The 43,044-nt window shown below is 69.8% G+C and carries 44 protein-coding genes and 5 pseudogenes (1 of these 49 running past the window's edge); 30 read left to right on the top strand and 19 right to left on the bottom strand.

Annotated elements, in window-relative coordinates; translation table 11 throughout:
• Window positions 1-516 precede the first annotated feature (516 nt).
• On the bottom strand, window positions 517-915 hold the full coding sequence (locus tag JNW87_RS00610; RefSeq protein ID WP_109803419.1) for a VOC family protein: 399 nt from the start codon (window positions 913-915) through the stop codon (window positions 517-519).
• Window positions 916-1,073: 158 nt separating this feature from the next.
• Between JNW87_RS00610 and JNW87_RS00605 the strand changes: the two genes are divergently transcribed.
• Window positions 1,074-2,021 carry a YafY family protein gene (locus JNW87_RS00605; RefSeq protein WP_236648154.1) on the top strand — a complete coding sequence of 316 codons (948 nt, stop codon included), beginning with the start codon at window positions 1,074-1,076 and terminating at the stop codon, window positions 2,019-2,021.
• A gap of 313 nt (window positions 2,022-2,334) precedes the next feature.
• Here JNW87_RS00605 and JNW87_RS00600 read toward each other — a convergent pair whose 3' ends face one another.
• Window positions 2,335-2,742, bottom strand: a complete 408-nt coding sequence (locus JNW87_RS00600; RefSeq protein ID WP_255543247.1) for a VOC family protein — start codon at window positions 2,740-2,742, stop codon at window positions 2,335-2,337.
• Window positions 2,743-3,156: 414 nt separating this feature from the next.
• Between JNW87_RS00600 and JNW87_RS00595 the strand changes: the two genes are divergently transcribed.
• The 3 genes from JNW87_RS00595 (at window position 3,157) to JNW87_RS00585 (ending at window position 5,598) form a co-directional block, all read left to right on the top strand.
• Window positions 3,157-3,879, top strand: coding sequence for an SDR family oxidoreductase (locus JNW87_RS00595; protein ID WP_238452694.1), 723 nt, complete (start codon window positions 3,157-3,159; stop codon window positions 3,877-3,879).
• Window positions 3,880-4,029: 150 nt separating this feature from the next.
• Window positions 4,030-4,407 (top strand): nitroreductase family deazaflavin-dependent oxidoreductase, encoded by a 378-nt coding sequence (locus JNW87_RS00590; RefSeq protein ID WP_201749790.1) that lies wholly within the window; start codon window positions 4,030-4,032, stop codon window positions 4,405-4,407.
• Between the two features lie 135 nt (window positions 4,408-4,542).
• Window positions 4,543-5,598, top strand: a complete 1,056-nt coding sequence (locus JNW87_RS00585; protein ID WP_109803415.1) for a hypothetical protein — start codon at window positions 4,543-4,545, stop codon at window positions 5,596-5,598.
• Window positions 5,599-5,723: 125 nt separating this feature from the next.
• Here JNW87_RS00585 and JNW87_RS00580 read toward each other — a convergent pair whose 3' ends face one another.
• A complete protein-coding gene (locus JNW87_RS00580; RefSeq protein ID WP_109803423.1) occupies window positions 5,724-5,957 on the bottom strand; it encodes a hypothetical protein in 234 nt (77 codons plus the stop codon).
• 328 nt (window positions 5,958-6,285) lie between these two features.
• On the opposite strand from JNW87_RS00580, the gene JNW87_RS00575 reads away from it, so the two are divergent.
• Window positions 6,286-6,702, top strand: coding sequence for an NUDIX domain-containing protein (locus tag JNW87_RS00575; RefSeq protein WP_109803422.1), 417 nt, complete (start codon window positions 6,286-6,288; stop codon window positions 6,700-6,702).
• Between the two features lie 425 nt (window positions 6,703-7,127).
• On the opposite strand, the gene JNW87_RS00565 is transcribed toward JNW87_RS00575, so the two are convergent.
• Window positions 7,128-7,367 (bottom strand): hypothetical protein, encoded by a 240-nt coding sequence (locus JNW87_RS00565; protein WP_146231174.1) that lies wholly within the window; start codon window positions 7,365-7,367, stop codon window positions 7,128-7,130.
• A gap of 559 nt (window positions 7,368-7,926) precedes the next feature.
• On the opposite strand from JNW87_RS00565, the gene JNW87_RS00560 reads away from it, so the two are divergent.
• From JNW87_RS00560 to JNW87_RS00545, 4 genes are all read left to right on the top strand, one after another.
• Complete coding sequence (locus JNW87_RS00560) at window positions 7,927-8,697, top strand: histidine kinase (RefSeq protein WP_109803413.1); 771 nt, start codon at window positions 7,927-7,929, stop codon at window positions 8,695-8,697.
• The gene (locus JNW87_RS00555) at window positions 8,648-9,082 is read left to right on the top strand and encodes a sensor histidine kinase (RefSeq protein ID WP_238452693.1); all 435 of its coding nucleotides are present in this window, start codon (window positions 8,648-8,650) and stop codon (window positions 9,080-9,082) included. The genes JNW87_RS00560 and JNW87_RS00555 overlap by 50 nt, the downstream gene beginning before the upstream one ends.
• Window positions 9,079-9,759, top strand: coding sequence for a response regulator transcription factor (locus tag JNW87_RS00550; RefSeq protein ID WP_109803411.1), 681 nt, complete (start codon window positions 9,079-9,081; stop codon window positions 9,757-9,759). Before JNW87_RS00555 ends, JNW87_RS00550 begins: the two co-directional genes overlap by 4 nt.
• Before the next feature lie 182 nt (window positions 9,760-9,941).
• The gene (locus JNW87_RS00545) at window positions 9,942-10,286 is read left to right on the top strand and encodes a hypothetical protein (protein WP_109803410.1); all 345 of its coding nucleotides are present in this window, start codon (window positions 9,942-9,944) and stop codon (window positions 10,284-10,286) included.
• A gap of 37 nt (window positions 10,287-10,323) precedes the next feature.
• Here the strand turns inward: JNW87_RS00545 and JNW87_RS00540 are convergent, their stop codons facing one another.
• Together JNW87_RS00540 and JNW87_RS00535 are read right to left on the bottom strand one after the other, a co-directional pair.
• Window positions 10,324-10,752, bottom strand: coding sequence for a hypothetical protein (locus tag JNW87_RS00540; RefSeq protein ID WP_109803409.1), 429 nt, complete (start codon window positions 10,750-10,752; stop codon window positions 10,324-10,326).
• 157 nt (window positions 10,753-10,909) lie between these two features.
• On the bottom strand, window positions 10,910-11,389 hold the full coding sequence (locus JNW87_RS00535) for a hypothetical protein (RefSeq protein WP_201749788.1): 480 nt from the start codon (window positions 11,387-11,389) through the stop codon (window positions 10,910-10,912).
• Window positions 11,390-11,871: 482 nt separating this feature from the next.
• Between JNW87_RS00535 and JNW87_RS00530 the strand changes: the two are divergent.
• A pseudogene (locus tag JNW87_RS00530) lies at window positions 11,872-12,174 on the top strand (cyclic-phosphate processing receiver domain-containing protein); the annotation flags it as partial.
• A gap of 287 nt (window positions 12,175-12,461) precedes the next feature.
• Here JNW87_RS00530 and JNW87_RS00525 read toward each other — a convergent pair.
• Window positions 12,462-12,848, bottom strand: coding sequence for a VOC family protein (locus JNW87_RS00525; RefSeq protein WP_109803407.1), 387 nt, complete (start codon window positions 12,846-12,848; stop codon window positions 12,462-12,464).
• A 146-nt stretch (window positions 12,849-12,994) separates the two neighbouring features.
• Between JNW87_RS00525 and JNW87_RS00520 the strand changes: the two genes are divergently transcribed.
• A complete protein-coding gene (locus JNW87_RS00520) occupies window positions 12,995-13,150 on the top strand; it encodes a hypothetical protein (protein WP_161557923.1) in 156 nt (51 codons plus the stop codon).
• Between the two features lie 22 nt (window positions 13,151-13,172).
• Here JNW87_RS00520 and JNW87_RS00515 read toward each other — a convergent pair whose 3' ends face one another.
• Window positions 13,173-14,687: an FAD-dependent monooxygenase gene (locus JNW87_RS00515; RefSeq protein ID WP_109803406.1), complete on the bottom strand. Its 1,515-nt coding sequence runs from the start codon at window positions 14,685-14,687 to the stop codon at window positions 13,173-13,175.
• The gene (locus tag JNW87_RS00510; protein ID WP_109803405.1) at window positions 14,684-15,316 is read right to left on the bottom strand and encodes a CatB-related O-acetyltransferase; all 633 of its coding nucleotides are present in this window, start codon (window positions 15,314-15,316) and stop codon (window positions 14,684-14,686) included. Before JNW87_RS00510 ends, JNW87_RS00515 begins: the two co-directional genes overlap by 4 nt.
• A gap of 105 nt (window positions 15,317-15,421) precedes the next feature.
• On the opposite strand from JNW87_RS00510, the gene JNW87_RS00505 reads away from it, so the two are divergent.
• Together JNW87_RS00505 and JNW87_RS00500 are read left to right on the top strand one after the other, a co-directional pair.
• Window positions 15,422-16,000 (top strand): TetR/AcrR family transcriptional regulator, encoded by a 579-nt coding sequence (locus JNW87_RS00505; RefSeq protein WP_109803404.1) that lies wholly within the window; start codon window positions 15,422-15,424, stop codon window positions 15,998-16,000.
• A gap of 58 nt (window positions 16,001-16,058) precedes the next feature.
• Window positions 16,059-16,262 carry a hypothetical protein gene (locus JNW87_RS00500; protein ID WP_238452692.1) on the top strand — a complete coding sequence of 68 codons (204 nt, stop codon included), beginning with the start codon at window positions 16,059-16,061 and terminating at the stop codon, window positions 16,260-16,262.
• Window positions 16,263-16,715: 453 nt separating this feature from the next.
• Here the strand turns inward: JNW87_RS00500 and JNW87_RS00495 are convergent, their stop codons facing one another.
• Window positions 16,716-17,693, bottom strand: a complete 978-nt coding sequence (locus JNW87_RS00495) for a GlxA family transcriptional regulator (RefSeq protein ID WP_201749787.1) — start codon at window positions 17,691-17,693, stop codon at window positions 16,716-16,718.
• A gap of 541 nt (window positions 17,694-18,234) precedes the next feature.
• Between JNW87_RS00495 and JNW87_RS00490 the strand changes: the two genes are divergently transcribed.
• From JNW87_RS00490 to JNW87_RS00475, 4 genes are read left to right on the top strand one after another with little or no spacing between them, the layout of a single operon-like run.
• Complete coding sequence (locus JNW87_RS00490; RefSeq protein WP_238452691.1) at window positions 18,235-18,633, top strand: HD domain-containing protein; 399 nt, start codon at window positions 18,235-18,237, stop codon at window positions 18,631-18,633.
• A complete protein-coding gene (locus JNW87_RS00485) occupies window positions 18,630-18,872 on the top strand; it encodes a hypothetical protein (RefSeq protein ID WP_238452690.1) in 243 nt (80 codons plus the stop codon). The genes JNW87_RS00490 and JNW87_RS00485 overlap by 4 nt, the downstream gene beginning before the upstream one ends.
• 24 nt (window positions 18,873-18,896) lie before the next feature.
• The gene (locus JNW87_RS00480) at window positions 18,897-19,325 is read left to right on the top strand and encodes an MFS transporter (protein ID WP_109803401.1); all 429 of its coding nucleotides are present in this window, start codon (window positions 18,897-18,899) and stop codon (window positions 19,323-19,325) included.
• Between the two features lie 50 nt (window positions 19,326-19,375).
• The gene (locus tag JNW87_RS00475; protein ID WP_109803400.1) at window positions 19,376-20,314 is read left to right on the top strand and encodes an NADP-dependent oxidoreductase; all 939 of its coding nucleotides are present in this window, start codon (window positions 19,376-19,378) and stop codon (window positions 20,312-20,314) included.
• Window positions 20,315-20,611: 297 nt separating this feature from the next.
• Here JNW87_RS00475 and JNW87_RS00470 read toward each other — a convergent pair whose 3' ends face one another.
• From JNW87_RS00470 to JNW87_RS00450, 6 genes and pseudogenes are all read right to left on the bottom strand, one after another.
• Window positions 20,612-21,757, bottom strand: a complete 1,146-nt coding sequence (locus JNW87_RS00470) for a mandelate racemase/muconate lactonizing enzyme family protein (protein ID WP_238452689.1) — start codon at window positions 21,755-21,757, stop codon at window positions 20,612-20,614.
• 61 nt (window positions 21,758-21,818) lie between these two features.
• Window positions 21,819-22,526, bottom strand: a pseudogene (locus tag JNW87_RS41165) (glycoside hydrolase family 88 protein); the annotation flags it as partial.
• Between the two features lie 224 nt (window positions 22,527-22,750).
• Entirely contained in the window at window positions 22,751-24,034 is a 1,284-nt protein-coding gene (locus JNW87_RS00465) for an ABC transporter substrate-binding protein (RefSeq protein ID WP_109803397.1), read from the bottom strand.
• Window positions 24,035-24,059: 25 nt separating this feature from the next.
• On the bottom strand, window positions 24,060-24,905 hold the full coding sequence (locus JNW87_RS00460) for a carbohydrate ABC transporter permease (RefSeq protein WP_109803396.1): 846 nt from the start codon (window positions 24,903-24,905) through the stop codon (window positions 24,060-24,062).
• Window positions 24,902-25,849 (bottom strand): carbohydrate ABC transporter permease, encoded by a 948-nt coding sequence (locus tag JNW87_RS00455; RefSeq protein WP_109803395.1) that lies wholly within the window; start codon window positions 25,847-25,849, stop codon window positions 24,902-24,904. The genes JNW87_RS00460 and JNW87_RS00455 overlap by 4 nt, the downstream gene beginning before the upstream one ends.
• Window positions 25,846-26,652, bottom strand: a complete 807-nt coding sequence (locus JNW87_RS00450) for an IclR family transcriptional regulator (protein WP_109803394.1) — start codon at window positions 26,650-26,652, stop codon at window positions 25,846-25,848. Before JNW87_RS00450 ends, JNW87_RS00455 begins: the two co-directional genes overlap by 4 nt.
• Window positions 26,653-26,765: 113 nt before the next feature.
• Between JNW87_RS00450 and JNW87_RS00445 the strand changes: the two genes are divergently transcribed.
• From JNW87_RS00445 to JNW87_RS00420, 6 genes are read left to right on the top strand one after another with little or no spacing between them, the layout of a single operon-like run.
• Window positions 26,766-30,035, top strand: a complete 3,270-nt coding sequence (locus JNW87_RS00445; RefSeq protein WP_238452688.1) for a hypothetical protein — start codon at window positions 26,766-26,768, stop codon at window positions 30,033-30,035.
• Window positions 30,032-30,349, top strand: a complete 318-nt coding sequence (locus JNW87_RS00440) for a hypothetical protein (protein WP_238452687.1) — start codon at window positions 30,032-30,034, stop codon at window positions 30,347-30,349. The genes JNW87_RS00445 and JNW87_RS00440 overlap by 4 nt, the downstream gene beginning before the upstream one ends.
• Entirely contained in the window at window positions 30,301-31,194 is an 894-nt protein-coding gene (locus tag JNW87_RS00435; protein WP_238452686.1) for a mandelate racemase/muconate lactonizing enzyme family protein, read from the top strand. Before JNW87_RS00440 ends, JNW87_RS00435 begins: the two co-directional genes overlap by 49 nt.
• A complete protein-coding gene (locus JNW87_RS00430) occupies window positions 31,195-32,091 on the top strand; it encodes a dihydrodipicolinate synthase family protein (RefSeq protein ID WP_109803391.1) in 897 nt (298 codons plus the stop codon).
• Window positions 32,088-32,810 (top strand): SDR family NAD(P)-dependent oxidoreductase, encoded by a 723-nt coding sequence (locus JNW87_RS00425; protein WP_109803390.1) that lies wholly within the window; start codon window positions 32,088-32,090, stop codon window positions 32,808-32,810. The genes JNW87_RS00430 and JNW87_RS00425 overlap by 4 nt, the downstream gene beginning before the upstream one ends.
• A gap of 49 nt (window positions 32,811-32,859) precedes the next feature.
• Window positions 32,860-33,726, top strand: coding sequence for an SMP-30/gluconolactonase/LRE family protein (locus JNW87_RS00420; RefSeq protein WP_161557922.1), 867 nt, complete (start codon window positions 32,860-32,862; stop codon window positions 33,724-33,726).
• Window positions 33,727-34,416: 690 nt separating this feature from the next.
• Here JNW87_RS00420 and JNW87_RS00415 read toward each other — a convergent pair.
• Complete coding sequence (locus JNW87_RS00415; protein WP_255420220.1) at window positions 34,417-35,730, bottom strand: ADP-ribosylglycohydrolase family protein; 1,314 nt, start codon at window positions 35,728-35,730, stop codon at window positions 34,417-34,419.
• A pseudogene (locus tag JNW87_RS41160) lies at window positions 35,699-36,040 on the bottom strand (ADP-ribosylglycohydrolase family protein); the annotation flags it as partial. The gene JNW87_RS00415 and the pseudogene JNW87_RS41160, both read right to left, overlap by 32 nt.
• 127 nt (window positions 36,041-36,167) lie before the next feature.
• Here JNW87_RS41160 and JNW87_RS00410 point away from each other — a divergent pair.
• The 3 genes from JNW87_RS00410 to JNW87_RS00400 all read left to right on the top strand — a co-directional run bounded on the left by JNW87_RS00410 (window position 36,168) and on the right by JNW87_RS00400 (window position 38,529).
• On the top strand, window positions 36,168-37,451 hold the full coding sequence (locus JNW87_RS00410; protein ID WP_109803387.1) for a VWA domain-containing protein: 1,284 nt from the start codon (window positions 36,168-36,170) through the stop codon (window positions 37,449-37,451).
• Window positions 37,452-37,858: 407 nt separating this feature from the next.
• A complete protein-coding gene (locus JNW87_RS00405) occupies window positions 37,859-38,116 on the top strand; it encodes a hypothetical protein (RefSeq protein ID WP_238452685.1) in 258 nt (85 codons plus the stop codon).
• Between the two features lie 77 nt (window positions 38,117-38,193).
• Complete coding sequence (locus JNW87_RS00400) at window positions 38,194-38,529, top strand: hypothetical protein (protein ID WP_238452684.1); 336 nt, start codon at window positions 38,194-38,196, stop codon at window positions 38,527-38,529.
• 138 nt (window positions 38,530-38,667) lie between these two features.
• On the opposite strand, the gene JNW87_RS00395 is transcribed toward JNW87_RS00400, so the two are convergent.
• A complete protein-coding gene (locus JNW87_RS00395; protein WP_109803384.1) occupies window positions 38,668-39,219 on the bottom strand; it encodes a YciI family protein in 552 nt (183 codons plus the stop codon).
• Window positions 39,220-39,493: 274 nt separating this feature from the next.
• On the opposite strand from JNW87_RS00395, the gene JNW87_RS00390 reads away from it, so the two are divergent.
• From JNW87_RS00390 to JNW87_RS00375, 4 genes and pseudogenes are all read left to right on the top strand, one after another.
• A complete protein-coding gene (locus JNW87_RS00390) occupies window positions 39,494-40,645 on the top strand; it encodes an epoxide hydrolase family protein (RefSeq protein WP_109803383.1) in 1,152 nt (383 codons plus the stop codon).
• 173 nt (window positions 40,646-40,818) lie between these two features.
• Window positions 40,819-41,488: pseudogene (locus tag JNW87_RS00385) on the top strand (DDE-type integrase/transposase/recombinase); the annotation flags it as partial.
• A gap of 35 nt (window positions 41,489-41,523) precedes the next feature.
• Window positions 41,524-42,975, top strand: a complete 1,452-nt coding sequence (locus tag JNW87_RS00380) for an IS701 family transposase (protein WP_375373440.1) — start codon at window positions 41,524-41,526, stop codon at window positions 42,973-42,975.
• 19 nt (window positions 42,976-42,994) lie between these two features.
• Window positions 42,995-43,044: pseudogene (locus tag JNW87_RS00375) on the top strand (IS481 family transposase) (its annotated part continues 97 nt past the right edge of the window); the annotation flags it as partial.

Here is a 43,044-nt window from a genome sequence, read left to right as displayed (position 1 = left end):
AACGGCTACCCGACCACCACGCCGCGATGGTCCAATGGGCCATGATCATCGTCATGACCCGCCGCCTCGCCCGCCACCAAAACACCTGAAACCCTTATTTACCAGGCTCTGAGAGGCAGGGCGGAACGTTCGTGCTGTCCGAGCACGAGCATGCGGCCGGGTTCACCTTGCCCGATTTCCTTCTGACCGATCGGCTGCGCACGGCAGAGAGCGCGGATCCCACGCTTCGAGTTATCCGCGCCTACGAACGTCGTCATCGAGGATGACCGTCTTTCGCGCATCGGCACGACCCGCCGCCGAGGCGATCCGCTTGCTGTAACAGGCCGTAGCGCGCGGTTGGCGGCAGATCCGTATGTTCGCGCGACGGCCTTGCCGGCCGGAGTGACGGTGAAGGCCCTCCAGACCCGGCTGAGTTCGGAGTTGCGGTCGCAGTACTGCGGCTGGGACTCCGTGTGCTGGGGTATCGCCGACGGTGGTTCCCGCCCGGAGGCGCACTGCCGGGCGGCTGCGCTGTCGTCAGCGAGCGAATTTCTCGATGGCGGCCGCGGTGACAGGGGTGAAAAAGTTGACAAGGTTGCCGTCGGGGTCACGGAACAGCAGCGACCGGTTGCCCCAGGGCATCGTGGTGGGCTCGTTGACGAAGTCCTCAACGAAGCTGGCCAGGTTCTGATACACGCTGTCCACGTCGTCGACGAGGAACTCGTTGATCACAGTGCGGTTGTCGGCCGGATGGGCGGAGCCAGGCGCGAACAGCGGGACGGTGCGGGTGCTGCCGATCGCGAGGGTGCCGGAGGCGGTCCGCAGCTCAGCGAAGTCCTCGGTGGCCCAGTCCGCCCGCACTCCCGTGGCCCGCTCGTAGAAGTCGACGAGGCGCGCGATGTCGCCCGTGATGATGCGGATCGAGACGAGGTTCATGTAGATCTCCTTGATCGGTGGATCCGTTCGAGATGCCACGCTAGGACTAATACTGGACAGAATCGGTCCAGTATTCACGCTAAGTTTGGTCAGTGGCTCGACCTACTGTCCAGGTTCTTACCCTGCTGGAACTCCTGCAGTCAGGCGGCACCCGGACGGTGGCCGAACTCGCCGACCGGCTCGGCGTCGACGGGCGCACCGTGCGGCGGTACGTAGGCCACCTGATCGACCTCGACGTGCCCGTCGAGTCGGTGCGCGGTCGCTACGGCGGGTACCGACTCGCTCCCGGGTACCGCATGCCGCCGCTCATGCTCAGCGACGACGAAGCCCTCGCCGTGCTGCTCGGTCTGGTCGCCGGTCGCCGAACAGGGTTGATGACGACGGCCGGCACGGCGAGTGAGACGGCAGAGGCCAAGATCCGCCGCGTACTGCCCGAGCGCCTCGCTCGCAGACTTGGTACCGTGCTCGAGGCCCTCGCCTTCACGGCTCCGCTCGGCGAATTCGCCGCCCCGCAGACCGTGGTCCTGCTCGCTATCGCCGATGCGGTGCGCTATCGCCGGCCGATCTCGATCAGATACACCGCCGCCGACGGCCGGCGCAGTAAGCGCACGCTGCACCCGTACGGGCTCGTCGCCCATTCGGGCCGGTGGTACGTCACAGGTGCGGACCCCGAGATCGGCGAGGAACGGACATTCCGGCTTGATCGCATCACAGACGCGAGGACCCTGCCCGGCTCGTTCGAGCCAGCCGCCGGACTCGATCCGGCGCAGCGCGTTCTCTCAGCGCTCGCCAAGGCCCCGTACCGGCATGAAGTGACCCTGCGGATCCAGGCGACGGTGGAGCAGATCCGCGCCCGACTTCCCGCCAGCGTCGCGAGTGTGGAGGAGTCCCCGTCCCCGGCAGACGCAGATCCCAAGGCCGAGGGCTGGCTGCGCGTCGAACTGCGGGCGGAGCGGCTTGACTGGCTGCCTCCGGTGCTCGCGTCGCTCGACCGGCCGTTCGTCATCGAGCGGCCGGATGAACTCCGCGGCCTCGTCATCGCGCTCGCCGACCGGCTCGCGACCTCCGCCCGCAGAGTCCGTCCCACACATGACCGCAGCCCCTGAGGCCTGGTTGCACAGCCCCTGGCTCCCGTGCGACGCGGACCGCGGACTGCCCGGTGGGCGCCAGTCAGCGGGGTTGAATTCTGTCACTTTGACAAGCGCTCATCGGCAGTTCCCCGCACACTCAGCGGAAGATCAGTGCGGAGCGCCCATCACCGACTGTGACGAGCCAGCGCGCACGCAGGGCGGCAGATGTGCGCACCGGATCAAGCCGTGGGTTCCGAGACTGGCCGGCCTGGCAGCTGCCGGTCGGCCGGACGATCAGGTGGCTGCCGAAGTGAGCCGCGCCGGTCCTGAGCACGAGCCAGGGCTGAGCTCAGTTCACGGGCGGTGCCCAGGTAGGGCGTCTGATCAGGCAGAATGGGTGGCCAGCCGGATCGGCGTACACGTGATCGCCGGGCAACCGCCGCGCGCCCAGCGCGAGCACTGCCTCCCCCGCCGCAGCCTGGTCGTCAACCATCACGTCGAGGTGCATCTGCTGCGGCACTGCCGGCTCCGGCCACGTAGGCGGCGTCAGGTCGGCGGCGCGCTGAAACGCCAGCCCGGACGCCGCCGTGCTGGCCGACACGACGACGAAGTCCTCGTCCGCGTAGGTGATCGGGTCGCCGAGGACCGCGCTCCAGAACCGCGCCTCGGCCATCGGATCCGAGCAGTCGACGATCAGATGGTGGAGCCGACCGAACGGCAAAGCGAACACCTCCTTCGTGGTCAGGCCCCGGGCCAGCACGGTCAGTATGGCCGCTTCCGGCGCAAGGGAAACGTCATGTCTGGAGCGTGTTCGTTCATCGTCGCCTAGGCTGTGACGCCACAAGGGACTGCTACCCGGGCGGACAGCGGCAGATCCGCGTACGTGACCTTGGTTGGCCGAGACTTGACGCGGGGCCGTTAGGAACTCCGCGATTTCGGTGCGGGCGGCCCTGGAGGTGTAGGAGAGCCGAAGATCGGTTCCGACGCGGTAGTGGCCGGTGCGGGGCAGGTCCGGTCGAGGTCGCTGTCTCGCACGAGAGTGCCAAGCACGCCTACGGCTCTCTCGTTGTCGACCACGACGAAGATCTGGTATCGCTGCAGGGCGGAGACATCCTCCGGAACTGGAGCGCGAGCAGGAGGTCACGCCGCCATGCCGACTCGACCGTCGTTCGTGGTCACCGGGGGCGCTCGAGGCGTCGGTCGGGCCATCACCGAACGCCTGGCTCGCGACGGTCAGGTCGTCGTGCTGGATGTCACCGGTCAACTTGCCTGGCAGCACGAACGCATCGTGCTGGTCACCGGCGACGCCCGCGATCCTGAGACGGCCCAGCGAGCGGCCGCGACCGCCGAGGCCACGGGCCCGCTGCTCGGCTGGGTCAACAACGCCGCGATCTTCCGCGACGCCGGTCTCGGCGACGCCTCGGCCGCCCAGATCCTGGACCTCGTCACCGCGAACCTGGCCCTGGCCCTCACCGGCTGCCACACCGCGGTCAACCACTTCTTGGCGCACGAGCGCGACGGCGCCATCGTCAACGTCTCCTCCCACCAGGCGCAGCGCCCTGTCCGCGGAGCACTGCCCTACGCGACCGCGAAGGCGGCGGTCGAGGGCTTGACCCGCGCCGTGGCCGTGGATCACGGGCCGGCCGGCATTCGCACCAACGCCGTCGCGCTGGGCTCCATCGCCACCGACCGGTTCGAGCAGTACCGTGCCCAGCACCCCGAAGTGGACGTCCAGATGGCCGCACTGCATCCGCTGGGCAGAGTGGGCGACCCGAGCGAGGTGGCAAACGCCGTCGCCTTCTTGTTGTCTCCCGCCGCCGGATTCGTCAACGGCGTCGTCCTTGCCGTTGACGGCGGACGAGCAGCCAACGGCCTCGACCCCGAAGCCACCTGACCGGAACCGAGCACCCATCGCGGCTATGAGCGCGCATCTGGCGACCTAAGCCGGCTGTCCACCGACCCCCTGGCCTGGTAGATAGTGACCATGGCGAAACGGTCTGGCGGATTCGGTAGAGCGCTCATGCGAGGGTTTCTGCGTACGGCCGTGTGGCTGTACCGGCGCAGCGGCGGGAAGCTCGGCGGCAAGATGTTCGGCGCACCGGTGCTGTTGCTGACCACGACCGGGCGCAAGTCGGGGCGGTCGTGGACCGTACCGTTGATGTACCAGACCGACGGCGACCGATGGGTGATCATCGCGTCCAACGGCGGCAGCGCCAGGCACCCCGCCTGGTGGCTCAATCTGCGCTCGCAGCCGGACGCCTTACAGATCGGCCGGCAGACGTACCTGGTCACCGCCGTCGAAACCGCTGGCGAGGACCGCGAGCGCCTGTGGCAGCAGATGGCCGACATGTACAAGGGCTACGACGGGTACGCGCGCAAGACCACCCGCCAGATCCCCGTGGTTGTACTGCAAAGGCGCTAACGCATGCTGCCCGACGGTTTGCACGCCCGCAATGCGGCATGTGCGGATGCCCGGTACGGGGATGATCCAGGAGATCGATCGCGGGGAGGCCGGCCGCTGATTGTGCTGTGCCCGGTACTCCGCCACGCTTGCCGGGTGCCCGATCTTGACTTCTTCGTCGACGTGGTGGTCAGCGGCGCCGTGCTGGGCGTGGGCCTGACGGACTCACCGGACGAAGTAGCCCGCACGCTGGGTGGCGACTTCGCAGAGGACCGAAACCGCGCCGTGATGCGGCGTGACTACGGCTTGGTGGAGTTCTCCTGGGCGCGGCGTCCCGGAGCCGACTCCTGGCAGGCGACCGGCTTCACCGTGCAGGCGCATCGCCTGGCGAGCATCACGGTCACGGAGGCACTCGTGCATCGGTACGGGCCGTTCGGCCGGCAGCTGCGGTTCACGCAGTTGAACGCCGAATTGAACCGCCTCGGCTACCACCTGCAGGAGATCACCGACCAGGCCGATGCAAACTATCGGCGGTACTGGCTTGCCGAGTCGCGGATATCCCTCCTCGTCGCCACCACCGGGTATCAGGAGATGATCGATGCCGGTGACGTCTGGTCGATCAGCGCACCCCATCCGCCCGAGCTTGTGGCCGCCGGCAGACTCGGCGGGCAGCGCCGGGCCGTCAAGGACGGGTTGGTCCACCTGCTCCAGCTCGACGAGCACCAGCGCCGGCAGTGGCTGGACCGCCGCCAGCCGGCACCGCACGAGCGAGCCAACTGGTGGCTGTACCTGCTGCTGGTCATCGATCAGCACCTGGGAGACCAGTCGGACCGGCGGGCGGACTGGGCGGAGCTGAAGCTCTGGCTGCTGCGGCAGGGACGGGCCTGGGCTGTGTTCAGCGACGCCGATAGTGCGGAGAAGCTGGCGTACTTCGTGGCGGACATGCGGCGCAAGGGGGTCGCGTTGGCGGTGCTGCCGTCGGCTGACGACATCGTCAGGGCCTGCCTGGACGCTATCCCGGTCGGTCTGAACGAGGTGGCTGTGCTCGTTGACCGGCGACACCTGGGCGGTCTTGACCGTACGCAGATGCGTCACTCCCGGCAGGCGAGGAATCTGGTCAGCGCAGCCCAGGGGCACCTGGACGAAGTCCTGGATACGCACCTCGCCGATCAGCTGCGCGAGTGGATCGATATCAAGCCGCGCCTCGTGTAGCAGCTGGCCTCATCCGAACAAGCAGACGCGCACGCTCGCCTCGGCCAATGCACGCTCATCGCCACGACCACGCGATCAGCGGCATGTGAGGACATTGGCAAGCCGCTTGGAGACGGAACCGGCGTTCACCGGGCAGGATGAGTTCTGGCGCGGCGGCGGATCAGGATCCTCGTCATGGCGGCGGCCGCAATTAAGCCCAGGCCACAGTGGACGGCGAGCACGCCGAACAGGCTGGGGCCACCCCAGTCGTGGCGATAGGTGCTCGGATCTGTCATATCGATCACGAACGGTTCAACGAGCGCCCGCCCGACGAGATAGAAACCGAGTACGAAACCTGCGACTGTTGCGATCTTCCGCATGCTCAACTCCGTGGGTTGGTGACGCATGGCGACCTAACCGGAGAGCCTAGGAATGCCAGACGGAGCGCCGCGTCGGGGACGACCCCGGTATGACCCCTGACCTGACCCCCAGCATTAGCCTGCGACTCACCCAGCGCTCGGCGATCCGGCTGTGTCACCTACTTCTGGCATCCAGAGGCCGCGCCGCTGCCGATCAGTGCGCGCGCGAAAGTACGGCATGCTCCTGGCGCGGCCCCCCTGAGAGCCGGAGAAGAACACGTCCTCATTCGGCACGACCGGATGCCCGACGCGCGACCTGCGGCAGATCCGCATGGGTCAGAATGTGCCGATGACGATCTCCGCTGACGACTCCGGTCCGGTCCGGATTGTGCCGGCCGTTCTTCGCGACGGCGATCGGGTGTTGCTGTGTCATCGAAGCGCCGGACGCCGTTGGTATCCCGACGTGTGGGACCTGCCGGGCGGTCATGTTGAGGAGGGGGAGGATCCGAAAGAGAGCCTTGTCCGCGAGCTTCGGGAGGAGTTGGGAATCACGGCATCGGAGCCGTCCAGCCCGCCGATGCATGAGATCCGGACCGCGACGTTCGACATGCAGATCTGGTTGGTCGACAGGTGGACCGGAACACCCGTCAACGCCGCGCCGGACGAGCACGACGCTGTGGCGTGGTTCGAGACGTCCGACCTTGACAGCCTGCGTCTCGCCCATGAGTCGTATCTCTCGATGCTCACCGCCGTGCTCGTCACGTGACGTCGCTCCGGAAGCCAGGGGTGCGCGCTCATCGGCAGATCCGGTCGTGGTAGCGACCGCTCGGCGGCAATAGCGGATGTTGCCGCGGACCGTCTGGTGGGCGCCTGCGTGAGGATCTCGGGCGTGCATGCCCACGGCTGGCTGGACACGACGGATCGCTTCGGTCCAAGCTGTGACCTGTTCCGGTCGTACGGCAGCACTGGGTGCGCAAGGGCCTGCCGCTGTGCTTGACGGACGACTCAGGCACCGGCAGATCGCACCTGGTCGGGTTGGGTAGCGAAGCCGCCCTGGTCGGAGTTGACTGACCCGCTGCGGCTATTCCTTCCCGGCTGTCGACGAGCCGCCGGCATGGCGGGACTATTTCAACGGGCCTGACCGTGCAGCCCGCCGCCGGCTTTGCGGCTGGCGGCGGGGTGTGGTGGTCGTCAGGCTGCGGGCTGGGCCGTGGCCAGCGGTACAGGCGCCCGCAGCCCGAATGCGCGAACGCCGGCGAAGGCGAAGGCGAAGGCGATTCCGATGATGACTTCGTAGGCGGGCCCGTCGACGGGCAGCGGAACCAGTGTGACCGCACCGACGACGACCAGTGCGACACCGCAGGCCTTCGGCAGCACTCGGGCGCGCAGGCTCGCGACGCCCAGCAGGCGAAGGACGTGTTGGCCAGCCACGCGGCCATGCCGGCCGCCGCCAGGCGGCCGGGTGAATCGGCGTTGAGGATCTGCGGCGCGCTCTCGGCGAAGGTCGGTGCGACGAAGAGGTCGGCGAATATCCATCCGCCCTGGAGGGTCATGTTGGCCAGGCACGCGATGACGGCAACGAGTCCGAGCCGGCCCGCTCGGTCGGCCTGGCGCAGGTAAAGCCCGACCAGCCCCCACGTCATGAGGATGGCCCCGGCGAAGCGGAGTGCTGATGACACGGCGAACGCGCTGGTGACGGCCTCGTCGGAGAAGTGCTCGTAGTGCGGCGGCAGGAGCCGGAGGAAGGACCCGACCGCGAGCAGCAGTCCTCCCATGATCGCGGCGACGGTGCCCGCGCGTGTGAATCGGTCCATCATCGTGCTCCCTTAGTTTGGTCCCGGCGACCCGCTCGGCCACCAGTGCCGACGGTAGGGACGCGGGGACGTCCTTGTCGTCTGCACGCGGTCAGAGGCTGCCCGGCCGCGCGGGTGAGGCCGGATCTGTCTCACGGCAGACGCGCCCGCGGCGGAGTCGGGACTACTGTTCGCTCATGCAGGCCCGGCGGCTCGGCTCGGTTGTGCGGCGCGTGGCGGGGTCGCCGTTGCTCGACATCCTGCTGGCGCTTTCGCTGGCCGGCTACGCCGGGCTCGACGCATTTCCCACCTCGGACTGGCCAGAGCCTCGCTGGGCGTCAGCCGGGCTAGCGGTGACGTCCGCCTGTTTCCTGACGGTACGGCGGATCAGTCCGCTCGTCTCCTTCGCCGGTGCCCTCGGCGCCCTCGCGGTCGTCTACGTGGCATTCGGCCACTACGAGGCGGGCGCCAGCGTGCTCATCGGCCTCGTGGCCGCGTACTCAGTGGGCGCCTACGGCCGCAACCTCCCATTCGCGGTGGCCGTGCTCGCGGGGTTCGCCGCGACGACGGGGCTCGAGCAGCCCGCCGCGGAGGCGGTGCCCGACTTGCTGTGGACCTGCGTCGCGCTGTCCCTGCCGCTCGCCGTGGGCCTGACCGCACGGCGTCTACGCGGGCAGGCACGGGCCGCCGAGCACCGCGCCGACGTGCTGAAACAGGACCAGCAGGCGCTGGCCGAGGCCGCCGCCAGCGAGGAGCGGCGCCGCATCGCGCGCGAGCTGCACGACGTCATCAGCCACAGCCTCGGTGTTGTCGTGCTCCACGCCGGCGCGGCTGAGCAGGTCCTCGACCGCGATCCCGACAAGGCTCGCGAGGCTCTCCGGCTGATCCGCGCCGCCGGGGCAGGAAGCGATCACGGAAATGGGCACCCTCGTCGGACTGATCCGCGACGAGCCGGGGCCAGGACGTGACCCGCAGCCGACCCTGGGCGATATCGAGCGGCTGGTCGCCACGACCAGGTCAGCAGGGCTCGCCGTGCATGTGCAGACCGAGGGGAAGGAGCGTGACCTACCTGCGAGCGTCGAGCTCAACGCGTACCGCGTGGTCCAAGAAGGGCTCACCAACGCGCTCAAGCACGCCGGCCGCGCCGATGTGCGCGTGGTCCTGCGCTACCGCGCCGACGGCATCGAGGTGGAGGTCTCCGACGACGGCGCGGGCACTGGGCAGGGCCCCGGCGGCCGCCGGGGCCTGATCGGGCTAGGCGAGCGGGTCGCCGTGTTCGGCGGCCGGTTCGAGGCCGGGCGCGATCCCCGCGGCGGCTGGAAGGTCCGCGCCTCCTTCCCCACCGAGTCATGATTCGCCTCCTCCTCGCCGACGACCAGGCCGTCGTACGCGCAGGCCTGCGCACCATCTTGGAGTCCCGAGCGGATCTGGAAGTCGTCGGCGAGGCAGCCGACGGCGCCGAGGCGGTGACCCTCGCGAAAACGCTGGAACCCGATGTCGTACTGATGGACATCCGCATGCCCGTGCTCGACGGCATCGAGGCGACTCGCCGACTCGCGCGAGCAACAGCCCGTAGCCGAGTGCTCGTGCTCACTACGTACGGCATCGACCAGTACGTGTACGAGGCACTGCGCGCCGGCGCGGCGGGATTCCTCCTCAAGACCGATCCACCGGAGCGCATCGTCGACGCCGTACGCGTCGTCGCCGCCGGGGACGCGCTCCTAGGGCCGGAGACCACCCGCCGCCTCATCGAACGCTTCCTCGCCGGCCCACCGCCGCATGCCTCTCGGCCAGCGGAGCTGGACGCCCTCACCGATCGCGAGCTCGACGTGTTGCGCCAAGTAGCACGCGGTCTGTCCAACCACGAGATCGCCGCTGGTCTGTTCATCGGCGACGGCACGGTCAAGACGCATGTCGCGCACATCCTCGCCAAGCTCGGCCTGCGCGACCGGGTGCAAGTCGTCGTCTACGCCTACGAGCACGCCCTCGTCCACCCCGGAGCGGTCGGCCATCCGCCGCCAGGCCAGTAGGACCGGAACATCCTCAACTCGGCACGACCGGACGCCGGCTCCATCCGCTTGCCGTGACGCTGCATAGCGCACGGTCGGCGGCAGAAGCGTGCATCTGACCATGGCCGAGGTGCGACCAGTGGCGAAGCCGAAGCCGGGTACGGGTCGGCAGGGAATCCCCTGCAGTCGCTAATGTCGTCATCGTGAGCGATCATCACGGCGGCGCTTGGACGCTGCACCGGCGCGACGACGGCGGGGTACTTGCTGATCTCGTGGTGACCGGTGGCGACTTCCCGTGGCTGGACGCTCGTGTCGACCCGCGGGAGGGGCTCGCGGAGGTCCGGCCGCTCTTCGCCGAGGAACTGCGGCTGCTCGATGGTATCGATGAGGATGTCGAGTCCTGGGAGCGCGCGTACGAGGCAGTCCGAAACGCCGTGACGCTTCGGTACCCGGAGGGCCAGGAGGTTCCAGAGTTCCTTCTCCACATCGATGGCAACGAGGCGTGGTGGCGGTGGAGTGACGAGCCGTTTGACGAGGAGGACGCCTAGCCAGCGCGTTCGCTCGGCGGCAGATGTGCGTGCCGCTTCAGCAGACCCAGCAGTAGAGGGAGTTCCTGCTCGCCACTGCGTTGGCCGCCAGCGCCGCCACCTCTCTGATGAGCTCATGGGCAAGCTCGTCGTCGATGGCTTCACCCTCCTCGGCCCGCAGCCCGCTCCATCGCTCTGCCATTCCGTCAAGGTCCTCGGCCCCAGCATCAGCCAACGCCTCCGTGAGCTCGCGAGAGATGAGCAGGACCAGAGGGCTGTCGTTGCCGGCGACCACGTCCGGGCCTCCCGCAGCGATGAGTTGTTCAAGGGCCCGGTCCGTCAGAAGGCTCTCCCACTCCTCGAGCGTCGACCAGACGTCGAAGTTGCCGTAAGTCGCCGACTCGAAATCCTCACCGGGCCCGTTCCCGACAACACCCCGCGCGATCGTGTTGTCGCGCGCAACGAAGAACTTGATGATCGAACTCACGTCGTCATTATCGAGTCTTGCCGCGGGCGCGCCCTCGGCAGCCGTGGCCGATGATCAACCGGCGCGCACGGCTGCGGCAGATCCGGCGCGTTCCGACCTGAGCGCGGCAGGCCCTGTCAGCGGTCCGCAAAGTACTCGTCAACTGGGCACGGGCTGCTTATCGGTAGAGCGGCTGGTCCTGGGTGGGGTCCGTGGGAACCACATCGAGGCGCAGGTCGGTGGTGAGTTGGGTGATCAGCGCCCGGGTCCCGCCGATCCCGGCCCAGTGCGGATCGACGTCCTTGGCCACGCACCAGGCGTGATCTGCGGGCCAGGCGAACGCCGGCTCGGCGTTGCTGAGACGACGCTGGCCCGGCCACCCCGCAGCGGTGTCCCATGTGCCGACGTCGGCTAACGGCCCTCGAAACAACCAGTACGCACGGTGGGGCACCACAACCTTGGGTGCACGCGACATCGAGGGCGGGGCAGCGGGTGTGGGCGCCAGTCCCGGCCGGCTGCCGGACCGCTCGAGCGGCGCGCCGGTGTTCTCTTCATCGATGTACACGGCGTCGTCGTCGGCTGCGTCGTCGGCGTCGCCGAAGCCTTCCCAGACGCAGAAGTAGCAGTCTTCCGGGGTCGTGGTGTGGGTGGCCAGCACCTCGAAAAGGGTGGGCAGCTGGTCGGTGAGCCAGTCCGCGTCGACGTCGTTCTCGCTTTGGCCGGGACGTGTCGGATCGGGCAGGAACCGAAGCCGCGCGTAGGCGTCGAAGCCCGAGGGCCGAGGCCCACAAGCTGCTGCCACGGCAGGTCGCTGTGGGCGATCCAGTCGGCGGCCGACAGTTCCCGACAGAAGTTGAGTGTCACGTTCCGGTTCTACCGCGAAGCCCCGTACCGGCGCATCTGCCGGGTCACGCCGCCGGGTCAGATATCAGATAAGGAGTGAACTGCCGCCCAAGGGCAGGCAGGAGCAGGCTTATGGGTGCTGCCTTTGTCGGTACGGATCACAGCGCGCCGGGGTGATGCCCCGAGACCACCGCAGGTTTCTAACGGCGACCGACGCAACCGCGATCATCAGCTGAGCGCGGATCGCGGCAGATCCGGATGCCGGAGCACGGCGACGTCAGGCATCATCCGGGATGGATGCCAGCGAGGTCAGGGTCATTTCTGGTTGACGATTTTCGGTCTTTCGTGGACGGCCGCAAGGCGGAAGTGGCCCGTACCAGCGCGGCCGGGGTCCAACTCCTCAACCGGTACCGAGGCCAGCGACTGGACGAGTTGTGGCTGGACCATGACCTGAGCGGGGACGACACGATCTGGCCGGTCGTGGAGCTGCTGGAACGAGCAGCGTTCGAGGGCCGCCCGCTCGACATCGGCGTCGTCTACGTCCACACCGCCAACTCGGCCGGCGCCACAAAGATCGTCCAGGTCCCGCGGCACTGGGGCTAACACGTCCATGCCACGCCCGGCTCAACGGACGTCGGCTATCTCGACCAGCCCGCCAGCGCGAGGTGACCGGCGGTCCGTGCCAGAACGCCACGCGGGACGCCCAAGCCGCGCGACTCGCGGCATGGGCGCGCACCCAATCTGCGCTCGGCGAGCCCTGGCTGGAATGTGTTATCCGCGAACTCCGAGCTGCCACGATGTGGCTGCACGCGGGCCACGAGGTAGCTCTCAAACTGCTCGTGGAGACGTCGCGTGACGTGGCCGCCGATCGGCGGGACGGCTGTCTGCTACGGCGCGATGCTACGCAGAACGCAGAACTCGTTGCCTTCCGGATCGGCCAGCACCACCCAACTCTGCCTGCCCTGACCGATGTCGACTCGCCCGGCGCCGAGACCGATCAGCCGCTCGACCTCCTCGTCCTGGCTCACGTCGATCGGCATGACGTCAAGATGGAGCCGATTCTTCGTGACCTTGTCCTCCGGGACCCTGATGAACATGACAGTCGAGGGCATCGGCTCCCGGCGCACCGCCTCCACGGTCGGCTCCCACGAGGCGATCTCGACCTGGTCGCCCTTATCCTCGATTACCCGGTAGTCCAAAACGGCAGCCCAGAACCTGGCCAGCCGGTGCGGGTTCCGACAGTCAACCGTCACCTGCAGCAGTCTGCTCGTCATGCGCCCTCTCTTGACAATCGACGTCCTTGCGTCAGCGCGATCGACCCTACAAGGCCGGCTTCCGCTTGGCGTGCATCCCGATTTTCTGACGTCATCCTCACGAGCGAGCCCGTCATCGAAGGTCATGACGGCAGCCCGAGCTGCGGATGGAGTTCTTCGACGTCGCCGCCGTGATCGTCTTTCTTCGTAAGGTGATCTGGACGGTCCCAGGGTTCACGTGCCGGCCTGCCGGGACCGGTTGCGCCCTGCACGAGCAGATCGTGGCGGGCGGCCCGTTCGTCGCCACTCCCGCCGCTTCCTGATCGAGGCCCGCAAACCGGCGCTTCAGGGCTTCGGGGTGCCGAACCAGCTGGAGAGCGCTTCGCGCAGCCCGGGCGCGCCGTCCCCAGCCCAGGCGATGTGCGCGTCCGGACGGATCAGCAGGGCGTCGGCCGGGCGCTGATCGGTTTTGGCGGTGTGGATGTCGACGCGCTGCCCCCAGTCCCGGGCCGCTTGCCTGAGCTCCGGTCGGTCGGCGAGGTCGAGCAGGATCGGCCGGGCCGGGCGCATCAGCTCCGCGACGCTGGTCAGGCCCTGGTCGGTGTGCAGGATGAGGTCGGGGGCGAAGGCACCGGCCAGCGCGTGGTGACCCGTGCCGGGCATCGGGTAACGGATGTCGGCACCGGCGACGAGCGCACCCATCCGGCGCAACGGCTGCTCGTCGGCGAGCAGTTCCTGGAAGAGCTCCCGCAGCGCTTCGGCGGCCGCGTCGTGCCCGCGCCGCAGCGCCACCTGAGCCCGGGTGTGCAGCATCGTGCGGGCGCCGGCGAGGTGGCGTTCGCCGTGGTAGGTGTCCAGCAGGCCGGCCGGTGCCCCGCCGTGCAGGTCGGCGGCCAGCTTCCAGGCCAGGTTGACGGCGTCGAGCAGGCCGGCGTTGAGCGCCACCCCGGTGGCGGGAAACAGGTGGGCCGCGTCACCGGCCAACAGGATCCGCCCGTGCCGGTAGCTGTCGGCCTGCCGGGCCTTGAAGGTGAACCGGGACAGCCGTGTCGCCTCGCCCACCGGCAGCCGCACCCCGAGCACGCGGTGGACGCTGTCCTGCAGTTCGGACACGGTCATCGGGAGGTCGTCGTCGTACTCGGTGCTCTCGTCCTCGATCGTGTAAAGGGAGACGTCCGGGGATCCGGGCGAGGAGCCAACCCCGAAGAGACCGTTTTCCGTACGGGTGAACCCCGCCCGGATCGTGCCGGAGCCGGGCACGTCGAGGTCGCCATTGCCGAGCACGCTCACCGTGTCGGGCAGGGTGACCTGGGCCAGCCGGTTGACCTCCGGATAGGTGACGCCGGGGAACGAGATGCCGGCCCAGTCACGAACCCGGCTGCGCGCGCCGTCGCACCCCACCAGGTAGGACGCGGTCACCTGGTACGGACCGTCCGGCCCCCGTACGTCCACGGTCACCGCGGCATCGTCCTGGCTCAACCCGATCACCTGGTGCCCGCGGCGGATGTCGGCTCCGAGCTCACCGGCGTGCTCGTCGAGCAGCCCCTCGAGTTGCTGTTGCGGGAGCGGCAGGGCGTGCAGCGGCGGATCGGCCAGCCGGGTGAAGTCAAGATGTACCCCGCCAAACGGGAAGCGGGGAGGCGGGACCGGGCCGGTGCAGGCTGCCTCGAAGCGGTCCAGCAGGCCTCGGTAGCGCAGCAACTCCAGGATCTGCCCGCCGAGACCGCCGGCCTTCGGGGTGTCCCGGCGCCGTGGCTGCCGTTCCAGCACCAGCGGCCGGACACCGGCAAGGCGCAGTTCGGCGGCCAGCAGGAGACCGGTCGGGCCGGCACCCACAATGATCACATCGGTATGCTTCATGCGCACCTCTCCAGGTCGTCGATGCTGCCGGACATGATCGTGCGGACGTGCTCGGTGATGCGCTCGAGCGGCCAGTCCCACCAGGCCACGGTGAGGAGCCGGTCGATGTCAGCGTCGCTGTAGCGGCGGCGCAGCAGCCGGGCCGGGTTGCCGCCGACGATGCCGTAGTCGGGGACGTCGTCGACCACGACGGCGCCGGACGCGATGATTGCTCCGTGGCCGATGCGGACGCCCGGCATCACCATGGCTCGGTAGCCCAGCCAGGCGTCGTTGCCCACCACGGTGTCGCCTCGTCCCGGCAGGCCGGTGATGAGGTCGAAGTGCTCGGCCCAGGAACCACCCATGATCGGGAAGGGGAACGTCGAGGGGCCGTTGATGCGGTGGTTGGCCCCGTTCATGATGAACCGCACGCCTTCGCCCAGGGCACAGAACGTCCCGATCACGAGCTTCTCGGGCCCGTAGTGGTAGAGCACGTTTCGGGTCTCGAACGCGGTCGGATCATCCGGGTCGTCGTAGTAGGAGAACTCCCCGGCCTCGATCAGTGGCGAGGTGATCAGTGGTTTCAGCAGTACCACCCGCGGTCGGTCGGGCATCGGGTGCAGCACGGTGGGGTCGGCGGGAACGGGCATCGCAGTCTCTCCTCATCGGAACGGCACGGACCGTGCCGATAAGATCATGCCGGGGAGACCTCTCCGAGTCAAGTACGGCACGTGCCGTACCGTTAAGGTGTCGGAATGACCGACGCACCCCGCCGCCGTGGCGCCGAGCGAACCGATGCCATCATGCTGACCACGCTGGAGCTGGGCCGGGAGATCGGCTACGCCAGGCTGAGCATCGAAGCGGTCGCGGCCCGCGCCGGCGTCGGGAAGCACACGATCTACCGCCGCTGGTCATCCAAGGGTGCCTTGCTGCTCGACTCGCTGCTGTCGCTGAACGAGTCCGGCCTGGACTATCCCGACACCGGCGACATCGCCGCCGACCTGCGGGCGCAGATCTACGCGGCCGTGGACCTGCTCGGTGGGCCGCCCTTCGGCCCGCTGTTCCAGGCCTTGGTCGGCGAGGCCCAGCATGATCGCCAGGTCGCCGTCACGCTGAACGAGCGCTTCATCGCCCCGCAGGCGGACAAGACCGTCGCCCGGCTCAAGGCGGCCCGCGACCAGGGTCAGGTGGCACCCGACTTCGACCTGGAACTGGCGATGGCGATCCTGTCTGGGCCGCTGTACTTCCAGCTGCTGATCACTCAGGAACCGCTGACCCACGAGTATGTGGACCGGGTCCTCGACGCACTCTTCGCCGGGCTGCGGCCTTCCTGACCCGCGCCGGTCAGGCGATCCGTTCGCCGTTGAGGGCGGTGGCCTGCGTGTATGGGCGGTGGCGCCGATCACCCCGGCGCTGCGGGCGATCTCGCGGGCCAGCATCCGCGTCCCGGCCTCGTCCCCGGTGTCGCGGGCCAGCACGGCGAGCAGCAACTGCTGGGTGACCAAGCCCGGGACCAGGCTGGCGCGGCTGCTCAGCTCGGTCGCGCGGGCCCACCGGGCGTACGCCGCGTCCCAGTCCCCGTTGTCCCGGTCGTGATCGCCGAGGTGCCGCAGCGCCTCCCGCTCCAGCCGCGGATCGGTGCCCTCATCGGCCCGCAGCGCCGCCTCGTAGCGGGGCGGGGCGAGGTCCCGCCGGCCGGGCAGGTTGTCCGCGATCAGCCCCTGATGCATCGTCGCCCACCCGCGGCGCACCGCGTCGGGCGCCCGCGTGTTCAACTGCGCGGCCCGGTCCCGCAGCCGCGAGCCGTTCGGTGCACGCACATCGGCAGATGAGGACACCTCCGCTGCGAAGGACACCCACGAACCGTGACGCCTTGGGGTCCGCCGAAGAGGTGTGTCACCACGCAGGAAGCGCTGGTCATGACGTTGCGGACGGGATCCGAGTCGCAGATGGCGGGATCAGCAAACGGCTTCGGCGGAGCCGCCAATACCGCGCCCAGACCTGCCACTACCAGCGAAGACACCAGCTCCCTCAACTGCAACTGGAGTACTAACCCGCGTTGGCGCGGCGGGCCGTGCTGAACCGGCGTTGGTAGGCGGCGGGGCTGATCGACAGCTTCCTGGCGAAAACCCGTCGCATGCTTTCGTAGCTGGGGAACCCGGCAAGGGTCGCGGCCTGCGTCGCGGTGTGTCCTTGGTCGAGCAGTGCCCTGGCCATGTCGAATCGGATGTTTTCCACGTAGCGGGCCGGTGTCGTGGACAGCTCGTCGTGGAAAAGCCGGGTGAGGTGCCGGGTGCTCACGTTGAGGTGTTTCGCGAGTTCACCGAGCGAGTGGTCCCCGCGGGGGTTCGCCGTCACCAAGTCGGTGATTTTGCGGAGAGCCGGCGACCGGGGCGGCGGTCCTTGCAGCGGTGCCGAGAACTGGGACTGGCCGCCCGCACGCTGCATGTACACCACCAAGGCGCGTGCGACGTCGCGCGCCAGGTCGGGCCCGTGGTCCTCTTCGACGAGAGCGAGCGCCAGATCGATACCGGCCGTCACCCCTGCCGACGTGTACGTGGTGCCATCGCGAACGTAGATCGCGTCGGGCTCGACGCGGCACGTCGGATACCGGGCGGCAAGCTCGTGCGCGACCTGCCAGTGCGTGGTCGCGCGCTTGCCGTCGAGGACGCCGGCAGCGGCGAGGACGAACGCTCCGGTGCAGATCGACGCGACCCGGCCGGCCACAGCCGCCGGTATCCGTGCGGCGTCCGCCAGGTCGGCGGGGACACGGGCGCGCGGATAGCGGTCGGACCCGGCCACCAGTAACGTGTCGAAAGCAGGCTCCGAGGAGACGGCGCCGTCTACCGCGATCCGAACCCCGAGGTTCGACGTAACGTCCGCACCGGTCGGCGACAGCAGCACGATCCGGTAGTCGGCACCGAACCGGTTCGCCTCCTTGAACACCTCCGCGGGACCGGCGACGTCCAGCAACGTCACTCCGTCGTAGACGAAGATCGCGACGCGATGGGGGCCAGCGTTCACCACTCCGGTCTCTTCAGAGCCGGATCCCCGCGGTGAGCGGCCGGACTCCGGCGGCACTGACCGCCGTTGGGTCGGCGAAACAGGAGGCATGGACACCGTTTATTGGTAGCACGCCATTACCGGAGATGACGGGGATCCTCGTGGGCGGGGTTGCTCACGTTACGACTATTGCATGTAAACGAACTCTCCGTGATCTTCGGCTGATTACGTGCACAGCGGGTTTGTTCAAGAAACGCCGGAGCCGTTGCTAAGGCTGGTCTACGAAATCCTCGTGCCGCAACCGATGCCCGGTTGACTCACGCGATGAACCCGACACCAGGCGTCGCGTGGAACGGGCCGTGACCGACGACGCGAAGTCGCAGGCCAGGCGCTGGACCCGGCTGCGGGACGTGGTGCCGCGCGTGGTGGAGCACACGACTGCGATTTCGCCCTGTCCGGATATAAGTGATTCCTGGCCGGACGAAGGCGGCGCCGTAGGACGATCGGTGGGCAGCATGGAGGTCGGAAACACGGTCCGCGCACATTTCCCGGAAGGTCAGAGATCATGCGAGAGGTCATCGCGGGGCTGGAGATTCCTGAGACAGCGGCGGTCGCCGAAGCGACCAGGCGCATCCAGGAGACGACCAGCCCCCTCATCTACCACCACTCCCGACGGGTCTTCTTCTTCAGCCTGATTCACGCTCACAAGCTTGGCGTGAAACCGGACCCGGAGCTGCTCTATCTGGCGGCCATGTTCCACGACACCGGCCTCCTGACTCCGTTTTCCGACGTCGAGCAGCGCTTCGAAGTCGATGGCGCCGACCACGCGCGCAAGTTCCTCCTGGACCGGGGTTTCTCGACGCCGCCGCCGAGACCGTTTGGACGGCGGTCGCGCTGCACACCACGCCGGGCATCCCCGACCGGATGGCCCCGGAAATCGCGACCACGTACCTCGGTGTCTTGACCGACGTGCTCGGCTTCGGCCTGGACGGACTGGAACACGATCAGCTGGGCGAAATCCTCGCCGTCCATCCACGAGGGGACTTTAAGAACGAGTTTCTGCGAGCCTACGTCGACGGGCTGAAGAACCGCCCCGAAACCACGAACGGCACCGTGAACTCCGACGTGCTCGAACACTTCATCCCCGGCTTCCAGCGCGTGACGACGGTCGAGCGCATCGTCGGTTCGCCCTGGCCGAGCTGATTGGACATTTCACGAGGCCACGCGATGAACGGTGTGGGCCACTTCGACAACCGGCGTCGTCTCGGACGTCGTGCTTCGTTCGTCCTGCTCGTCTGCGCCAACGTGCTGATGATGGCGACCGCGAGCGCGCCGTCCCCGATCTACCCGCTGTACCGGGAGCGCTGGGGCTTCTCGGTGACGATGCTGACGGTGATCTTCGCCGTGTACATCGCCGGTCTGCTCGGCGCCTTGCTGACGGTCGGGTCGCTCAGCGATCACCTGGGTCGCCGTCCGGTGCTGGTCGCCGCCCTCGTCGTGACGGCGGCGAGCACGGCGATCCGCGGCTGTGCTGTCCGTGATCGCCGCGGTTCACGCCGGACGCGCCCAGGCTCACCAGCGCACCGACGACGGGCGATCCGCGACCTCCGCGGCCGGGGCCGGCACTACCCGCGCCACGAGCGGACCCCGTGCTGAGCCCCCACAACCACCCCATACCGACGAACTTTCTTGGAAAGGATTCGAGCATGCGAGCGATCACCGTGCGAGACCGTGACGCGGGTGTCAGCGGGCTCACCCTGACCGACATGCCTTACCCCCACGCTGCGGAAAACGACGTCATCGTGCGCGTGCACGCCGCAGGCTTCACCCCCGGAGAGCTCGACTGGCCGGGAACGTGGTCCGATCGCGCCGGTCGCGACCGGACACCCAGCATCCCCGGGCACGAGCTGTCCGGAGTTGTGGTCGAGCTCGGCTACGGAACCACCGGCCTCACCGTGGGCCAGCGGGTGTTCGGACTGACCGACTGGACCCGCAACGGATCCCTGGCCGAATACACCGCGGTGGAGGCTCGCAACCTCGCCCCCCTCGCGGCCGACATCGACCACACCGTGGCCGCCGCGCTGCCCATTTCCGGACTGACCGCGTGGCAGGGACTGTTCGACCACGCCCACCTCACGACCGGCCAGACCGTCCTCATTCACGGCGCCGCGGGCGGCGTCGGCTCGATCGCCGTTCAACTCGCGCGGGAGGTGGGCGCCCGCGTGATCGGCACCGGCCGAGCCGACGACCGTGATGTCGCGCTCGGCCTCGGCGCGCAGACCTTCCTCGACCTGGACGCCGACGATTTGCAGCACGTCGGCGAGGTGGACGTGGTGTTCGACGTCATCGGCGGCGACATCCTCGAGCGATCGACCGAACTGGTACGCCCGGGCGGCACCCTCGTCACCATCGCCATGCCACCTACCGTGCAGCCCAAGGACGGGCGAGCCGTCTTCTTCGTCGTCGAACCTGATCGCGCCCGGCTGACCGACCTCGCCCAGCGCCTCCGGACCGGACGGCTCAACCTCATCGTCGGCGCCGTGCGACCGCTTTCCGAAACGGCCTCCGCGTTCGCCCGCCACCGCCGCACGCCCGGCAAGACGATCATTCAGGTCGCGGACGAACAAGGAACGCAGCACTCGTGATCAGTGTGCAAATGCCAGCGGCGTGCTGATCGCCGGCACGGCTGCCGCGGTCGTCGGATGCGCCCCTGCGACCGAGCGTCCGACCACCTGGCCACCGCGGGCAGGGTTTCGAGCATGGCCAGGTGGCTCACGAAGGTGCCGGCGCGCTGGGCTGTGGTCGTGGGTCAAGACGGTCCTACCGCCGCGCTGGAACGGGCACAGCGCGACGCGCGGGTGACACGCCATTGGCGTACGGCGGAACACTTGAACGGTCGCGTCAGTCACCGGTCAGCGTCCGCACCACTTCTTCGTCGACCGTTATGCCGAGGCCTGCTCCGCGCGGCACCTCGCAGCGCCCGCGCAGCGCGCGACCGCGTCCGGCGCGACGGCGGTGAGCGGGTTGGTGCCGATCCAGTGTTCGAGCACCGCGAAGTTGGGCATCGCCGTGGCGCACTGCACGCTGGCGTACCAGTGCACGGCCGAGCCGATGCTCACGTGCGGGGTGGCCTGCGCGCCGAACGCGTCGGCGAGCGCCGCGATACGCATGGTCTCGGTGATGCCACCGGCCCGGCACACGTCGGGCTGAAGCACCCGTAGTGCGCCGGCGCGGAGAAACTCCAGCGCCCGGTGCCGGGTGGCCAGCGAGTCGAGCGCGAGCGGGATGTCCAACCGCGCGGCGAGGGTGGCGTACCCGTCGAGGTCCTCGGGAGGCAGCGGCATCTCGAAGAACCCGATGCCGGCCTCCTGGAGGGCCCGGCCGACCCGCAGTGCCTGTGGCACCTCGTACTGGCCGGCGGCGTCGGCGTAGACGGACGCCTGGTCGCCGAAGACCTCGCGGACGGTCTGCACGGAGGCGATGTCGTCCTCGGGGCGAGCACCGATGGCCACCTTGACCGCGTCGTAGCCGAGGTCACGCAGCCGTTCGGCCTCCCGGCGCACCGCCCGCTGGCCCTCGGCACCGGAGCCGGCGGGCGCGGCGGGCACGCCGGAGGCGTAGAGCCGCAGGGTGTCCCGGTACCGGCCGCCGAGCAGGGCGTGCAGCGGTTGGTCGAGGGTGCGGGCCCAGGCGTCCCAGAGGGCGATGTCGAGACCGGCGAGGGCCTCCAGCCAGAAGCCGCTGTCGTGGCCGCGGACCCGCATGCCGGTGTAGACGCGGTCCCAGGTGCGGGCGATCTCGTCGAGCCGGGAGCCGACCGCGAGCGGCGCGATCAGGTCGTCGAGAATGGCGGCGGTGGCGCGGGCGCCGACCGGGGCCTTCGCCTCGCCCCAGCCGACGACGCCGTCGGCGGTCTCGACGCGGACCAGCACGGCGTCGATGGTGTCGCTGTAGACGTAGCGGCGGCGTTCCATCGGCGGGTAGTCCACCAGCGCGCTGCCGTGGTCGGCGCTCCACGCCCGGGCACCCCAGTAGGTCTCCGCGGGCTTGGCGCGCACCGCGTAGCTGCGGACGTCGACGACCTTCATCTGCTCTCCTCCTCGTCGGGTCCGTCGCCGGTGGGCGCGCCGGGGCGATGCGGTCCAGTGCCGCGTGCAGCACCGGGGCCTGCCCCCAGGGAAAGGCGCCAAGGGCGCGGTCGTGGTAGTCGGGGGCGGCGCCGACCGGGGTCGCCTCGGACACGGCGAGGGTGCCGCCGGGGGTGAGCCGGCGCAGCGTCGCGGTCCAGGCCCGGTCGGCCATCGCGCGGTGGGCGGGATCAACCAGGCCCGCGTCGATCGCGTGGGGCACCGTCCAGGCGAGGTACGCGGCGACGCTCGCCTCGACCGGCGCGTCCAGGTCGTCGACCACGGTCGACCACTGTCCGTCGCGTTCGTGGGCAGCGAGGGCGTCGACCAGCCGGGTCAGCCGCTCGGCGAGCCCGCCGTCGTACGCCCGGGTGAGGGTGTCGGTGAGGCCGAGCAGCGCCCACGCCTGCCCGCGGCCCCAGGCGACGCCATTGCCCTGCCGCGCCGCGGTGTCGTAGCCGTGCTGGAACAGCCCGTTCGGCAGTTGCAGCGCGGCGGCGTACGCGGTGGCGTACGCGACGGCCTCGTCGGGGTGGCCCAGCGCGGCAAGGCCGGGCCCGTCGGTGTGCATGCAATCGACCCAGATCGTCGACTGCCACGGCGGCAGGTCCGGCCGGTGCAGCCGCGGTCCGCCCGGGTGCCGGGGCCGGGCGTGCCGGACCGCCGCCAACCACCGCCGGCAGACGTCGGCGACGTCGATCCCGGGTCGGCGGGCGGCGAGGGCGAGCATCGCCTCCACGGCGATGAGGTGGTCGGTGGGATCCGGCGGGGCGGTCAGCGACGGGGTCACCAGGTCGACGACCCGCTGGGTCAGGTCCGGCCGATGCAGCGCGTCGCCGGCCCGGAGGAGGGCAGTGAGGGTGCCGTCGACGCCGAAGCCCCAGATCCGCGGCGTGGTGGCGGCGGTCGCTTCGGCGATCGCCGCCACCAGCCCGGTGTCGCGCGCGGTGTCGGTCACTTGATGAGGGCCTGCACCGCCCGGCCGGCTTCGCGCATGGCGTCGGCGGGCTTGGTCTTGCCCACCAGCACGGCCTGGACCTGCTCGGAGATCGCCGTCTCCATCTGCGCATACTGGGGATACTTCCAGAACGGGTTCGGGGTGGCGGTGGCGGTGATGCGCTCGCTGAACTGCGAGGTGAACTGGTCGGTCTTCACCTGCTCGGAGGCGAGCGCGGCGGTGGTGGTGGGTGGCAGCGAGAGGTCCTTGAAGTAGCCGAGGACGGTCTGCTCGTCGGAGGTCAGCCACTTGGCGAAGTCGGTGGCGGTGTTGGCGCCCTCCCCCTCGACGACCACGACGGCGTGGCCCCACTGCACGGCCCGGGGCTTGTCGCCGGCGTTCTTCACCGGACGGGCGATCGGGTCCAGCTTGTCGGCGATGGACTTGTCAGGGGAGCCCTTGACGACGAAGTCCCGGCCGACGATGGCGTCGTCGTACATCGCGGTCTTGCCCTGGGCGAACAGGGTGCGGGCGTCGACGCGCTCCACGTCCGGGGCGATCAGCTTCTCGTCGTAGAGCTTCTTGTACCAGGTGACCGCCTCGACGCTGGGGTCGTCGCCGACAGTGACCTTGTCGCCGTCGAGCAGCGGGCTGCCGAAGGTCTGCATCCAGATGAGGATGTCTTTGAGCTGCGCGACCTTGGTGGAGGCGGCGTACGGGATTGCCCCGGTGCCCTTCAGGGCCCGCAGCGCGGCCTCGAAGTCGGCGATGGTGGCGGGCGCGGTGGTGATGCCGGCCTTCTGCATCAGGTCGCGGTTGGCGATCAACCCGATCGCGGCGGTCGTCCAGGGCAGGCCGACCTGCTTACCGTCGACCTGGCCGGAGGTGAGGGCGGCCTCGGTGTAGCCGGCATCCTTGGCGACGTCGCCGAGGTCGCGTAGCTTGCCGAGGGCGGCGAGGCCGGCGAGCCAGGCAATGTCCATCTGCGCGGCCCCGCTGAACTGTCCGCCGCGCACCTGGAGGGTGAGCTGGTTGAGGTAGTTGTTGTAGGCCAGCGGCACGCCGTTGACGGTGATGCCCGCCTTGCTGCCGTACCCGCTCATCAGCTCTTCGATCTTGGCTTTCGAGGCGTTGTCGGCCAGGCTCCAGGACGCGAACGAGAAGTTGGTGGCGGATTTGGCGGTGTCCTTGTCGGGGCCGTCGGCGCTCGGCGCGCAGGCGGCCAGGCCGCCGAAGCCGACGGCGCCGGCACCGAGTCCGACGAGGCGGAACATGTCCCTGCGGGAAAGGTTGCTACTCATTGGTGGACCTCCGGGACGGGTTGGGTTATCCCTTGATGGCGCCGGCGGTGATCCCGCCGACAAGGAATCGTTGGAGTGCGATGAACGCGACGACGACGGGCAGGGACGCGATCAGGGACGCGGCCATGAGTTCGGCCCACTGCGCGGTCGCCTCGCCGAGGAAGGCGTTGACCAGTCCGGGCGGCAGCGTCGTCTTCTCGCGGCCGGCGAGGGTGAGGGCGAAGACGAAGTCGTTCCAGCCGCGGACGAAGGCGAAGAGTCCGGCGGCGATGAGGCCGGGCGCCGACAGCGGCAGGATGACCGAGTGGATGGTGCGCAGCCGGGACGCGCCGTCGACGCGGGCGGCCTCGACGAGGGTGTCGGGGATGGTGTCGAAGAAGCCTTTGAGCATCCAGACGCATAGCGGCAGCGTGAAGGTGGTGAACGACAGCACCAGCGCGGTGTAGGTGTCGAGCAGGTGATAGGCGCTGAACAGGGCGTAGAGGGTGACGAGCAGCAGAGCTTGGGGGAACATCTGCGAGGAGAGCACGAAGTACATCAGGCTGCGCCGGCCACGGAAGCGGAACTTGGAGAAGGCGTAGCCCATGTATGCGGACACGGTGACGCTCAGCACGGCGGTGATGACCGAGACCACCAGGCTGTTGAGCAGGTACCGGGCCAGCGCGGGCTCGTCGGCGAGCCGGGCGAAGTTGTCCAGGGTCAGCTCGGTGGGGAAGAACGACGGCGGGTAGCGGAACGTCTGCTGCGCGGGGGTGAACGCGGTGGCGAGCATCCAGTAGACGGGCAGCAACCCGAACCCGCCGAGGACGACGACGGCGATCCAGGCCGCGGCGCGGGAGCCGCAGGTGTCCCGTGCGGAGCGCTTGCTCATAGCTGTCCCTCCCGCTCGGACCGGCGGACGTAGATCGCGACCATGCCGAGCAGCAGCACCATCCACAGCAGGCCGAGTGCGCCGGCGCGGCCGAGGTCGAAGCCCTGGAAGGCGGTCTCGTAGACGGCGGTGGCAAAGGTCTCGGTGGCGCCGGCCGGGCCGCCGCCGGTCATCACGTAGATCAGGTCGAAGTGCTGGAAGTTCCAGATCAGTTCCAGCAGTAGGACGATGCCGATGATGCCGCGCAGGTGCGGCAGGGTGACGGCGAAGAACCGCTGCACCGCGCCGGCGCCGTCGGTCTCCGCCGCCTCGTGCAGTTCGAGCGGCACGGTCTGCAGACCGGCGAGGAGCATCACCATGATCCACGGGAAGCTGGCCCAGGTCTTGGCGACGATGACGGCGGTCATCGCGGTGCCCGGCCCGGCGAGCCAGGCCTGCGGGGCGTCGATCAGCCCGAGCGCCTCCAGCGCGCCGTTGGCCAGCCCGTAGTTGGCGTTGAAGATCCACATCCAGAGGAACGACACGACGACGCTGGGCACCAGCCAGGGGATGAGCAGCAGCCCGCGCAGGGTGGCTCGGCCCCGGATGCGGGTGTTCAGGGCTAGCGCCAGCGCGAGCCCGACGAGGAACGGGGCGATCGTGGCGCCGACGGTGAAGACCAGGGTCTGGCGCAGCAGCCGCCAGAAGTCGCCGCCGAGCAGGTCGGTGATGTTATGCAGCCCGACGAAGGTGCGGCCGGGTTCGACGAGGCTCTGCTCGAAGAACGCGGTGACCAGGGAGGCGACCAGTGGGTAGACGACGATCGCGGCGAGCATCGCCAGGGCGGGCAGCATGAGCAGCGCGGCGAAGGCGCCGTCGCCGAGCGACCGGGGCGGGCGGTTGCCGGCCGGCGGGGACGCCGGCGTGCGGCCGGTGGTGTCCGGGTGGGCGGTGTCGGTGCTCATCGGACGGCCTGCACCCGGCTGGGGATGCGGTCGGCGGGGCCGAGGTAGCCCAGCCCGGTGCTGATCGCGTCGGCGGCTTCGATGACCATGCGGGACAACTCGGCCTCCCTTGTGTCGAGGTCAATCGCGGAAAGCGGTCCGGAGACCGACAGCGCGGCGCAGACCGTGCCGGTGTGGTCGAGGATCGGGGAGGCGATGCAGGCCCGCCCGAGGGCGAGTTCCTCGACCTCGGTGGCGTAACGCCGCTGCGCGGCCCGCTCGACGGCCGCGTCGAGGGCAGTGTGGTCGGTGATGGTGGACGTGGTGTAGGGCGGCAGGTCGGGCAGGAGCGCGCGGCGCTGCTGGGCGTCGGTGCCGATCAGCAAGCACTTGCCCAGCCCGGTGGCGTGCAGCGGGTTGTGCTGGCCGATCAGCACGAACGACCGCGGGGCGAGGGTGCCCTCGAAGTTGCACAGGTAGAACAGCGTGGCACCGCTGCGGATCGCGACGTTGGCGCCGAGGCCGAGTTCCGCGGCAAGGTTCTGCGCGCGTTGGCGGGCCTCGCGGTGCACGGGGTGACTGTTGAGGGCGACGCCGGCCATCGTGATCAGTGCCGGGCCGAGCTGGTAGAGGCCGCTGAGCTGGTCGCGTTGCACGAGGTCGCAGGATTCGAGGGTGGCCAGCAGGCGGGACGCGGTCGACTGGCCGAGTACGGCGTGGCGGGCGACGTCGGACACCCGCAGCGCGGGCTGGCCGGCGAGGAAGGCGTTCAGCACGGCGGCCGCCTTCTCCACGCTCTGGTTGGTGCCCTGGTCACTCGCCACCGGCTCTCCCTCTGGACGTGCCATCCATCGTCGTGTCAGAGTGGCGCTCATGTTGCATCGTGTCAATCGCGGATTGCATACGAGTTGCAGAATCGCGACGTCGGAGCGCCTCCGTGACATCTGACCGTGCGTTTTCGTCTTTCGATCGCCCCATAGAGGTCGACGGCCACGGCCACCCCGACGGGCGGCACCTGCTCGGCGCGGCGCTGCCAGCGATGACGGGCAACTTCGCGATCCGCACCGCCGTGCGGGTGCCCGAGCCGCGGCACGGCGCCGACGTCAGCAGCGCCGAACTACGGGTCAACGCCGACGCCGAACGCTGGTACGCGATCCGGCTGCGGGTCCGCACCGGCGTGCGGTACCTGTCGGTGCTCCGGCACGCCGACGGGCACGCCGAACTGCTCGCCGACAACATCCTCGCCTTCGACTTCGGCCGGTGGCTGCCCGTCGAGGTGACCGTCGCCGACGGCCGGATCACGGTCGCGGTCGACGGGCGCACGGCGGCCACCGTCACCGACCGCGACCCACTCGACGGCGGTGGGGTCGGCGTCGGTGCCACCGCCATGGCCGCCGCCTTCGCCCCGGTGGAGGTCGTCCACCTCGGCCCGCGCACGGTGCGCGCGGCCGGCCGCGCCGATGCCGCCGGCCCGGACTTGACCACCGCCGCCGCCGTAGCCGTCGAGCCGTACGCCGCGGTCGAGAGGGCCGCGCACCGCCTGGAGGTCGCCGCCCTGCGGTGGGACGGCGGAGCGGGCTACGCCACCGACCTGCTCGTACGGGGCGACGGCGGCTGGGAACGGGTCGGCGACGACCGGTTCGGCGAGCGGTGGCTGGTACTGCACGGAGACGGCGGCAGCCGCCGGAACCCGCAGGGGACCCTCGACCGGCACCCGGTGACGTTCGACCAGGTCGAACGGCTCGGCCCGAACGCGGTGCGGCTGCGCGGCGGCGACCGGCAACTGTTCTCCCTCGCCGTCACCTGGCGGCTGGACGGCCGTCACCCCATGGTGGACGTCAAGCTGACCCCGCGGGTCGACGGCCGGTTCGTGGTCGCCTACCGGGCGTTCGCGGCGTCACCGGTCGACGAGGTCGACGAGGTGCTGTGCGGGCCACTGCGGCACGCCCGGATGGTCGGCGGGCCGGCGTCCGTCGGGCGCGACGAGCTGTTCGCGCCGCTGTGCCTGGTGCGGCGCGGCCCGATCACCACCGGCCTCTTCGCGCCGGCCGCCGAGCTGCCGTTCGAGTACGAGTCGGCTCGCGGCGACGACGACCAGCCGTTCGGCATGAGCCTCGGCACCCCCGAGGGCACGGTGCAGCCCACCCTATACGCCCCACAGTACGGCCGGCGGGCCGACCTGCGCGCCGGCGAGCCGTACCGGTTCACCGTCGGGGTGTACGCCGGCCGCACCGAGCTGTACGACGCCTACCGCGACCTGCTGCGCGGCGAGTACGGCTACACCGCGTACCGGCGCAACGTATTCGGCTGCTCGCTGACCGACACCGTGCACAACCTGATCGACCTGATGAAGGCCGGCCCGACCGCCGACGACCGGGTCGACTACCAGGGCTCGCCGAGCGGCTGGTGGAGCCGGGCCAAGGGCTACATCGACATCGAGAACGACCAGGCTGTCCGCGCGACCACCACCTCGGTGCTGCTCGGGGCCTACCAGCTGACCGGCGACGACGAGCTGTACGAGACCCGGGCGCTGCCGACGGTCGAGTTCCACCTGTCCCGCAACGCCTACGGCTGGACGCCGCGCGAGGACGCCACCGTCTACGGCGACCCGACGAAGAACCAGCTCTGCGGCACGCCGTTCGGCGCGCCCGCGCTCGCGCCGCTGTACGCGCTGTCCCGGGGCGGGCTCACCGCCGCCCGGGAGCTGGCGCTCTCCTCCCTCGACACGCAGGACTACTGGCTGAAGCGCACGCCGATGAGCGCGCCACTGGCCGCGTACCGGATGACCCGAGAGGAGAAGCTGCGGCAACAGGCCGAGGAGGCCGCCGACCGTTACATCGCCGAGGAAATCGACCAGCCGTACGGCGGCGAGGCCGACCCGCACGACTTCGCCGTCTACTACTGCCGCGCCTGGGTCGAGCTGCTGGAGATGTACGAGGAGACCGGCCGGCGCCGCTACCTCGACGCCGCGCACATGGAGGCGAAAAGGTTCACCACCATGGTGTTCGCCCGCCCGGTGCCCGACGGCACGGTCACCGTCCCGCAGCGGCCGCTCTTCGTCGACAGGCAGATCGAGCTAACCGGCTGGTGGGACCCCGCCGACCTGTACGACTACCCGGCTACCGACGTGCCCGACGAGCAGGTGCCGGCCTGGCAGGTGTCCCCGACGGGGCTGAGCATCGAGGCGGTGAACACCTACCGGTTCAACGGGTTCACCCTCAACCCGGCGTGGGCGCCATTCCTGCTGCGGCTCGCCGCGCACACCGGCGACGACCTGCTGCGCGACGTAGCGCACAACGCGCTGGTCGGCCGGTTCACCAGCTACCCCGGCTACTACTACCGGCAGCTGACGGTCCACCACATGCGCCCGGACTTCCCCTGGACCGGGCCCTTCGGCAACACCACCATCTACTACCACCACGCGCCCGCCCAGCTCGGCATGGCCATCGACTACCTGATCGCCGAGCACGAGACCCGCTCCGGCGGCGCGATCGCCTTCCCGGCCGAATTCGAGCAGAACTACGTCTGGTTCGCCTACCGCGTCTACGGCCACCGGCCGGGTCGCTTCCACGGCGAGGACGGGGTCTGGCTGTGGCTGCCGAAGGGCCTGGTGCGGCTGGACACCGACCAGGTCAACTGGATCGCCGCCGAGGGTGGGGACCGGCTCTGCGTCAGCCTCACCAACGCCGCCGCGACCCCGGGCACGGCGACGGTGACGCTGGACCCGGCGCGGGTGCCGATGACCCCCGGCACTCCGTACCGGGCGACGGTGATCCGCGACCGCGGCGTACCGGAGCAGGCCACCGTCGTCGACCATCGGCTCACCGTCGAGGTCTCCGGGCACGGCATCACCGCGATCGTGGTGCACGGCGTCGGCCCGCTGGACGTACCGCTGCACCGCGCCCAGGCCGCGCCGGTCGGCGCGCACCGCTTCGACGACGGCCCGGTGGGCCCGGTGCGCGGCATCCTGATCCCCAAGCCGGACGGCAGCCGGCATCACGCCTACGTGCAGGCCGCCACCCGCGAACCGGCGACCCTGCACTGGTCGCTCGACGACGGCGCCACCTGGCACCAGCTCGACCGCACCGTCTACCCGAACGAATGGACCGTGCCGGTGGACGACCTGTCCGCCGCGTTCATCTACGCCGTGCAGGTCGGCGACCAGCGGTCCCGGCCGGTACGGCTGGCCTGCGGAGCGGAGGCATGATGCGGGTCCGCGAGGTCCACACCCACGTGCTGAAGCTGCGCACCGACCAGGCCTACCTGGGACCGAAACGCGACGGCGGCACCATCGGCGACGGCTACGAGGTCCGCGAGCCGTGGCGCAGCCTCTACTCGTCCCGCTACGAGACGCTGCTGGTCGAGGTGATCGCCGACGACGGCACCACCGGATGGGGCGAGGCCCTGGCGCCGGTGCGCCCGAGGTACCGGCCGCCATCGTCAACCTGCTCCTCGCGCCGGTGCTCGTCGGCATGGACGCCACCGCCCCCCGTCCTGCCTGGCACCGGCTGCGCGACCTGATGCGCGAACGCGGGCACATGGTCGGCCACCAGGCCGACGCGCTCGCTGCCGTCGACATCGCGCTTTGGGACCTCGTCGGCCGGCTGACCGGGCTCAGAGTCGCGCAGCTGCTCGGCGGTGCGTTCCGCACCCGCCTACCCACGTACGTCTCCGGGCTGCCCCGGTCCACCGACGCGGAACGGGCGGCGCTGGCCCGCGACTGGGTCGACCGGGGGGCCACGGGGGTCAAGCTGCACCTCGGGCACGGCGTCGCCGCCGACCTGGCCACCGTCGACGCCGTCCGGGACGCCGCGCCCGGCCTGCGGATCGCCGTGGACGGGCACTGGGCGTACGGGGTCGACGACGCGGTCGCGCTGGCCCACGGGCTCGCCGAACGGGACGCCTGGTTCCTGGAGGCGCCCCTCGCGCCGGAGGACGTCGCCGGGCACGCCGAACTCACCGCCCGCTCGGCCGTGCCGATCGCGGTCGGAGAGGCGCTGCGCAACCGCTACGAGTTCGCGCAGTGGCTCGACGCCCGGGCGCTGCGGATTGCCCAACCCGACGTGGCGCGCACCGGCATCACCGAGGCGATGGCGATCGCCGACCTGTGCGCCGCGCGGCACGTACCCGTCGCTCCGCACCACTCCGTCGGCATGGGGGTCTCCCTGGCCGCCGGCCTGCACGTCGCCGCGGCCGTCGCCGACCTCGCCGCCTTCGAATACCAGCCCACCTCCACCGAGGTTGGCGCCCGCATCCTCACCGACCCGGTGCCCCTGCACCCGGCCGCGTTCGACCTGCCCGCGGGACCGGGACTCGGCGTCAACGTCGACGCTGACACGGTTCGCGCCCTGGCCAAGGAGTCCTGAGTGCCCCACACCGTCCACGGCCTCGTGCCGATCCTCGCGACCCCGTTCGGGCCCGACGGCGCCCTGGACCTGCCCAGCCTGCGCCGGCTCACCGAGTTCCAACTCTCCAGCGGCGTGACCGGCGTCGCGGTCTTCGGCATGGCCAGCGAGGGCTTCGCGCTCACCACCGACGAGCGGACCCGGATCCTCGCCACGGTCACCGACGTGGTCGCCGGGGCCGTACCGATCGTCGCGGGGGTGAACGGCACCTCGACGGTGACCGCGATCGAACAGGCCGACGCCGCGATGGCCGGCGGCGCGAACGCACTGATGGTGCTGCCGCCGTTCATGGTCAAGCCCACCCCCGACCAGCTGCTCGCCTTCTACGGCGAGGTGGCCTCGGCCGCCAGTGTCGAGGTCATGGTCCAGGACGCGCCCGGCGCCACCGGCGTCACGATGGCACCCTCGCTCATCGCCGAGCTCGGCAAGCTCGACGGCGTCACCTCGGTGAAGGTGGAGTCGCCCCCGACCGCGCCGAAGGTGGCGGCCGTGGTCGCCGCCCGCGCCGACGAGGGCTTCGCGGTGCTCGGCGGCCAGAACGCCCAGTTCTGCCTGGAGGAGTACGCCCGCGGCGCGATCGGCACCATGCCGGCCTGTGAGTTCCCCGACCTGCTCGCACCCGTCCTCGCCGACTGGGAAGCCGGCCGGCACGCCGAGGCGCGCGCCGCGTTCACCCGGCTGCTGCCGCTGATCCTGTTCGGACTCCAGCAGGGCATCGCCTGGGCGGTGCACAAGGAGGTGCTGGTGCGCCGCGGCCTCATCGCCGACGCCACCGTACGCTCGCCGGCCCGCCCGCTCGACGCGGCTGGCCGGGAGTCGCTCAGCGCCATCCTCGCCGACCTGGAGCTGGCCGGATGAGCGGCCGCGGGGTCCTCGTGGTCGGCGCCTCCTCACCGATCGGCACCGCGATCGGCCGGGCATTCAGCGACGCCGGTGACCGGGTCGTCGGCGTCTCGCTCGACGAGCACACCGACCCCGCGTTCACCGCCGAGCTGGTGGCCGACTGCGCCGACCCGGACGCCGCGGCCGCCGCCGTCGCCGAGGCGCACCGCATCCTCGGCCGGCTGGACGTGGTGGTGCCCGCCGCCGCGGTGATGCCGGTCGCCCCGGCGACGCAGACCACCGACGCGCAGTGGCGGATCGCCCTCGACGCCACCCTCGGTTCGATGTTCTACGTCGTCCGGGCGGCGCTGCCGCTGCTGCCCCGCGGCGGGGCGATCGTCGCGGTCAGCTCGGTCAACGCCACCCTCGCCGCGCCCGGCCTGCCTGGCTACGCGGCGGCGAAGGCCGGCGTGGAGGGGCTGGTCCGCCAGCTCGCCCTGGAGTACGGGCCTGCCGGCATCCGGGTCAACGCGGTCGCACCAGGCATGATCGGCCAGGCGGACGTGCCCCGAGTCACCGAGGGCTACCCGCTGCGGCGGGTCGGCCGCCCCGAGGACGTGGCCACCGCAGTGGCGTTCCTCGCCTCCCCGATCGCGGACTTCATCACCGGCACGGTGCTGCCGGTGGACGGCGGCCTTTCCATCGCCTCGCCCGCCGCGTGGCTGCGGCCCGACCTGCGCGCCCGATGGCTGTGACCGGACCCGTACCCTCCCACGCGGCGACCGGTGCCGAGGTCCGATGGCCATGATCTCCCAGGACGTTGACTGGGCGCTCCTGGGTGAGCTGCGCTGCGCGCTGGGCGAGAGCCCGATCTGGGACGACACCACCGGACGCCTGCACCTGGTCGACGTCGCCGGCCGCACCCTCTGGGTCGTCGACCCGACCACCGGCGCCGCCCACGGCGCCACCTGCGGTCGGCCGGTCACCGCCCTGGTGCCGCGCGCCGGGAGCGGCTGGCTCGGCGTCGCCGGCCGCGACCTCGGTGCCCTCGACCCGCAGGACGGGACGTTCCGTCCCCTCGTCACCGTGCCCGGGCCGGCCGACCTGTCGCTGAACGACGCGGTGTGCGGACGCGATGGCCAGCTCTACGTCGGGTCGGTCGACCGTACCCGCGCCAACCGCGGTGCCCTCTACTCAATCGGGGCGCACCTGCGTCACCGCATCCTCGCCGATCGGATCGGCGCGTCGAACGGCGTCGACACCAGCCCGGACGGGCGGACCCTCTACCACGCCGACACCTTCGCCGACACCGTCACCGCGTATGAGTCGGACGGCCGTGCGGTGGCGTCGGTACGGGTCGACCACCCCGACGGGATCACGGTCGACGCCGACGGCGGCGTGTGGGTGGCACTCTGGGGATCCGGCCTCGTGGTCCGGCACACCGCCGGACTCGTGCCCGACCGTGCGCTGCGCGTACCGGCGCCGCTGGTCACGAACCTGGCGTTCGGGGGCCCTGACCTGCGACGCCTGTTCGTCACCACCGCCCGGTCCGACGGCGCCGAGTTCTCGGGGGCAGTGTTCACGGCGGAGATCGGAGTGTGCGGTCTGCCGCCAGCCCGGTTCGCCGCCGGACCATCGAAGAAAGGGGACTCCCCCGGTTCCTCTCGTTAGTTCTGCTGCCGAGTCCCTGGTGCCCACCGGATGTGGTTGAGCAGCTTCTACTGTTGGTCTGGCGGGTAGGCCGCGTAGACCCTCTCGCGCTCCCGGCGAGCAGCCCTTTTCGGGTCGGATTGATCGTCTTCGGGCCGGTAGGTCGTCAATGACTCGTAAAAGCCGGAGCTGGGGAGTCCATTGCGACCCGCCTTTACGGCCAGTACCGGCAGGAGCACATGCTTCTCCACGAGCGCTCAGCGACTGCGATCAGCGTCGCGACCATCGAAGGGCCTCGACGGGAGAGCCCAGGGACCTCGTCGCTCAAGGCGGAGTACGACATCGTGCGGCGTTCCTGGGCGACGCGCTTGAGGACCGAATACGCGGCAGCGACGACGGTGGGTTTCACCGGCTCCCCCTCTCGCTAATCAGGTGCAGTGACAGATCGTTGCGCCAGGAGGGGGCGGCGGGTGCCGTTGACTGCTGTTCGGTGCCGTTGGGCGGAGTTGACTGCCGTTGAGTGCACCCGTCTGCTCCCATCCAGCTCCCCCGATCCTGGTCCCATGGGCAGGCGGCCCGGTCATCCACCAGGGTTGTTCCGGCAGGTTGTGCGGGCCGCTCCGATCATGGGCGGGGCCATAGTTCCGGCCTCGCCTACAGCCGAGTCCTCGATTGGTCCTGTGCGGCCTACAGCAGCCCCGGCGTGACCCGTCACAGCTGTTCGACGACCTGCCGCAGTTCCGGATTGAGTGTCCAGCCGTGCGCGCCGAGCAGGCCGCGCAGCTCGGCCAGCGCGGAGCGGGCCGGTATGCCGGTGGTCAAGGTCGTGTAGCGGGCGGCGACCGCCGGTGTGCGACTCTGACCGGCGGCGCAGTGCAGCAGCACGACATGGCCCTCCTTGCGCAACTCGAGGACCATCCGGGCGGCCTGATCGACCACGAAGTGCGGCTGCGCATTGGCGTCGGGCTGGTCGACCAGCCACGCCGACACCCGGTTGACGACGGCCACGTCGTCGAAGTCGTCGCAGCCAACCCGGCACAGGGAGACCACCGCGCCGGCGCCCACTGGGGCCGCGTCGGTGTAGAGGTTGCCGAGGATCACCCCCGGGTCGTGCGGATGCGCCACCATCAACGGTGCAACGGCAGGTCGTGGCGCGCGGGCGCAGCCCGGCCAACCGCCCTGGCCGGCCTGGCCGCCTTGGGCCGTCAACATGGCCAGGCGGATTAGGTCCGCCGCGCGCCGGTTCGGCCAGCCGTGAACGATGCGCGGCCAGGCCAGGGGCACCGCGGAGGAGCCCCACCGGGCGCCGAGCAGGGCCCCGGCGATCGCCGCGACAGTGTCGGTGTCGTCGCCGACGCGCACCGCCACGGTCAGAGCGCGTTCGAGATGCTGGCAGGGGAAACTGCCGCGACCCGGGTCGTGCTCCGGAACGTCGGTGTGTTTGATCGCCGACCAGGCGGCCTGCAACGCGGCGACCACGAACCCGTTGGGACGGAACTGCTCCGGCGGCTTGGACTCCGCCTCGGCCAACCAGCTCGACCACCGGTCGCGCCGCCCCGCGGGCAGCAGGTCCAAACCCTCGCGTACCCCGTCGAACGTCCCGTCGAGAACCGCCCGGCGGATCCCCGCGCACCACAGCACACACGCGTCCGCGGCCAGGGGGTCGTGATGGGTGAGCGCACTGACTACGCGGGCGGCCTCCGCGAGCGCCTCCGGATCGCCGAGATAGGCCAGCGCCACCGGCGCAGTGCGCATCAGCGACCCGTTACCCGCACTGCGGCCGGTTCTGCGGTGCAGGTCCGCGGCTGTGTCTCTCATCGCCGGGGCGACGCCCGCTCCCCTCACCTGTGAGACCGCGTCGAGGACCTGCCGGGTCTGCGCCCCGATATCGCTGGCGCCCTCCCGTTTCCATCGGAGGAAATTTGCCGGCGATGCGGTCGAGGGAGTCGCTGCTGCGCAGATCCGCCCCGGTGGCGGACACCTCCGCGATGCACATCGCCATCTGGGTGTCGTCGCTGTACTCACCGGGCGCGTACGGGCCGAGCCCACCGCCGCGCATCTCGGGCTGTTCGCCGGCCGCAAGCTGCGGTTGAAACTCGTACGGCACGCCCAACGCGTCACCGCACGCCGCAGCGAGGAGCACACCGGCAACCCGGTCGCTCTGGATCGCGTTCAGCGGCACAGTCGCTGTCGTCAACTCCCCCACCGTCGCAACTCCCCCATCTTCATCGGCCTGCGCCAGCCCGACGACCCTACTGCGACCGCGCGACTGCGGCGTCCTTACCCGGCCGGGTTGCCGCCCGCCGGATCGGCACCGCGCGGCCGTCACGCTCATGCCGCCGCTCGTTCGCGCGAAGCGCCGAGGCCCGGCAACGACCATCGGAGTGTCACAGCGCGGTGATTCACTACCGTCCGCCAGGCAAGCCCTGCTTCCGTACCTGCCGTGCCGCTGAAGGAGACAAATGCACATCTCCGCACATCTGGATGTCGACGTGCTGGCACTCGAGACCGACGACCAACTATCCGTGCTCGTCGAACTGACGGCACCCGCGGCGTCGACCCGCGACGTCGACCGCCCGGCATCCACACTGCAGGTGGTGCTCGATCGCAGCGGCTCGATGGCCGGTGGCCGCCTCGACGGCGCGAAGACCGCACTCATCGGCCTGATCGACAGACTCGATCCCGGCGACAACTTCGGGCTGGTCGCATTCGACGACCGAGTCGAGGTAGCGGTCGCAGCCGGGCCGCTCGCCGACAAACAGGCGGTCAAACGCGCAATCTCCAAGCTCGACGCGCGTGGCAGCACCGACTTGTCCGCCGGTTACCTGCGCGGGCTGCAGGAAGCCAGCCGCATCGCCGGGCCGGCCGGAGCCAACGTGCTGCTCATCTCCGATGGGCACGCCAACGCCGGCGTCACCGACCCCGACACGTTGGGCGCCATCGCCGCCAAGGCCAACGCCGACAACATCACGACCTCAACGCTGGGCTACGGACTCGGCTACGACGAACGGCTCATGTCGGCGATCGCCCGCGGTGGGGCCGGCAACGAACACTTCGCCGAAGAAGCCGACACCGCGGGCGCGCTCATCGCCGGCGAGGTCGACGGCCTGCTGTCCCAGACCGTCCAAGCAGCGTCGCTGCTGATCCAGCCCTCACCGCACGTACGCGCGGTCCAGATCGTCAACGACATGCCCGCGACCACCACCGGTGACGGGCTACTCGCCGAGCTCGGCAACTTCTACGCCGACGAAACCCGCAAACTGCTGCTGACCTTCGACATCCCCGCTATCGCCACCCTCGGACTGGCCCAGGTCGCCACGTGCCAGTTCACCTGGGTCGAGCTGCCTACGCTGGCCCAGCACACGCTCACCCTGCCGCTGCACGTCAACGTCGTCCCCGGTGACCAGGCCGCAGGACGGGTACCTGACCCGACCGTACGCACCGAGCTGGTCTACCTGCGGGTACAGAACGCCAAGCGTCGCGCCTCCGGCCACCTCAGCGCCAGTGCCCCTGACGCAGCGCACGCCGAGATCCGTCACGCGCAGGACGCCCTCTCCGACGCCCTACCAGTAGCGCCGGCCCACCTGCACGACGACCTGACCGAAGAGGCCACCGCCCTGGCCTACCTCGCCGACCAGACCGAGCACGGAATGATCGCCCGAGCGGCGAAATACTCGTCCATGGATGCCACGTACAAGTCAAGCAAGCGCGGCAGGACCCGCCCACCATCCACCGAGCCGAACTGACCGCGCCACGGGCAAGGGCCTGAGGGGACCGCCACAGCAATGCGGCGGTCCTACCCGACCGGGTGCAGAGGAGCACCTGGCCAAGCGGGGGCATCAAAGTAACAATCCCGATCAAGGTCGACCGGGCACCGCCAACTGACGAAAGAAGGGATCCAAGGGCGGCCGGCCACCGATCTTCGACGCACCATGTACCAGCAGCGCCACGTCGTGGGGAGCGGCAGGGGCGACGGCACGACCGCGCGGACAGCGGCAGTTGCGGACGTGGTCCAGCTGTGGAGCCACCCCAGACGTATCTGCGATGGGTCAGAGGCATCGGTGGTCCATTATCCGGAAGATGCCGCTTGCCCCGAGGAATCGGAACTCGGCAGGATGCCGGGATGGGCTCTGACTGGACGTGGGAGCTGCGGGTGCCCGTGCTGCGTCCGGTCAACAAGGTCATCTACGAGGTACTCGCGCTGGCGGCCGGCTTCGGTCTGAAGTTTCGACGCCCGGACGGATGCATCAACCTCTTCGACAACGACGGCGAACTGCGGATCGTTGAGGACCAGGACGAGGCGGCGCCGCGATGGCGACTGGGAAGGCCTCCAGCCAACTCTGGACACCCGACGGGGTCGATCTCCATCTCAGCTGTCGGCCCGATCAATCCAGTACGGCGATCAACCTGAGCTGGTCCCTTGACGCGGCGTGGACCTTTCGTCGCCCAAACTCCGACGCGGATGGCTACCGTCAGCTGCACGCGCGCTTGACCGCCTTGTGGCTACAAGCCGCCGATGCATTAGCTGCCGGCATCGGTCGGGTCATGGACGAGTGGTCGCTGGATCAGATCTGGCATCTGACGCGAATTCACGAAGAAGATCATCCGGTCGACGGGTGGCCCGCGCTGCTGGGATGGTGGACCTACCTGGGGGCTGAGGTGAGCAGGATGCTGCCAGCTCCGCCGCTGCCGGAGATCTCCGCTCACAGCAGGCTACTGCCGAGTGGAACCCGTGTCGTCGCGCTGCTGGACGACCCGGCCGCCGTTGACGCGGCGCGCTATGAGGCCCTACACACGCGATGGCTGAAGCATCTACCGAGCTGAGTGCGGCAGATCCGCACGTTCGATCTTGGCCCCGGGGAAGCTGACAGGCGTCGACGAAGCCAGACAACTCCGAGCAGGCTCCCCCTGCCGCATCCACGCCTGTCGACACGCTGCACCAAGTCCACAGCCAGCCTCGGGTCATGACGGCCGACCGCCAAACTGCCAGTTGTGCACCTCGATGTCGGCGTACCGGTCCGGGGTCAGCACGGCGCGCGCCTTGTCCGGATCCGCCGCCCGGACAAGCACCGCCGTACCCAGCCAGGTGGCGCCGTCGTCGGACAGCAGCGGCCCGTACGCGATCAGCTCGTCCCGGTCGGGCGGCACCGCGAGGTCAGCGGCCTGCCCCGCGCCGAGGCCGAGCACCAGGTACCGATTACCACCGGTCCGGCCTCCGGGGAAGTCCCACATGGTGCGCCCCAGCGCGTTGCGCCACCGGCGCAGCAGCACGTCCCGGTACACGCCGGCCTGATAGTTGGGCTCGTCGAGAGCGAACACGCGCGCGGCGGCGGGGTCGGGCAGGTCGACGATGTGCACGCTGCCGGTGGGCGTGTCGCCGTCGCCGGCAAGGGTCGGTCCGCGAGCGATCATTTCTCTCGAGTACCGGTCCATGTAGGACCAATGCTCTTCCAGCAGCTCGTCGCGCAGCGCCACCGAGCTGGGCCGGTCGCGGTGGTAGCAGAAGAACTCCATGCCCCAAAGTGTGACCTCCATGCCACACACCGACGCGGACGGGTACCACCCGGCCGTGTTGCGGTCGCGGCAAGGTCACAATATATCCGATTGATCCAGGAATGGGGCGATCGACGCTCGCGATGGGCGGCAGAAGGGGACGTGTAAGGTGACCCGTGTCAGCGATGAGGGGAGGTGAGCCCGGTGAACACCCAATGTCACGTCTGGGCGCTCCACCCGGCCATCCCTGTCCGCTGACTTTCGCGTCGGGGAGCGCCTCCTAGCCGGAGGAACAATGACCTTCTCCCCGTTCCGTATCGATGTATCCGACGAGGTACTCGACGACCTGCGGGCCCGACTGGCCCGTACGCGCTTCACCAATCGCAGCGGCGATCAGCCATGGCAGGCCGGTGCCGATCCCGACTACCTGCGGCACCTGGTGTCCTACTGGGCCGACGGGTTCGACTGGCGCGCTCGGGAAGCCGAACTCAACGCGCTGCCGCATTACCAGGCCCAGATCGGCGGCAGGCGCATCCACTTCCTTCGCGTACCCGGGACGCGTCCGGCCGGTGCGCCCGCGCCGCTGCCGCTGATCCTGAGCCACGGTTGGCCCAGCAGCTTCGTGGAGATGCTGCCGCTGGCCGATCGCCTGACCAACCCCGCACAGTACGGGGGCGACCCCGCCGACGCGTTCGACGTGGTGGTTCCCTCGCTGCCAGGGTTTCTGTACTCGGAGCTGCCGAAAGGGCCGCTCACCCGCGCTGCGATGGCGCAGACCCTGCACCTGTTGATGACCGACGTCCTTGGCTACCAACGCTACGGGGCCTTCGGCGGCGACGTCGGCGGCGTGGTCACCGGTTGGCTGGGCGCCCTGTATCCCGAGCAGGTGGCCGGCATTCATATGATCCACCCACCGTTCCCGGCCAGCTTCGACTCCCAGCCGCTGTCGCCCGCCGAGCAGGCGTATCTCGATGCCGAGGCGGCGTACGACCAGACCGATGGCGGCTACAGCGCCATCATGGGCACCCGGCCGGACACCATCGCCGCGGCACTGAGTGATTCTCCAGCCGGACTGGCCGCCTGGCTCGTCGACAAGTACCGAGACTGGAGTGACAACCACGGGGACCTGGAGAGCCGCTTCGACCGGGACACCCTGCTGACGATCATCACCCTGTACTGGGCGAGCGGCACGATCGGCTCCTCGTTCCGGCAGTACTTCGACTTCGACCACAACAGCCCACGACCCCACATCACGGTGCCCGCCGCGTTCACGTTGAGCACCGAACCGTCGCAGGCCAACTTCCCCCGCGAAATCGCCGAACGCGCCTGCACCAACGTCCGGCATTGGAGCGAATCAGGTAGGGGCGGACACTTCATGCCTCTGGAGGAACCGGATTTGCTCGCCAGCGAACTGAGGCAATTCTTCACGTCGCTTCGCCCGTACTGATCAGCAAGGGAGCCGGGCCACATCGGCCCGGCTCCGCTGTCGCGTTCCGCATACATCGGTCGAGAAGCTAGCCGTGAATGCCGTACCGTTCAACGCGCCTGTCAAACGCCCTCAAAGCGGAAGATCCGGACGGTCTGACGATTTCAGGAACGCGAGCGAGCCGAACGACCTTGGCCGGTCTACGCGACCGGCCCAGCGTCGCCCGCCGGCTGCCCGGCAAGACCCCTGCAACGATTGAAGCGGCGATCTGCCAGCTACGCCAGGACCGCAAGCTCGCCCCCGCGCCGCCTCGCCCCGCTGTTGGGCGTTCCCGCTCCGACCGTGCACGCCGTGCTCACCCGGCACCGCCTGCACCGCCTGGCCTGGCTGGACCGGCCCACCGGCCAGCCAGTTCGCCGCTACGAACGCGATCGACCCGGCGAACTCGTCCACGTCGACGTCAAGAAACCGGGCCGCCTGCGTGACGGCGGTGGCTGGCGCGTGCACGGCCGCGACAGCCTGGAACACCGCCGCGCCCACTACGGCACCCGCGTCGGCTTCGACTACGTCCACCGCGCCATCGACGACCACACCCGCCTCGCCTACGCCGAAATCCACCCCGACGAGAAAGCCGACACCTGTGCCGGCTTCCTGCGCCGCGCCGCCGATCACTTCGCCGCCCACGGCATCAGCCGCATCGAACAGGTCATCACCGACAACGCCTGGGCCTACCGCCGCGCAGGCGCCTGGCGCGACGCCCTGGCCGCCCTTGGCACCCACGCCCGCTTCACCCGCCGCTACCGGCCCCAGACCAACGGCAAAGCCGAACGCTTCAACCGGACCCTGTGCGACGAATGGGCCTACTACGGCAGCCGCCATTGGTGGTCTGACCTGTCGGGATGCGGTGGGGGTGTGCGAAGTGGACGCAGCCGCCTGTCGATCATGTGTTTGTGAGGACTACAAGATCGAAGGCGGCTGCTGCTGCCAGGGTAGCGGCCAGGCGCGCGGTGCGGGCACGGGCCGAGCTGTTGGAGGAGCTGCGGTCGTGTTTCGTGCGGACGCAGACGTGGCAGCACGCGGGCCGGTACATCTCGGCGCTGGTCAGTTGGGTGCCGAAGCGCAACGGGTGGAGCATCGCTGAGCAGGTTGGGGACGCCACGCCGGACCGCACGCAGCGGTTGTTGAATCGGGCGGTGTGGGATACGACGGCCGCGATGAGTCACATCCGGCGGTTCGTGGCCGGGGGTCTGGATGCGGCGGCCACGCGCCGGCGGCGGCGTGGGTTGGTGGTCGGTGCGTTGGACGAGACGGGCCAGGCCAAGCAGGGCCGGGTCACGTGTGGGGTGAAACGGCAGTACATGGGGTGCGCGGGTCGGGTCGCGAACGGGATCAACACGGTGCACCTGTCGTATGTGCGGGAGCGGACGGGACACGCGTTGGTCGGGGCGCGTCAGTGGATCCCGGCCGAGCACCTCGCCGACCCGCGCACGGCTGCGGGTATGGGGTTGCCGCCTGGGATGCAGTTTCGCACCAAGGGTCAGTTGGCCATGGACGTCTGCGCGGACGCGTACGCCGACGGGCTGGTGTTCGACGTCGTCTGCGGCGACGAGGTGTACGGCAACTGCACACCGTTGCGGGAGTTCTTCGAGACTCGCGGGCAGGCGTACGTGCTGCGGGTCGCCTCCACCTTCATGATCGACCTGCCCTCGGGAGACAGGCTGACCTGCGCTCAGGCCGTCACGCTGCTGGCCGCGGACACACGCCGGTGGGAGCTCCGCTCGGCCGGTACCGGGTCAAAGGGACAACGCTGGTACGCCTGGGCGTGGATCGCCACCGCCTCACCGCGGCATCACCTGCTCGTGCGCCGTCACCTGAGCACCGGCGAGCTGGCCTTCCACTACTGCCACGTGCCGGAGGGGCAACCCGTGACCAAGACGAGGCTGATCCGCGCCGCCGGACTGCGCTGGCCGGTCGAGGAGTGCTTCGAGTTCGGCAAGGACTACTTCGGCCTGGATCAGTGCCAGGCCCGCCTCTACACCGCGATCGCCCGGCACACCGTCCTGGTCATGGCCGCCCTCGCCGTCTGCGCGGTCACCGCCGCCCACCTGCGGGACCGTACCGACAGCCAAGCCCCGCCCCCGAGCACACCCGACCAGCCACCACCGCCCGAGCCCGGACTGATCCCACTGACCGTGCACGAGGTCAAGCGGCTACTCGCCGACGCCCTTCACCATCCGATGCCGCCCGACCATGCCACCCGCTGGCTCACCTGGCGACGCCGTCACCAGGCTCGCGCACGCTGGTTCCACCAACGCACACGACTGAACCGCGACTACGCCCTGGTCAGCTAGCAATTGGCGGCTGCCGTACTACGCCCAACCGTTCACCAGCAACCGGCACCGCGCCGACGCCCTACCGAC

The organism is Micromonospora sp. ATA51, assembly GCF_016802855.1.
In the GTDB taxonomy this organism is placed as follows: domain Bacteria; phylum Actinomycetota; class Actinomycetes; order Mycobacteriales; family Micromonosporaceae; genus Micromonospora; species Micromonospora sicca.
This window is presented reverse-complemented; position numbering and strand designations above follow the sequence as displayed.

Excerpts from the sequence above, each read along its gene's own strand:
- JNW87_RS00610 (WP_109803419.1), bottom strand. The coding sequence starts at position 915 with ATGAACCTCGTCTCGATCCGCATCATCACGGGCGACATCGCGCGCCTC.
- JNW87_RS00425 (WP_109803390.1), top strand. The coding sequence starts at position 32,088 with ATGAGCGGCCGCGGGGTCCTCGTGGTCGGCGCCTCCTCACCGATCGGC.
- JNW87_RS00440 (WP_238452687.1), top strand. The coding sequence starts at position 30,032 with ATGATGCGGGTCCGCGAGGTCCACACCCACGTGCTGAAGCTGCGCACC.
- JNW87_RS00420 (WP_161557922.1), top strand. The coding sequence starts at position 32,860 with ATGATCTCCCAGGACGTTGACTGGGCGCTCCTGGGTGAGCTGCGCTGC.
- JNW87_RS00410 (WP_109803387.1), top strand. The coding sequence starts at position 36,168 with ATGCACATCTCCGCACATCTGGATGTCGACGTGCTGGCACTCGAGACC.
- JNW87_RS00395 (WP_109803384.1), bottom strand. The coding sequence starts at position 39,219 with ATGGAGTTCTTCTGCTACCACCGCGACCGGCCCAGCTCGGTGGCGCTG.
- JNW87_RS00550 (WP_109803411.1), top strand. The coding sequence starts at position 9,079 with ATGATTCGCCTCCTCCTCGCCGACGACCAGGCCGTCGTACGCGCAGGC.
- JNW87_RS00515 (WP_109803406.1), bottom strand. The coding sequence starts at position 14,687 with ATGAAGCATACCGATGTGATCATTGTGGGTGCCGGCCCGACCGGTCTC.
- JNW87_RS00575 (WP_109803422.1), top strand. The coding sequence starts at position 6,286 with ATGACGATCTCCGCTGACGACTCCGGTCCGGTCCGGATTGTGCCGGCC.
- JNW87_RS00555 (WP_238452693.1), top strand. The coding sequence starts at position 8,648 with ATGGGCACCCTCGTCGGACTGATCCGCGACGAGCCGGGGCCAGGACGT.
- JNW87_RS00525 (WP_109803407.1), bottom strand. The coding sequence starts at position 12,848 with ATGACGAGCAGACTGCTGCAGGTGACGGTTGACTGTCGGAACCCGCAC.
- JNW87_RS00520 (WP_161557923.1), top strand. The coding sequence starts at position 12,995 with ATGGAGTTCTTCGACGTCGCCGCCGTGATCGTCTTTCTTCGTAAGGTG.
- JNW87_RS00505 (WP_109803404.1), top strand. The coding sequence starts at position 15,422 with ATGACCGACGCACCCCGCCGCCGTGGCGCCGAGCGAACCGATGCCATC.
- JNW87_RS00560 (WP_109803413.1), top strand. The coding sequence starts at position 7,927 with ATGCAGGCCCGGCGGCTCGGCTCGGTTGTGCGGCGCGTGGCGGGGTCG.
- JNW87_RS00435 (WP_238452686.1), top strand. The coding sequence starts at position 30,301 with ATGGACGCCACCGCCCCCCGTCCTGCCTGGCACCGGCTGCGCGACCTG.
- JNW87_RS00490 (WP_238452691.1), top strand. The coding sequence starts at position 18,235 with ATGCGAGAGGTCATCGCGGGGCTGGAGATTCCTGAGACAGCGGCGGTC.
- JNW87_RS00460 (WP_109803396.1), bottom strand. The coding sequence starts at position 24,905 with ATGAGCAAGCGCTCCGCACGGGACACCTGCGGCTCCCGCGCCGCGGCC.
- JNW87_RS00455 (WP_109803395.1), bottom strand. The coding sequence starts at position 25,849 with ATGAGCACCGACACCGCCCACCCGGACACCACCGGCCGCACGCCGGCG.
- JNW87_RS00380 (WP_375373440.1), top strand. The coding sequence starts at position 41,524 with ATGCGGTGGGGGTGTGCGAAGTGGACGCAGCCGCCTGTCGATCATGTG.
- JNW87_RS00390 (WP_109803383.1), top strand. The coding sequence starts at position 39,494 with ATGACCTTCTCCCCGTTCCGTATCGATGTATCCGACGAGGTACTCGAC.
- JNW87_RS00470 (WP_238452689.1), bottom strand. The coding sequence starts at position 21,757 with ATGAAGGTCGTCGACGTCCGCAGCTACGCGGTGCGCGCCAAGCCCGCG.
- JNW87_RS00475 (WP_109803400.1), top strand. The coding sequence starts at position 19,376 with ATGCGAGCGATCACCGTGCGAGACCGTGACGCGGGTGTCAGCGGGCTC.
- JNW87_RS00480 (WP_109803401.1), top strand. The coding sequence starts at position 18,897 with ATGAACGGTGTGGGCCACTTCGACAACCGGCGTCGTCTCGGACGTCGT.
- JNW87_RS00510 (WP_109803405.1), bottom strand. The coding sequence starts at position 15,316 with ATGCCCGTTCCCGCCGACCCCACCGTGCTGCACCCGATGCCCGACCGA.
- JNW87_RS00465 (WP_109803397.1), bottom strand. The coding sequence starts at position 24,034 with ATGAGTAGCAACCTTTCCCGCAGGGACATGTTCCGCCTCGTCGGACTC.
- JNW87_RS00580 (WP_109803423.1), bottom strand. The coding sequence starts at position 5,957 with ATGCGGAAGATCGCAACAGTCGCAGGTTTCGTACTCGGTTTCTATCTC.